The organism is Salsuginibacillus halophilus, from assembly GCF_003014715.1.
Lineage (GTDB): Bacteria > Bacillota > Bacilli > Bacillales > Marinococcaceae > Salsuginibacillus > Salsuginibacillus halophilus.
Window position 1 is genome coordinate 1 of sequence record NZ_PYAV01000004.1, and the last position, 57671, is coordinate 57671.

Here is a 57671-nt window from a genome sequence, read left to right on the forward strand (position 1 = left end):
CATACGATGCGCCATACATTCGCGGCTCACTTAGCGGAAAAAGGGATGCCGTTGGTGCATATTCAAGACCTTCTAGGTCATGATACCATAGGAGTCACGAAAGTTTATGCACGACTGTATGAAGAAGCAAGAAAAGCTAAGTATGATTATTACCTGTAATTTATAGAAAAAGTCGAAGTTGACATAACCTATATTAACCATGTAAAACATACATTTTTGAAACGCTGAAACCATTGGTACACCAGGGATTCAGCGTTTTTATTTTGTCTTAAAACGTACGGAAACTTACATTAACGATGATGGTGACTCTGTAGACATCGATGATACCAACTACACTGCTGTTGACGATGCAGAAACATTCTTCAATAACAACAATTGGTTAATTGATGCTGGAGCAGAAGTAGAATTTGAAACTAATGCAAATGACGAAATTTATGCAGTTACTCTTGTAGCTCTACCTGAAGACTCTACTGTAGATGGAGCTGACCTAAATAACGCTCTTGACACTGATGGTCTAACTGTTGTTGGGCAAGGGTCTGGTGCCACAGTAGATACAACATCCCTTGATGTTCAAACTGATGGTATTACACTAAGTAATCTAACAATTGAAGAAAATATTACAGCATCCAATGATCCTGATTACACATTAGAAGATGTTACTTTAGATAGTGGAGTTTCTGCTACGGCAGGATCAGGTTCAATCACACTTGTTGGTAACATTGATGCTGATGCTGGTGCATTTGATGATGAAGACATCGACACAAGTGATGCTACACTTGAAAATGATCTCGATAATGTAACTGCTGGTCTTACTAATGACGATATCACTATCACGGCAGATAGCGTGGATAGTGACTTAGAGATCTTATTCGATGATGATGAGCTAACTGCTGATTATCAGAATGCTGTTACAGCAGTAGAACTTGATAATGATAATGGCACGGAGATTACAGTTTCAGAAGAAGACTACGACTTCAATGTTGACAGTGGAGATACGACATTAACTATCGACGAAGGTGTAGTTGAAAACGCTGATGAGTACGATCTTACAATTGTTGCGGACAACTATGAGAACATCGAGGAAGATGACCTAGAAGTTGTTGAAGGAGCAGTTAACGCAAGTCAAACTACTGTGGAGTCATCATCACTAACTATTGATGTTGGTGATTCTGAAACATTTGTTATTACCGCTAAAGATAAATATGGAAACCCAGTAGATATCAACAGTGGAGATATTTCCCTTCTACATGAAACTGGGGGTGCTGCAGTAGATACTGAGTATGATTGGATTGAAACTGTAAGTGTAGATGAGGTTCATGGTGATAGTAACCAAGTAGAAGTAACTATCGATGCTCACGCTACTAATACTGGTTCTGCTAATGATATTGTTATCGAAGTAGATAGTGTTGGTGTGAAAGATGACTTTGAAATTACAGTTGAAGACTCAGCAGAATAACAGGGACGGTTCCGTTTAACCGAAACTGTAACATGATTGAAAGGAAGGGGCTATCGCTTAACGGCGGTAGCTCTTTCTTCATATAGGAACGGAAATACCCATTAATCAAAGTTTTAGATATCGGTGCCTTTTCCTCGGTGCAGTCAAGCGCTAAAGGGTTAGGATGAGCCCTGCGGTTTCGACCGCGGGGCTTCTTTTTTTGGGGTCAGACCCCTGTCAAAAATGGTCATTGTGCCGCTTGTGTCTGCTCACTTTTGATCGGGGTCTGACCCTCCTATACATACATACAAAAGGAGGACGTAAGATGAAGCGAATGGAATGGCTGAAGGCTTTATGGCAGGCGCTTGACGGTTCGGCGGAGGCGCCGCTGCCCCGGGTGAGGGCAGAAGGGGATCCGCTGGAGCAGCTGTCGGAGGCGTATGGTGCTTATCAGCGCGGGGCGTATGATGATGCGGTGCGCCGGCTGAAGGCGTACCTTGATGAACATCCGAATGACCCGCACGGGCACATGTGTTTAGGGGTGGTGCTCGAAGCGCGGGAGAAACCGGTCAGTGCGTTGTACTATATTGTGATGGCGTATCAGTACGTCGGGAATGCCGATATTGCCGGCCGGGCGATGGAGCGGGTGAAAAAGAAACTGTCGCGGAAAGAAGCGTTTAATCCGCGGGAGTTTTCCTTCTCTCTGACAGGCGGAAGCGAAAATGTCACTTTCACCTACGATATCCGCGATTTATCCGAACGGCGGCGGATGTATGAGTATGCCGGCGGGCTCCGGGCGGCGTTTCAGCTGCGGCGGGTGATTGATTTAAATCCGCGTGAAGGGATTCCGCTGAAAGTGATGCACGACTACGGGGTGCCGGTCACGGCGTTTAACAATAACTTTGAAGACCGGGGGCGCTACGTTTATTTCATTTATTTTCATCTCGTCCGCAATGCGGCCTCGCAGCTGCCGCGGATGTATCAGCCGGCGGCGGATGTATGGGAGCACCATGCCGGTGATGCCTCGTCCCTGGCGTTTTATGACGTCCGTTTGGATGATGATGATGAAGAGATCATCACCCGGCTGCGCCGCGTCACCCGCTTGAAAGCCCAGCCGGTGTTTGTCTCCTTTCGAACGGAGGAAAAAGACGATACCTCGTTGATCAAGCAGGCGGTGGCGGGCACCGGCTATACGGCAAAGCGGTTAACAAACAGCGGGGTGCAGATGTACTGGCTCATACCTCCCGGGCGGGACATGCCTGTACATGAGCTTCAGCGGGTGCGCCTGCCGGTTGGCCCGGAAGTGGAAGAGAACGGGGCATCGGTGTTTCAAGTGCCGCTGTCGTTATGTGTGGATCAAACGGTGACGCCGTACGCGTCGAAAATGGAACATCATTTTACGCGCACGCTGCTTGAGTATGTGAAAAGCGGGGAGACGAAGGCGCCGGAGGATTTGTATATGACGGAGGTGTACGGGCGGTTTCAGCCGCAGAACCGGTATGAGCAGCTGTTTCATGCGCCGGCGCCGCGGGCGGTGCCTCCGTTGACCGACGGCTGGCCGCCGCTGCCGTGGCTCGGGGATCCGTCCATTACGAAGGCACAGCTTTCGCCGGAGCCGGGGGAGACGCGGCCGGGGGGCAACCACCACCACGGGCCGAACACGCCGGCGTTTATTGCGGCGGAGGTGAAGCGGCTCGCGAAGGCGCTGCGGCTCATAGAGCAGGCCGGCTACGAGCCGGAGGCGTTTCCGGACGGCTATGTGGAAGGGTACCTGCTTGTGAATGATGACGACAGCTACCGGTTTGTCGTCGCCGAAGGACAGCATCGGATGGCGGCGCTTGCGGTGAAGAACTACAAAGAGGTGCGGGTGAAGTTTTCGCCGAGTGACTACCGGCCGAACATCATCCGCCGGCAGGATGTGAAAAAATGGCCGCTTGTGCAAAGCGGAATGTACAGCCGGAAAGCCGCCCTCAAAGTCTTCGACCGGTTTTTTGAATAGGGGAATAATAATCGGTCAATAGGGGGTCAGACCCCTGCCAAAAACGATCATTGTTTCTGCGTGCTTCTGCCCACTTCTGATCGGGGTCAGACCCCTGCCAAAAAACGATCATTGTTTCTGCGTGCTTCTGATTACTTCTGATCGGGGCCAGACCCCTTAGACCCCTTGGTAGTCCCTTGGTTAACGAAGTCAATATATTGTTTGCCGGCAGGGTCCTCGAAATACTTACTTCTAAGTAGAGGGTCAGACCCCTATCATTCGATAAATCGTAACTGAGCCAGTCCAGACACGGGCTGGCTTTTTAGGTGGCATTAAAAATTGATAAGGTGCACCGCTTCGCAGTTACTAGTTGTAGCGCAGCGTTCGTTCCGATCCTTCCACCGTGCGTTGCGGATGCCGTCCCGTGCGTTTGTCAGCATCTGTTGTTCGTTCCGGTCTGGCTGCTGTTATTTTCTCTAAAAAATGGAAGTTAACCTCACGCAGTATGGCCAATTACACCCGGAAAATTTTAGTTGACACTTGCTGATGGGTGGCGTAATATAAGTTTAACCTTACGAAAGGAGCGGTGCTTATTTCGCGAAAACCACGTATTTGGTTTCCGGGTGCTACTTACCATATCATCAGCCGCGGCAACCGGCGCGCCCCCATTTTTTACGATGAAGCGGACCGGCGCACGTACCTTGCGCTGCTTGAAGAAACCCGCACATTTTACCCGTTCACGCTCCACGCGTACTGCCTCATGACGAACCACATCCACCTTCTTTTATAAACGAGCAACATTCCGACATCACAGGTAATGAAAACGTTGCACAATAGCTTTGCCCGTGCCTTCAATAAGCGCCACCGCTTATCCGGCCATTTGTTTCAAGGCCGCTACTGGGACAGCTTGATCGAATCCCGTGAAGATTTCATTTATGTCAGCCGCTACATTCACCTCAACCCGGTTGAAGCGCGGATGGTGCAGCACCCCGCCGCCTTTGAATGGAGCAGTTATGCCGCTTTTGTTTCCACAAAAACCAACCCGCACATCACCACAATCCGGACGTTTTCCTACTTTCCCGCTCCGCCTGCAGCACACTACCAAGCCTTTGTCGAAACAGACGCAGTACCAACGGATATGATATAATTAATGAAAGCAACAGGTGATGCTTATGGAGCATAAACCCCGGCCGGACGCCTTGAAGCGGCTGCCGCTGAATCGTTTAATGGACTTAAAGATTGATTATGCTTTTAAACAGCTTTTTGGGACGGAAACCAATCAAGATCTGCTCGTCGTATTCTTAAATGCCATCCTGCAGCGGACCGAGCGGCCGTGGATCGAAAGCATTGCCCTGCAGAACACGGAAATCGGCGGTGAATATGATAATGATAAGCAGTCACGGCTGGATATCCTTGCCCAAACCGAGACCGGCACCCTGATTAACATCGAAATTCAGTTCACGAATAAATACGATATGATCCATCGTTCGCTCTTTTACTGGGCGAATCTATACCGGAGACAGATGAAAGCGGGTACCACGTACCGGGAGCTTTATCCGGTGATCACGATTAACATCTTAAACTTCAATACGTTTCACAACAGCGCCCGGTATCATGCGGCGTACCGGCTGCACGAAGAAGATGAACAAACCTTATTAACCGATGCATTAGAAATGCACTTTTTTGAAATGCCGAAGCTGATCAATGCCTGGCGGAAGAATGAACTCAATCCGTGGGATGACCGGCTGGCCCGCTGGCTTCTGCTTCTGGGCATTGTCGATGACCGGAAAAATAACGTGTACGAAGACATTTACAAAGAACTGGAGGAGATCGCGATGAAAGATGAAAAACTCCAACAGGCGTTCAGGAGCTGGACCCAGTTAAGCCAGACGCCGGATGAATGGCTGGCGTACGAAAGTCGTTTGAAGCAGGTGCTCGATGAAGAAGCCGCTAAGCGTGAAACGGAACTGGCGATCCAGGAAAGTCGTGAAGAAGGCCGTGAAGAGGGCCGTGAAGAAGGCCGTGAAGAAGGTCGTGAAGAGGGCGTGGAAATTGGTGAAGCCAAAGGACAGCATAAGCAGGATGTTTATGTGACCGCCCGTCTTCTGAATGACAAATTCCCGGAAGGCTTCCCGACCGTAGCTGGTGCACAGGAGTATCTTCAAGGGGTCACGTCGCCGGAGACGCTGGATGAACTACGTAAAATCGTTGTACGTGTAAACAGTTGGGCCGAAGCCGAGGATAAAATCAGAGAAGCCCTTGATGACTAGGGGATGCTTGGAAGCGTTGTGAACACAGGTGTTACCGAAGAGCTGGAGGAGATCGCGATGAAAGACGAAAAACTCCAACAGGCGTTTCAGAGCTGGACTCAGTTAAGCCAGACGCCGGATGAATGGCTGGCGTACGAAAGTCGTTTGAAGCAGGTGCTCGATGAAGAAGCCGCTAAGCGTGAAACGGAGCTGGCGATTGAGGAGAGTTATGAAAGGGGACAGCATAAGCAGGATGTTTATGTGACCGCCCGCCTTCTACATGACAAATTCCCGGAAGGCTTCCCGACCGAAGCTGATGCACAGGAGTATCTTCAAGGAGTTACATCGCCGGAGACGCTGGATGAACTACGTAAAATCGTTGTACGTGTAAACAGTTGGGCCGAAGCCGAGGATAAAATCAGAGAAGCCCTTGATGATTAGGTGAAGCTTGGAAGCGTTGTGCATGCAGGTGTTACCGAAGAACTGGAGGAGATCGCGATGAAAGATGAAAAACTCCAACAGGCGTTTCGGAGCTGGACACAGCTAAGCCAGACGCCGGATGAATGGCTGGCGTACGAAAGTCGTTTGAAGCAGGTGCTCGATGAAGAAGCCGCTAAGCGTGAAACGGAGCTGGCGATTGAGGAGAGTTATGAAAGGGGACAGCATAAGCAGGATGTTTATGTGACCGCCCGTCTTCTGAATGACAAATTCCCGGAAGGCTTCCCGACCGTAGCTGGTGCACAAGAGTATCTTCAAGGGGTTACGTCGTCGGAGACGCTGGATGAACTCCGCAAAATCGTTGTGCGCGTGAACACCTGGGCAGAGGCTAAGCAGACGCTTGAAAGTAAGAGCTTGTAAGGTATAACTTCCCCGATTCCACGTATCCCGCACGAACCACGTATGCAGCAAATCTTTACTTACTCCATATCCCCATTCACAAACCCCCATAAGGAGGTCTATCTATGACCACAACAAACAGCATCGGCCTGCAAGGTTTAGATGGCTATCTCGTCGAGGCCGAAGTGCATCAACTCCCCGGGCCGCCGTCGGTGCAGGTGATCGGTCTGCCGGATGCAGCGGTGAAAGAATCGCGCGAGCGCGTCGTTTCCGCCCTGCACAGCGCCGGCATCGATCTCCCCGAGAAAAAAATCATCATTCACCTCGCCCCGGCCGATCAAAAAAAGAACGGTCCTGCATTTGACCTTGCCATTGCCATCGCCCTCATGCGCACCCTCGGTCAGCTTGAAGCCCCGATTCCGCCCCGCACCGCGTTTCTCGGTGCCTTGTCATTAAGCGGTGATATCCGTCCGGTGACAGGAACCCTGCCTGCCGTGCTTGCCGCCAAAAATCAAGGCATCGACACGCTCTACCTGCCGGCGGGCGCTTCGCTTCCGCTCGACCGGATCGAAGGGATCAAGCTCCGCTTTGTCTCCCATCTCAATGATGTGTGCGCCGATTTAACCGGTACTATGCCGCTTGCCTCGCTTTCAGAACCTGCTGCCCCTGAAGCAGCCTGTGAGCCAGAAGCGCTCCGCACAGATTTTTCCGCGATTTACGGGCAGGTGGAGGCAAAGCGTGCCCTTGAAATTGCCGCTGCCGGCGGCCACCACCTGCTTTTCTCCGGCCCGCCGGGATGCGGCAAGAGCCTGCTCGCTGAAAGTTTTCCCACCCTGCTGCCACCGCTTGCAAAAGATGCCCAGCTTGAGGTGATGAGCTTATACGAACTCGCCGGCACCGCACCGCCTGATCTTCCGCATCCTCCTTTTCGCAGCCCGCACCATACCGCGTCTGCCGTCAGCTTAACCGGTGGCGGCGCATCACCAAAACCGGGAGAAATCTCCCTCGCGCACCACGGTGTCTTATTTCTTGATGAAATGGCTGAATTTCCGAAGAAAACGCTCGATATGCTCCGGCAGCCGCTTGAAGCCGGTGTCATTGCGATCAGCCGCGTCCAAGCTGCCGTTACATACCCGGCCCGCTTTCAACTGCTCGGTGCCATCAACCCGTGCCCGTGCGGCTATCTCGGTGCGCGCCACCATTACTGCACATGCACCCCGAAACAGCGAAACGCTTATCAGCTCCGGCTCTCCGGCCCGGTACGTGACCGGTTTGACTTAACGCTGCAGTTGAAGCAGGCCGCACTCGCCACCGAGCCGCCGGCAGAGTCGTCCGCATCCGTCCGCGCCCGGGTGATTGCCGCCCGCGACCTGCAGTATAAGCGTTACGGAAGTCTCCAGCTGAACGCCCACGCGCCGCTTGAGACATTGCAGCCCGGCGGAGTCAAAAACACGCCGGCTATTTTCAACCGCGAGCAGCTGAGCAATCGAACGCAAGTAAAAATTCTCCGCATCGCCCGCACAATCGCCGACCTTACCGGCAGCGAACAAATCACCGACACCGCGCTCAACGAAGCCCTGCACTTTTCCGAGGCAGGCTCAGCACTTCAATTACCATGAAGAAAATATTTCAAAATTTAAGAGCCCTTAAGCATATAGCTGCAGGGCTCTTAAAAATGTGTAGCACTCAACGTCTGCTTCTTAACCAGCCTCGTGCGTTGCAAGAGAAGTAATGTTCGTTCCGCTGGAGGCAGCGTACGTTGCAAAGCTGACACTGTTATTTTCTCTAAAATATGGAATCGTGCCCGCGTCCGTCGTTCAGCCATCTCCCTACTGTTCGTTCCCTCCCCGGTGCCGTGCGTTGCAAGAGAAGTAATGTTCGTTCCGCTGGAGGCAGCGTGCGTTGCAAAGCTGACACTGTTATTTTCTCTAAAATATGGAAACTCACCCGCGTCCGTCGTTCAGCCATCTCCCTACTGTTCGTTCCCTCCCCGGTGCCGTGCGTTGCAAGAGAAGTAATGTTCGTTCCGCTAGAGGCAGCGTGCGTTGCAAAGCTGACGCTGTTATTTTCTCTAAAATATGGAAGATTACCCGCGTCCGTCGTTCAGTCAGCTCCACACTGTCCGTTCCCTCCCGGTGCCGTGCGTTGCGAGAGAAGTATTGTTCGTTCCGCTGGAGGCAGCGTGCGTTGCAAAGCTGACGCTGTTATTTTCTCTAAAATATGGAAGTTTACCCGCGTCCGTCGTTCAGTCAGCTCCACACTGTCCGTTCCCTCCCGGTGCCGTGCGTTGCGAGAGAAGTATTGTTCGTTCCGCTGGAGGCAGCGTGCGTTGCAAAGCTGACGCTGTTATTTTCTCTAAAATATGGAAGTTTACCCGCGTCCGTCGTTCAGTCAGCTCCACACTGTCCGTTCCCTCCCGGTGCCGTGCGTTGCAAGGGAAGTTTTGTTCGTTTCGCTAGAGACAGCGTGCGTTGCAAATCTAGCGCTGTTATTTTACCTAAATTGTCGAATTTCAAGCTTTGATCTGTCTTCATCGGTGGCTCTAATGATAAAAAATGTAGACTGATGTCCCGGGTGATGTGAAAATTATTCAAAAGTGTTGAGATATGCCGGACTAAAGCTTAAAATACAAATATCAATGATTGGATGCGGGGTAATTTTATGAATGATTTAAGAGTGCCGGCTAAGCAGTTCCGTCCGGAGCTTGAAGGGCTTCGGGCGGTGGCTGCTTTTCTGGTGGCGGTTTATCATATATGGCTTGGTTCTGTGTCAGGTGGGGTGGACGTTTTTTTCGTCGTATCTGGTTACTTGATCACGACCAGCCTGTTATCACGAGTTGAACGCGATGGAACGATTAAGTTTTTTGAGTACATACTCGGTTTGGCTCGTCGATTGTTTCCGGCAGCCTTTACCGTACTTTTGTTTATTATCGTAACTTCTTATTTTTTGTTCTCTGAATCACGCTGGGATCAAGTTGTAGCTGAAACCTTCGCTTCAGCTTTTTATTTTCAAAATTGGCAGCTTGCTTTTGATGCTGTTGATTACCTTGCCAAAAATAATGAAGCCAGTCCACTGCAGCATTTCTGGGCACTCTCCATTCAAGGACAGTTTTATGTGCTCTGGCCACTTCTTATTTTTCTATCATTTTTGGCAGCTCGAAAAATATTTAAAACACCACTTCGAAAAACGTTACTCGGCGTACTTATGACAGTGGCTGTGCTCTCTTTGGCGTATTCTGTTTACATCACCACTGTGAATCAACCGTGGGCCTACTTTGACACGTTTGCCCGGGTTTGGGAGTTTAGTGCAGGTGGTCTGATTGCACTAGTGCTTCCTTATATTACGTTGAACCGTAGTGCAAGTTTCGTACTTGGGTGGGCCGGGATTGCAATCGTTGCATTTACTGGCTTGCTGCTTCCTGTTACAGATGTTTTCCCAGGCTATGCAGCTATTCTGCCGGTTACTGGTGCACTTCTTGTCATTATCAGCGGACAGAATGGCGGTACCTTTGGGGTTCATCGTCTTGTTGCTTCAAAGCCGCTCGTTTTTTTCGGTGGGCTTTCATATGCATTTTATTTATGGCACTGGCCGCTTTTGATCTTTTATTATCAATATACAGGGGCGCAGTCTGTTTCACTGCAGGCAGGTGCACTTCTTATTATCATCTCGTTTGTGGCAGCCTATGTTTCAACGAAAATAATTGAAAAGCCTGTGCGCGGAATGGATGTTAAAACGCTACCTTCAAAACTAAAACTAACTGCTGTGTTGTTAATATTTATTCTTCCGGCTGTTGTATTAAACAGTCTTTGGGCGTTTAATATTGAAAGAGAGACAGTAACGGAGGAGCAAACGTATGATACAGAGGATTACCCAGGGGCTGCTGTAATATATGACGATGTGCAGGCAGCGTCTGATGTGGAGCCTGTCCCATCATTTATTGATATCCGGGATGATCTCCCCTCTTATTATGATGAATTCGCTTTTGCAAACTACGATGATGCTGACATCCGGACGGCTTCTTTCGGGGTAACGGATGACCCATCACATACGATTGCGCTGGTTGGTGGTTCGCATGCCGGTCACTGGCTCCCGGCGCTGGAAGAAGCCGCAGAAGAAATAGATATTCAAATTGATACCTATATCAATAATGGGTGCAGGTTGACTGATGATGATGCAGACGGCTGGTTAAATGACGCTTGTATGGAGTGGAATGAAGAAATCATAGATGTGCTTAGAGAGGATTCACCTGATCTGATTTTTACAACAGGAAGTGTAGGGCCAGAACCGAATGTCCCAGACGGATTTGTGAATCAGTGGGAAAACCTTGAGGATGTCGCGGAAATTTTGGCCGTGCGGGATACACCGCGTATGAGAGAGGATGTTCCGGATTGTCTCGAAGCTGGTGGCAACAAGGAGGAATGCAGCGTAGAGCGGAGTGAAGAGCTATCTGATCATTTGCCGTGGGAAGCGCCAGGTGCAGGACCATTTCCGGATCATGTCTCCTTTGCTGACTTCACAGATTATCTCTGTGATGAAGAACTATGTTATCCGGTGATCGGCAATGTGATCGTTTACCGTGACACTCATCACCTATCATCTGCTTACTCCCGCACGCTTGGAGAGCCGGTCAAAGAAGCGCTGATTGAGGTGCTAGAAGACTTGAATTGACCGAGACGTGGAAAGATTGAAATGTGTAAAAGCTGTTGAACCCCTCGCGGCAAAGGCCGCGGGGTTTTTTCGATAGTTGCGAATGACGCGGGTCAATGATAGCTCTTTAATCGCGCATTTAGCTCATGATGCCTCCTTTTCTATGATAAGAACATAAAAACCCCCTTGAATCAGCCAATTGTGGCCTTATTCAAGGGGGGATTTATCTGTTTTTTCAGCTCAACTTTAAGCTGTGTTCAACCTTATCGATAAATCGCTGTGACTTCTCCGTCGTTTGCCTGGTTTAAATACTCAACTGCCTCTTCATCTGTTGCATAAATTCCTTGATCTTCTTCATTCACTGTGTCTAAAGCGAAATGAGGTTCAAGAATTTGCAGGTGGGTTGATTCAGGAATCAAGATATCACTTATAAAAACAGAAGATACATTTTCAAGTAGAAGTTGAAATTTGTTGTTATTATGAAAAGTAACATCGTTGAAATCTAAGATTCCTAATTCCTCACCATCTTCAATGCTACTGTTTTCAAACGTAAAATCTCGAAAGTAAACTTGACCAAAATCAACTTTTAAGGTGTCACCGGTAACACGATGACCTCCGCCATGAAGTCCAATTAAATCGTATGCAATATACTCATTTAGCTCATGAATCAACGAACTTAATTTTTCTGCACTAATATCATCGGTAAACATAATGTTCGGGTCTGTGTCTACGAATGAACCATCATGACTAACGGATACGAAGATCTCAACATCTTGAAATTCTTCCCAGGGTAACTCAAAGATTGAGGCATATACATTGTCTTCTAAAACCTCGATCGTCTTGCCGTCAACCTCGATCTTTCCACCATCTTCTGCACTGAAATCCTCAGATACAGAGGTTACAGATCCTTGAAGCGTAGATGCGATCTCCTCATGCTCAAGTTCGGCAAATGTATTTAAAGATTCTTCGCCTAAATTGTAGGCATCTGTTTGAAATGGTGCAATGAACAAGCTTAGCTCATTTTTAAGGTAATCCGTATTTAAAAAGGCGCTGCGCACCTTTTCGGCACTCGCGGCAGTTTCTGTGAGCCTGTTATTATTATTAAAATCTTCTAGAAGGTCATTGTGCTCTTCAATTACTTCATCAATTGCTTTTTCAATTTCACTGTTGTTTTCGAAACTTTCATTTTCGTGATTTGCAAAGAATAAAGCTGAAATTTCTGTACGCTTTTCAGTTGTTTTCAGGTTATTAAAAGGCTCATATTCTATGTCCTCAAGGAAAGTGAGTGTTTCGCTTTCTTCCGGCACTTCAACGTCGTCGGATGAATCGCTGTCATCGTCTAGCTCAACGGGTTTGAAATCGTCTGTATTTACAGCTGGAGTGTTATCGTAAATATCGTTTAAGTTGGCCTCGTACTCGGCGTGTCCACTAGCATAATCGTTAAAGTCAATAAAACGATCATCAATTTTCACGGCACTTATGTAAACACTCCCATCCTCACTTGAAATGGCATCATATAAGTCGCTTTGTTCCTGATTTCCGTAGGCCCGTGCATAAGATTGGACATCAGTCGTTAAAATGTCACCATCAACCTCAAATGCCAGCTCCGTTAACCCTGCATTGTTTTCAGCTGTTGCGGCACTTGTTGCGGCACCGGCAACGAGCGCTGACAGGAGCACAGCGGCACTAGTCTTTTTGTAAAACTTACCCATTCTTATTCCTCCTAGTAAAATGATAAAAATTGGTCATCCAGAATAGAAAACTAATTTCATTCCATGTTGATCCTAGTTTATGGAATGGTATAACCAAATAATAATCACAAAAGTACCATATAAAGTTATTCTAAGCAATTTTAAACTTAGATAATTAACATTATTTAAATAATTAGATTAATTCAATAATGACGCTTTATGAACGTTAAAATGAACAATATACATGGGAAATGATTGATGATCCGTAAATGTAAAAGTGCCCAAAACGAAAGAAGGAAACGCCCAGAGGGTCAAGTGCAGGTTGAAGACCCACTTGTTCAAATGGAAACCAATCGAACAAGCTAGCTGAAGCCAAGCCCTCGGGAAAGTGTCCATCTAAAGTGAAGGTTACGTTGATTGTTCGGTTTTTATTCTCTTATGATAAATGGTGAAATTCATTCAATTGATTATTGAATGAGAGTGTCGAAACGTAACTTTTAAGCCGCAAGTCCTTTGAAAGTATCGTATCCATCCGCTAATTTATAAGAAATTATGTACATTTTAAACTTTTTTCTTACAAAATTGTATTTCAATCGACTAAAAAATCAAGTAAAATGTTAACAAAGTACATAAAAAGGATATTATAACCAATTTAAAAGATGAAAATAGAAAGACTTTTGGCACATGTCTTCTCCATGGTTTGCTGAAGGGGATATAAACTAACTTTTATCTCGTGTGCGCCTTAATGTGCACGTACAATTTTCTACTGACAGCTCCAGGTTTTTCACAGAAACTGTATCTAGCTTCTTCTGCTCTGCTGTGAGGTGCATGATGTTAATTTTCGTGTTAGCGCAGCTTCAAAGCCTATGATGATTGTGGAACTTGTTTCTGCGACGGACTTAAGTGAGCATAAAGATAAATAGGGAAGTCAATGAAAGGTGGTGTAACATATCAGGGATACCGGTTTTTTTGAATATATGAAAACGGAGGTTTTAGAAGCATTACAAAGTGTAGAACTACTTGACGGTGAGACGTTGTCATCATCTGATCTAGGTTTTGAATTGCATATGGAACATCACGTTTTTCAAGTTGAGCGAAGCCACCGTCCCCTTAGCGAAGCAGTTGAGGATCTTTCGCAGACGTTTGAAATTCATCAAAAACTTGAATCAATCACACATATGGTGAAAGTTGTTAACCCCTCCCCTGACACCGTTTTAACTTACATACGACTTTGGTTTAAACGCTTCAGTGTAGAAGGTGAAGGCAAAGAAGCTTTCAAGCCGTGGACCGATTACATGAGACGTTGGAATGCCGGTGACGTTCGAAGCACAGGGAAGACAGAGCGGTCCTGGGGAAACCATATCCGTGCTTTAACTCATCACAACATAGAAGAAGGCGCGCTGCGAGACAACTTTAAAAATGCGGTACGGTTCACGCTCGAATGCATGGAGGCAAAGGCCCAGCCAGCAGAGATTCCGGTGTTAAATCGTTCCGAATTATACCTCCAGGCTCAGTCGATGATAAAAATTGAATCACAAGAATATCAGCAGCTTTTACAGTCATCTGAACAGCTGCAATTAAGCGTACCAAGTTCAAAATCAAACCGGAGTGTGTACGTCGATGCATTAATCGTTACAGATAACCGGTTGTTAGGAAGCCTTCCGGACTTTGCAAGAAATGATAGTGAAAATAGTTTTTTTGAGTCAGGCTTTGGTTTAATGGTAGTTTACCGCCCGCAACTTAGCGGCAGCGGAAACGAAGTTGTCATCTCTGCGGATCCTTCGCTGCATATAGATTTGTTAAAGCTCCAGGAGGCCTTAGAAAGTCGTGAAACACTTGCTTGGGGAAAGTTAGCAAATCTTGAGGAGGATGGCGCAGTATACAACGCAGGTTGTTCAGGTGAATCTGTGCGTCCGAGCGAAAATAAAAGGGTTTATCGTGATGCAAAAGGAAATGTAGGTGAATATTCATACGATCAGCCATGGTTTATTTCACCAGACCATACCCTTGTTGCTTCCCCGCGTAAAGTGAAGTACAAAGGGTCTGATATACATATGCAGCTTTCATGGGAAGAAGTCATTGAAACGACTTGGCAAACGTTTAACCCTGTGAAGCATCTGAAAGTAGAGCCCTTAAAGTTTTTAATGAAAGATGATCAAATTGAGCGTGATGACAGTGAAAAAGTGTCCACAGGTCAATCAAATTTCATGAAAGCAGACAGATTGATGACGCTTTTGGCACGATATCAAGAGAGCACCCAGCGCGAAAAGGGTGATGCAAGTTGTTCGAAAAAGTTTATCGCTGTGAATTGGCCCATTAAAACGCAAACTCATAATTGTCAAAACGGCCATGATCTAGATTCGGTTTTACTAACACCAACTGCGAAGCGCTATTTTGCTGCAGTGTTAAATAAAAAAGATGTACAAGAGGTAAAGCTTGAAGAACTTCCGCTGTTAAGTAGTTTTGACTTTATGGAAGCTCCCGGATCCTTAGGTATTATACACAAAAGTGGTTCTTTAGTAATAGACGATTGGTCAAAAGATCAAGGGCAAGTCGATGCGTTTGCAAATGAATACCTAAACCTTCTTGAACGTTATACACAAGTTAGCCATTATCATTCGGAAGTTTTAGGAGAACTACAAGCACTGAAAGAGAAGCTGAATAATACAAATGACGCAAAAGCGTCTCATAACAACTATAGTTTACGCAAGCAGTTGGTTAAGTCGAACCGTAAGCTATCAAGCTTGAAAGCTGAACTGCGAACTACAATATTAAGAACAACTGCGAGTGCTGGAGAGTATAACGTGAAACGCTTTCGTGAACTCACAGCAGAGCGCTGGGGTTTGGATCATCAATTGGCTGATTTATATGTAGCGTCACAAGAAATTGAAACCATTATTAATCAAAATGTCGAAGTTCGTACGAGCAGGCTGCTTAATGCGCTGAGTGTATATGGCTTTCCGCTGCTGTTTTTCGGAGGGATTTTTGATAATGACCTCTTAACTTTATTTACAACATCAACGCCGGCGTGGGAGGGGATTGCTGCTTTTTCAGGCTTAAGCTTAATCTCAATGGTGGGTCTGCGGAAAGCGCTGGACCAATAATACAAACTAGAAGGTGGGGAAAACATGCAATACGATTTAAAGTTCAAAGAAGAAATAAAAACAAGTTATTTGGAAGTTGAAGAAAAGTATAACGAGGGGGCAAAACCTGAAGAGCTCATACTCAAACTGCACAGTATCTATGAAAAAATGCTCAGGGAAATGGTTGCGTATGTCGTTAACTACTCAAAAAATCCCGAGGTTAGGCAAGGCATAGCCATTGTAGAAAAAAATGCAAATGTTGATCTTCGAAGTCTTCCTTATAGTAAGCTTATGTTGCTTCTTAGTGAAGAAGATCTCAAATACAATGTCAAAGACAAAAAAGAACCGATCATCCTTCCTCCGTTTTTAAAAAACTTTATTGATTTAATGGAAGTTGACACCGATATGAAATACTACATTAAAAAATTCATGAACACAGCGAAAGAAGCCAAGTTCGGGGAGATTAGAAACAGCGAAGCGCATGCGAAGAGTAGTCAAGGGAACGGCAGAGTAGCAAACGATCTTGCGCGGGATGCGATGAATAACCTCGTCGGGTTATACGAAGCGATTTATGATGAAAAAATTTCAGAGAAAAAAGAAGATATGAGCCATGTGTTAAAACAAATACAGGATGTCCAGCAAAAAATATATCAAAAGCAGGTGGTGGAACAAGCCGATTATGAAAGTTTAACTGTCGCATTCAAATTAGTCTCAGATAAGTCTAAGGATGCTTCTTACTCGAAAAAAGAGTTGATCAATCTAATCAGCAGCCTGGCGAATATTTTAAATGGATTCGTTGATGAAGAACCCTCAAATTCTCAACCTTCAGAGCCAGTAAAAAGTAGTTCAGTACCGAAAGCGCGCTCACAAACAGATATCGTTAAGCTGTACAATAAAGGTTTGATTGAAGCGACGGATTATTTAGCGAAAACTTACTATGGCGTTGAGCATACAGCCACGCTTGATTTTGATCCCAATGCAGCATCAGGAAAAATCGTATATAACGGCAAAGGTTATGAAAGTCCATCGGCTGCAGCACATGCGGTAACAAATAAATCGGTTAATGGGTGGTCATTCTGGTCGATTTACGACAAGTATGGAAATTCAAAAGGGGCGCTTGCACAACTTAGAGAACGCTTGAAACTTTCAGATGATTAGTGACTGCGATCATTAGCACTTGATCGGTCGGGGCGGGTGAATCAGTAACGACTCATGAAAAAGGGATAAATTTAAAGAGGAGTGACATGTATGAAATGTGTAAAAGGAAGCATGGTTCTATTATTTGCAGGTGTAGTGGCAGGAAGCTCACAAGCAGCTGCAGAAGAAGTAGCGTTTGAGCAAGATTGGAAGACATTAATCGATGATCGAAACCTGGTGGAAGACGCAGATTTACCAGGTAATGGAGAGATCGAGCATATGGAGTTATTTCAAGACGAAATCCTACTGACTGATGGTGTCCCCTTTGGTGATTCTTTCATTACCTTTGTGAATCCAGAGAATGGGGAGGTCATAGACAACTTTACGGTCGAAAACCCTTATGATCTTTTGATCTTTAACCAAACAGTAGATGACTATATTATTTTTGATGGAGAAGAAGACTCCCCCTATGATTATACGCTTATCTATTCTGCAGAAGGCGATAAAGTGACAGAGCTTAAAGACGCACAGTTTATCGACTTTTATGGTGAAAACGATCAAAACATTCTTGTGAATGGTGGGTCTGGTTTAGAGGTTCGGGATTTTAATGATGAGGTGATTCACTCCTATGAAACGGAAGCGCTTTTTGAATTCTGGTCTACTGATCAGCATGAACTGAATCTTGTACTTGAAAACAACATGGAGCCCGCCATCGCTGAGGCTGATAACAACTTGAAGCCCGCCATCATTGCGGTTGATAACAACTTGGAACAGCAATGGGAAATTTCTGATTTCCCGGAAGGCTTCGCTGATGAGCCGGGCGACATCCGTAGTATCGATGCTTCTTTAGAAAACACGGCTGTCATACAAAATCGAGAAAATGAATTTGTGACGTATGACATGGATACAGGAGAGTTTTTAACCCGTTTGAGTGATTATAGTCTTGGCAATGGAGATGATGTAGTACCTATGATTGTTTTTGATGATCGCATACACTTCGTTGATGAAAGTGAAACTTCAAATGTTTACGTTTATGACGAAAACCTGGAGTATGTGGATCATCACGAGACTGAAGGAACTGAAATCGACTTGCATCACATGTATATGGAAGAAGCAAACTACCAATTAATTTCAGATTATGAAAATGAAAATACGAAACTCATTAATCTATCAGGGGAAAAAGAGTGGACGTCTGAAGAAACATTGAAGTATAACCGGGATGATTTATCTCTCGCTGGATCTACACTTGGAGATTTTGCTTATTCGAATTTCGAATTTAATAATTATGAAAACGAAATTTACTTAATGGGTGTAGATCAACCCATGACTAAGGTACATGAAATTGATAGTGCTTATTTTCAATGGACAGCGCCAATGATTAGTTCAGATGGAGACCGAATCTTCTTTTTGACGAACGAAGAAGGTGAAACGCACCTCACTGGAATTGAGCGTAGCACTGATGACCATGACATAACACCAGCTGATCATGAATGGACCATCGAATTGAGCCAGAGCGTAGATGACCACAGCGTAACGGAAAGCGCCATTTATATTGAGGATGAAGCTGGGGAGCGGATCGAGATTGATAAAGAAACCGCGGATCAAGAAATTCTGATCCAACCGGCAGACGGTGTATATGCTGCTGGTGACTACACTTTATATGTAACAGATGAACTGCGTTCTGAAAATGGAACCCGTCTGAATGAAGGTGCGGCTCACGAATTTACAGTTGAGTAAAGGTGAACCTGGTTTTGAGGTAAGGTGAAATAAGCGGGGTTGTCCTTTCGGGGGGACGCCCCTTTATATTTATTGACCATCTAAGTTGTCTGCTTCCCTAAAAAATACTTGATTAAGCATCTGCCCGGAGCCTTTATGAGTTTGTAACGTTCGTTCCTGCTCCAGCGTCGTGCGTTGCGAGAGAAGTATTGTTCGTTTCACTAGAGGCAGCGTGCGTTGCAAAACCAGTGCTGTTCGTAGCGAGCGAGCCACTGTTACTTTCTCTAAAATATGGATATTTTCACCCTTGTTCGGCCCTCCCCTTAATAACACAAAAAGACTCATGATTTTTCAATTTATTACATAATTATATTGTAATATTTTGATATAAATAGTAATATAGAGTCTGTTAATAATTACATAGTACTATGAGAAGCGAATCGTTTTGTTTTTCAAGGAAAGAAAAAGGGGTTAAGCGTTGATGGGGGCAAAGAGAAATTGGTTTACGTTTAAGGTTTTGAGTGCGACAGTTTTTGCAGGAAGTTTACTTTACTTTTCAGGTGAGGCTGAAGCTTTGCTTGTGAAAGAAGAACCTGTATTTCTTCAAAATGGACAAGGCGAGCAATTGGGAGAGTATCCGCTTTTGTCCAATGGATCAGAAGCTTATATAGCTTTTGATGATGTGATGAATATCGTAGATGCGGATTACAATGTTACAGAAGACGGACTGGTAGTGACAGAAACGGCTCAATCTGCGAGCCTGCCTTCGCTTTCACCACTACCGAAAGACCGCATTCCTTCATTTACTGAGTACGGAACCTTTTCGTCAACCATTGGCGCTAGAGGCGGAGCGGTGGTCGAAAATGGAGAAAGCCTCATTTATGGTAAAAACGAAACAGAACGCTTGTATCCAGCGAGCACAACAAAAATTATGACGGCGCTTGTTGCACTCGAGCACGGGGATCTTCAAGAAACAGTTCGGGTAAGTGAGGCTACAAGTTCGATCCCCCGCCGCACTTCAACGGCTGATATTGATCCAGGTGACCGGATGACGCTTGAAGAGCTGCTTTATGCGTTAATGGTACCTTCCGGAAATGATGCAGCAGTCGCTGTGGCTGTTCATATTGCAGGCAGTGAATCGGCATTTATCGATATGATGAATGAGAAAGCAGAAGAGCTCGGTGCGATGCAAACGAATTTTAAAAACCCGCACGGCTTGCACGACGAACAACAGTATACAACACCTGCTGACCTGGCCTTAATTGGTCATGAAGCAAGTCAGTATGAAACGTTTATGGACTTAGTGAGCACTTCAACCTACTGGGCAAGCTATACGGACCGTCACGGCCAGCCGAAAACGAGTAAATGGGAAGCAACCAACCAGCAGATTCATGCTGATAAACACCATTATGATGGGCGTATGTCCGGCGGTAAAACCGGTTATACGTCAGCATCGAGGCACAACTTAGTGACTTTTGCTGAGCAAAACGGAAATACTTACACCATTTCATTACTGCGCGGCACCCGCAATCAACGTTATCAAGACGCCGCATCTCTACTGACACATGCGTTCAATGCCCGGAGTTCGTATGATCAAACGTATAAGCAGACAGCTACATTAAACGCAGCTGAGACAACGTTAACGTGGGACGGCGTAACAACAAGTGAACAGCCGTTTGTCATTCATGCCGGCAAACATTATATCGCTTTAAATGAAATTGCTGAACAGTTAGGGCTTCAATTAAGCAGTGAGCAGGACACAAAATTAGCTTTGGATGGCTCACTAGTCTCGTTTAACGATGCAATGCCTTTAACTGAAAACAGCCGAATGCTGGTTCCAGTACGATCGGTGTTTGAACATCTAGGTTTAGATGTTGGCTGGGATCAGCAAAACCAGGTCGTTTATGCAGATGACGGTGAAGTTGCCATTGAGCTGCCGATCGGTCAATCCAACGCAACGTTAAACGGAGAACAAGTTAACCTCGATGTAGCAGCCGATGTAAGAAGCGGACGCACGTATGTGCCGGCCCGTTTTGTCGGCGAATCATTTGACGCTGTCGTCGACTGGGGACGCGGCCGGACGGTAGGAGCCCCATAAATACGAACGGGGACTCCATGATGTGAAGAAGCTATTTTGTAGTAAGAAAAAGCTCCGCAGTATTTACTGGGGAGCTTTTTCAGTTACTATGTAACCTGGAAATGCGTTTTCATAGTTGGTAAAATTAAAATTATTACTTATATCATAGAACGAAAGGTTGATGTATATGAAGAAACTTATTGGTGCCGGTGTTGCCGGTGCATTGATGTTTAGTGTAAGCAGTACAGCACAGGCCGCATTTGATGATGTAAGTTCTACACATTGGGCGAAATCCTCTATTGAACAAATGGTCGAGAAGGAAATCATTAACGGTTACCCGGATGGTACATACCGCCCGGATGCATCAATTCAACGCCAGCATGTTGCGGCGATTCTCAACCGAGGGTTAGAGCTTGACGGCACAAATGAAGCGCTGCCGGCTGATCTTGGCATCAACAGCTCCCACCCTCACTACAATGACATTCAAGCTGTGTACTCAAGCGGTATCATGCAGGGAACAAATGAAGGGTTCGAACCAGAAGCTGAATTCACACGAGCGCAGATGACCGAAGTGCTTACCAATGCCTTTGATCTTGAAGCGCAAGCATCGACGTCGTTTGACGACTTGAGTGAACAGCACTGGGGGTATGACAGCGCTCAAGCTGCTGTAAGTGCCGGACTTGCAAGTGGCTATGAGGATAACACTTTCCGTCCGAATAACCCGACAACCCGAGCGCAGATGGCCGCATTCCTCATAAGTGCGCTTGATTATCAAGATCATGACAGCCTATCCGTTACAGTGGAAGGCGAAGAAGTTGAAGCGGTCTCTCACCACGGGGAAAGCTATATCCTTGTGAGCGATATGGAGAAGATGGGCTATGACGTAAACACGACCGATGCAGGTGCTGAAGTAGACCGTGGGGATCTCACAGCCGCGTTTGAAGCAGGTGTTCCGCGTACCGTTTTCGATAATGAGGGTGGCATGACTTTCGATGAGGCACCGATTGAGGCAGACGGAGAGCTTGCCCTGCACACCGATGTGATTGATCTAGTCTTTGGCGCAGATGTAGAAACCGGTACAGACGAGCTAACCATTGAAGCTGCCGGTTATGAAGAGGAAGAAGTTGACTGGTGGGGGCGGCCGTATCGGACAAGTGACGATCTTTCCAATGAAGAATTTTTCCCTTGGCTGTTAGAGCATGTGCCGGCAGACTTTTATGAATCTCCGGAAAGAAATGTTGATGAGGGGCTGTTTCAAACCGCTTCAGAATTCTATGGCGAACACGAAGGTGACCAAGTGACGAAAGAAAATGTCTCGCTTTGGCTTGAAAGGGTACGCACATATTACAACAACATTTTGAATGTTGATTACCGCACCATAGATGAAAGCTGGGCAGAAGAAACTCTTGAGCAGGTGACAACAGGTGAAATTGACGATCAAATATATGATTACGTTGATTGGGTGAAGGAAAATGAAATTGTAATTGAAGGCTGGTTTGAGCCGGAGCCGACTTTCATTTATCGAGATGCCAGCCAACATATGCGCGGTGCTTTTGACTTCGAGATTAAGGAGTACAATGAGCGCGAAGATGTATTATTCGATATTTATGATCAAGCCATGATTGATGGTGAGTGGCAGGACTTAGGACAAGGAAGATATCAAGGGTACTCTGATATTAGAATTGGTTCTAGTATTGGTGGAAATTGGGGTCCGACATGGGGAGTTATCGGTCCATCAATCACATTCCATTGGAGCTACCGTTAAAAAGTTGAAAAGCAGGTGAGACATTGAAAAGGGTAGTGAGCGCCGCCTTTCTAGCCGCGGCGCTGGCACTCTTGATGGCACAGGAGGCCGGCGCCGGGTTTGGCAATACAGCGCACATCAATGATGGAGCGCTTGAATTCCGGACTATAACGACGGAAGCAAGCACCGGCACACGATTCCGGACGATTGGGTTTACCCTGACAGACAACCCTCAACAGACGTACAAGCCGCAGGAAACCGCACCGGCGTTCGGTGAGGTTTACGGACCGCAGACGTATAACGACGGCCATCCGGATAGTTATTTTCAAATCAACTCTACAAGTGCCGGAGGTGGTGATTTAGAAGTTGATTTCCTAGTCGATGAAGAAGATTACATCACGCCGGCGCTTGAAGATGCGGGGGTGGGGGGTATCACTTCTCTTAAAAACAGTAGTTTGTCGTCAGTCAATGATCAACACAGAGCTGCCGTTTAATTTCTCTAAGTGACACAAGGTTATGCTTTATTATAAAATGACTGAAGTGACTGAGAGTTTAGAGAAGCGAGGTGCAAGTTTTTGAAATACCTATTGCCAATTGTAGGTGTTCTTATTATCGGGGCATTAGTGACTTATATGGCCGTGCTGCCATCAGACCCTCCGGATAATGAAGCATCTGATCAACAAAACGGTTCACAAGACGAGCCGGGCTCAGAAGATGCAAAGGCCCCCGAAGATGCAGAGCATAACATCCCAGTGTTAATGTATCACGATTTTGACACAGAAGAAGAGAATTCTTTAACGGTACACCCTGATGATTTTCGCGATCAGCTTGAAGCATTAGATAATGCCGGCTACGAAACAATTAATGACCAAGATTTAATCGACTTTAAAAACGGGGATGAAGATGCACTGCCTGAGCAGCCGATACTGATTACAATTGATGACGGCTATGTATCCAATTACGAGTATGCTTATCCCATATTAGAAGAGATGGACATGCAGGCGACGATCTACATTATTGTTGAGCGTAGAGATGTAGGAGCGGACAATCATTTCAGTTGGGAAGAGGCTCGTGAAATGGTAGAGAGTGGTCATATTGATATCCAACACCATACGTACGATTCACATCACTACATTGAAACTGAAGATGGGGAAGAATCACCTGTCTTGGCGGCTCGAAAGCCGGAGGAATCAGGAGAAGCGTATGAAGAGCGCGTGCGTGAAGATATGGCTTTAGGCATTAAGCGGGTGGAAGAAGAATTAGGAATTACAATGAACTCCTTTACCATGCCTTATGGAAGATCCAATCAAACGATACGTGATGTCTCAGAGGACCTTGGGATTGAAATGTTTTTCACGGTACGTGCACAGATGAACACCGAAGAGGAAGTTAAGGATGGATTGATGCATCGGTTTAATGTACCCGGCGGAATGTCAAGCCAAGAGTTGATCGATATGCTAGAAGAACATAAATCTTAGTAGAAAAGCCTCGCGGGAGAACACCGCGAGGCTTTTCTACTAATTGCTGCGCTCATCCTTTTTCGAGATGAAAGGATTTTGTTTCGGCCAGGCGCCGAAGAATATCCAGCCGCCTTTCATGTATTTTAGTACGAAAGTGACAATAATCCACGTTAAGCCTAAAGCGGTTAAAAAACCACCTGCAATCCATGCGTGATACACTAGAGAGGTTGGGTCATTGAAGTCTGCTGTCATGCGATAAGCATGGAGTACAAGCGGATGAAGCAGGTAAATGCCGAATGATACAATACCTAAATGAATGAGTGTATTTACAATCGGCCGTGGCCAGTGTTTATAGATCCAGTATGAAAGCTGAAGTAGTATGATCGCTGTTGTGATCGTGTGGATGTTCCAAAACATTGTATAAATCCTAGAATCAAATGTCATTCCATAAGCTCTCGTTAGGTAGTAAATATAAATATGCCCACCGGCACCAAATAACCAAAAACCCCATACACCGAGCCAAAGAAAGAGACGTTTCGTTTGGAAGTTTTCTTTAGTGACACGCAGCCAGTCAGACACTTTATGATAGTAGATACCAATAAATGCGCCGGTGAAATAGTATCCTGCATACCAAATCGCCAAGCTGGCAGGTTCTTGATACTGTAGTGACATATTGTTGTAAAAAACAAAGGCCCATTGAATAAGCAAGCCGATCCATAAAGCGTTTACGACCGTAAAGCGGCTTTTCTGCATCCATTTTAAAAACAGCGGGAAAATCATGTAAAACTGCACGCTGATAAACACAAAGTACAAGTGAGGGTGAGCACTTCCTGTTAAGAGGTCACCTACAAATTGATAAAAAGCACCGCTCCATGTCTCCGGACCGTGCCGGAGGACGGCTTGATTTAATTCAAAATATAAAATTGAAAAGAACAAATAAGGTATAAGGATATAGAGGAGGCGCCTTTTGTAAAAACGTGTTACGAGTCCGCGGTCTACGGGACGCTGGTAATAGTTGTAGAACAAAATAAAACTAGTCAATAAAATAAACGTAGGTGTACCAAACTTGAAAAACATATTTAAAAAATTATATCCGGCCAGCGACGTTGATGGTCCATCAATCTGTGCTGCAGGGTTTGATGTCGAATGAACCATAATTACCGCTAAAATTGCCAAAGCGCGGACAACAAATATTTCATTAATTGATTGATTGCCAGGGTCCGGCTTCACGAACGTCACTCCTTGTCACACAATTTCGCATGTGATGCTGAATTTTTCTTTCTACATTTTATCATGAACCACCGTCTGAGTATTGTGTACATAGAATTTCCCAAAAAATTTTACCGGAAAATATCAGTCGTAACGCTTGTAAAGTTAAAGCTGACGAAATAGTTTTATAAAGTTTTCTGTAAGAAAGCAGAGCTGGAGGCGCCGACAGACTATATAGTGATAAAAGTATATAGATTGAGAGCCAAGAATGGGTTGATATCGCTCTTGTGAAATATCTATGTGATCAAATGTTGTGTGAAATGACGAACTTCTCATTTCAAGAAAGTCATTGCCGCAGATTTGCGTCATTGTGGAAAATTTTATAAAAGTGGTTACATCCCTCGTCAATTTCTTTAAGTGTGATTTATAATAAATTTATACTAAATAGAAATTAAGGTGATGGATATGAAGAAAAGTGTAATAGCATTAACTGTACCTTTTTTTGCAGCAGCGCTCTTAACAGCGTGTGGCAATGGTGAAGATGTCGAAGAACCGGATGCAACAGCAGATGAAAACGGTGAAGAAACCGAAGAAAATATGGATGACGAAGCTGACGACGATGTAGAAGAAGCAGCGGACCCGGCGGAAGAAGAAGAGCCGGAAATCGACGAAGCTGAACTTGAAAGTGCGCTCTCTGACCTCGATGGGGTAGAAGATGTAGTCGCTCAACTCACGGACGGCACGATCATCCTTGATGTGACAGTGAGTGACGCCGACGTTGACACCGATGCTTTAGCGGACGATATCGCTGACGAAGCTGATAACGAACTCGAAGATGCTTACACGTACGACATTGTGTTCATTCACGAAGGTGAAGATATCGATGCCGTCGTTATTGAAAATGAAGATCTAGACGACGTTGATGAAGACGAAGACACTGAAGCTGAAGAAGCAGCAGAAGACGATGAATAAATAGCATATATTTTTGCATCCCCCTCACGGCAACGCTGCTGTGAGGGGGATTTTTTAACAGGGGTCAGACCCCTGCCAAAAACGGTCATGATTCTGCACAAATTTGCTCACTTTTCATTCGCAGCCTGCATAGTGTTCGTTCCGATCCGTGCTCCGTGCGTTCCGGCCGGAGCGGCGTTCGTTGCTCAGTCTGTAGTGTTCGTTCCGATCCGTGCGCCGTGCGTTCCGGCCGGAGCGGCGTTCGTTGCTTGGCCTGGAGCGTGCGTTCCGATATCGTTGCTGTTCGTTCCGAGCGTGCTACTGTTATTTTCACTAAAAACTGGTACTCGCACCCTGTCCAGCACGTAACATTAGTGCAGTGTTCGTTCCGATCCCTGCGCCGTGCGTTCCGGCCGGAGCGGTGCTCGTTGCTCAGTCTGTAGTGTGCGTTCCGGTACCTCCGCTGTTCGTTCCGAGCGTGCTACTGTTATTTTCTTCAACTACCATACATAACTTCGTACCTTGAACAAAGCCCTATAGTTTTAATCAACAAGTTTCTGCTACAATCGATATATATCAGACAAGTTTGACAAATGGAGGTTTTTAACAATGAAGAAACCAGCAAAGCGTCTCTGTGCAGGATTGCTCGCAGCATCCCTTGTCGGTGCCGGCTCGTTAAGTACAGCCGCAGCCGATCAGCCAGGAAATCAAGGTAATGGCTCTGGCAACGCACCGGGTCAGCAAAATGGTGAAGAAGAAAACGATAATGGCAACGGCAATAACAACGCAGGCGGTCCACCGTCAGATATCACCCCTGGCCCGCCGATTGCGCCGATGGAAAGTCACCTGGATCGCATTGAAGACAACGTCGCCGAGATTGAAGAAGCTATCAGCACGTACTTCGATATTGAGTTAGGTGAAGACTTGGAAGATGAAGAAGCAGAAGAAGACGAATCTGCGGAAGAAGATGAAGAAGCAGAGGAAGACGAATCCGCGGACGAGGATGAAGAAGCAGAGGAAGACGAATCTGCGGAAGAAGATGAAGAAGCAGAGGAAGACGAATCCGCGGACGAGGATGAAGAAGCAGAAGAAGACGAATCTGCGGACGAGGATGAAGAAGCAGAGGAAGACGAATCTGCGGACGAGGATGAAGAAGCAGAAGAAGACGAATTCGCGGAAGAAGATGAAGAAGCAGAAGAATCGGTTGAAGCAGCAGATGTTGATGAAGATGTAGAGGAAGACGAATCCGTGGAAGAAGATGAAGAAGTAGAAGAAGACGAATCTGCGGAAGAAGATGAAGAAGTAGAAGAGGACGAATCTGCGGAAGAAGATAAAGAAGCAGAGGAAGACGAATCTGCGGAAGAAGATGAAGAAGCAGAAGAAGACGAATCTGCGGAAGAAGATGAAGAAGTAGAGGAAGACGAATCCGCGGAAGAAGATGAAGAAGCAGAGGAAGACGAGGACCTTGATGAAGAGCTGGCTGAATGGGAAAACGCAAGCTTCAACAGCTTTCCTGGCCGCTTGAACGCTCAAAGCAATCAGCTCGGTTCGATTGAACAGCGTTTAAGTGTTCGCGCCAACCACCCGCACGCGGATGGCGAAGATGAAGCCGGCGCCGAAGTACAGGAGCGCGTTGACGCATTAGCTGAGCGCATCGCAGCTGCTGAAGCAGCGGTGCAGGAGGCACAGGAGCAGTGGACGTCCGGCCTTGATGAAGAAGAAGCAGATGAGCGCACTTCAGAAGAAAGCGTCGCTGTAGACCATGCTTGGAACGTCGCCTTCAGCGCGCCGCTCAATGAAGACACCGTAGCGAACGAAAACTTTCTTCTTATTGATGAAGACCGTGATGTCGTGGAAGTTGATGTATCTTACGATGCTGAAGCGCAGGCGGTGACGCTTGATCCAGTTGATAACTTTTATGAAGATGAAACGTATGACCTTTACATCCGCGGCGATGTAGAAGACGAATCCGGCACACCACTCGGCTCCACCACCCGAATGAATTTTACTGTTGAATAAGTGAATTAAGCCCTGCAGTTTTACAGCTGCAGGGCTTAATTTCGTCTAATAAAGCATTTCACCTTAACTTACTGTGCGTTTCGAAACGGTCAGCGTGCGTTCCAACGAAAGTGTCGTCTGTTTCGCAGTGGTTGTTGTTCGTTGCAAACGTGCTACTGTTATTTTCTCTAAAAAATGGGAACGAACAAACGTGAGCAGCTGCTGTGCTGCTCACTAACACCCCGGCGGGATATACAGGTGGCTGTGCGGCTTTGTGAGTTGCCGGCACCCAACATCTTGAAGAAATCGGCGCGTGGTATGGCGCGAGTTCAGCTGCAAAAAGTCACGCACCTCACCATTGGTAAAAGGATCGCTTGTGAGGTTGAAAAAATCCTCTAACGCTGCTCGGTGTGCATACAATTCGATCCGCCCACAACGCGTGCAGCGCCAGCGTTTATGAAGCCAGTGCATTGTAAAATCGCTACAAGTCCCGCAACGCACGCCTGGTCGAAGGTTCTGCAAAGTCAGCTGCCAGGAACTTAATTTCGGGAGAGGCGCTGGTTTATGTGAGGCAAGTAAAGCGGACTGCCAGCTTTGAAGCGCCTTCTCCTTTCCTGTCGTTTCCGGATCCGCCGCCGTTAATTCTTTCGTGACCCGCCACAGCTCCTCCGGGCGCAGCAGCAGGCAATCCGCCGGCCGCCACAGCACACTATCCCGATGTGTAAACACTGCAATATGGTGTACAGGCAGCTCAGGCAGGCCGCGCTCGGCCGCCCACACCCACAGTAACTCCGACGTGTTATGCAACTGTACAAGCGGATTCGTAAACTGCTCCACTGTCTCCGGCAGCGTGCGCGTCATTAACCCATACCGTGATGGAATGTCTATGGAGCCTTTTAAATGCTTCACTTCAAGGAGAAATAGGCGGTGAGGCGTTAAGAGAATTGCATCCAGTTGAAAAAAACGATCCGGCGAAACCGGGAGGCGGATATCTTGGAAAATACGAAATTCGGAGAAGAAGCGGTTGAAAATAAAGTTGAGGCTTTGCTCGCCGCGGTGACCAGCGTGGCGCTTATGGTACGCCGTCATAAGTCCGGGGTAAGCGGGGTGATCTGCCGGAAGCCGGTGCTTCAGCGCTTCCAACTGCAATAGCGGGGCCGTCTTTTTGAGAGGTTTAATAATCAAAAGGGTGCTCCTTTCCATAAGTTATATCGATTATACCGTAATACGCTTCAAAAGCGAATAAAAAAGGTGGAAAATCAGCAGTTGCTGCTTGCGCCGTTCGTTTCGTCGACTATATCGTTCGTTTCGTCGACTATATCGTTCGTTTCGTCGCGACCAATGTGAGTTCCTCAGCCGCTACTGTTCGTTTCGCGCATGCTACTGTTATTTTCTCTAAAACCTGGAAACTATCACCCCGTGTTCTGAGCTGCCCCCACAATTGCTAACATATGATATAATTATCTGAAAAAGGAGTCGGTATTTATGCTGAAAAAAAGGTTGATTGCTGTGATCGGAGCCGTCACAGCAGGACTTATCACGGCAAGCACAGCAGGCGCGGCTGATATGTGGCAGGAGCGTACCATAGATGACAGCTACAAAGACTGGACCATTACATTTTCAAGTGATGTCTCAACAGACGCGTTGACAGAAACGCCCATCCGCGTTGCAACCGAAGACGGCGAAACGCTTTATGTAGAAGCCTTGCTCGATGCATCAAACGAAGTGACAGTGCTGCCGCCCGCCGATGGTTATGACCCTGGCGCATCGTACGAGCTAGTCGTACCGCAGGAGCTTCACTCTGAACAAGGCACTGCATTGAAGGAAAAAGCCGTGCTGCCATTTACAATGGAAGAAGATGAAGAAGCAGAATCGTTAGAGGCCCTCGAATTAGGTGCAGAGCAGAAAGAGGTCGAGACGTTTCTCGGGGCACCAGAAGCGAGCGGTGTTGAAAGCATCTATGACTATCAGTGGGACATTTACCACGAGGATTACGCAGCTTATACCCAGGTCGGCTACAACGATGATCGTGAAGCTGTCGGCTTTTTAACATTCAGTCCGGACAGTCCGGAAATTTCTGAAGTGAACGTTGGCGATGATCAAGTGGATGCACGTGATGCACTTGGCGAGCCGCTGGAACATATTCATCGTGAAGGCACGAATTATGTCGTTGAAGATGATACGAATGACATATTCCATCATGACGGTGCCTACCACTGGGTATTTTACGATCTTGCGCAGGAAGCTGAAGTAATGGCCGTAGCTGTCATTGATGAAGCGGCAGAAGAGGCCCTCGGCGGTTTTTACGGGGAGCCAAGCGATGACCTTCGAGCTGGTTTGGAAGAACAATCCGTCGCTCAGCTCGGGGCAATTCGGGTCCAGCACGATCTTGCGCCGTTAGGCTGGCATGAAGCGTCGACCGCTACTTCCCGCGCGCATAGCAAAGACATGGCGGATGGATCCTTTTTAGGCCATGCCGGTTCTGATGGACGCGGGCCTTTTGAACGTTTATCAGATGATGGCTTTGCATTTGGTGCGGCAGCGGAAAATGTAGCGTATGGTACGGCTGCAGCGGTTTATACCAACGTCGGTTTAATGAACTCACCAGGTCACCGGGCGAATATTTTAAATGGCGATTTGGAGCAGGTTAGTGTCGGTTTTGCGTTTGATGCTGAAAATCGACCGTTTATTACACAGAAATTTTTAACCCCGCGCTAATCTGGGCTGAAAGATACAAATTGTCCATAATTTATTGCCGAACACCTATGATTTTCAAGTATAATGAAAATACAACCAACAAGATTGAGGTGGAAGTTACATGAAAAAATCTATACTTCGTTATGGCACCCCTTTAATCATGGCCGCAACGCTTACAGCCTGCTTCGGTAATGGCGAAGAACTCGAAGAGCCTGAAGCGATGCAGAATAATGGTAGTAGCGATGTCGCGCAGGAAGCAGACGAAGCAGATACAGATGAAACTGAAAGCAGTACAGCCAATAATGGTACAGATGACGATGACACTGATGAAAATACCAGCGAGGGCATAGCTTCAGAGGAGAGCAGTTTAAATGGCGACGATGATGCCAGTGAAGGAAGCAGCGGATCAAATGGAGATAGCGGGTCTGCTGGAGGAAGCAATGGCTCAGATGAAGATAATGGATCTGCTGAAGGAAGCAGCAGTTCAAATGGAGGTAGCGATGATACTAGCTCAAATGGTGAATCTGGAGGAAATAACGGAGGCTCAAGCGAATCTGCAACCGGTGATTCAGATGGCAGTATAAGCAGTGCTTCAACTGAGACTGAAGACAATTCATCCCAGAACGCTGACCGACCTTTTGGCAGTGATGAAGACACGCCGCCGTCTGCAGCTGCAGCTGGAGACGATTCTGCAGAAACAGCGGAGTTCGACGAGTTAAATATGGAGTATGAACAAGCTGGTATCCCAGGGCTTTTGAACGTCTATATTCATGATGCAGGAGAAAGTGGTCTGCCGGAAGATGAAGACATTTCATTGGAGGCTGAAGTTCAAGGCGAGGCAGTGGTTTTTGAATATGAGGAAGATAACGAGCGCTATGCGTTATATGGTTTTAGTGGAGAAGAAGATCATTACGAAGGAGCCACTCTTTATTACTAAAGAAGGCCGGACATTGCGTCCGGCCTTTGCTTTTAGGAGATATCAACGATTTCAAAATCTTCTTCGACATCTTCAGCGTCATCATCTTGCCCTGTTTCTACTTGTAAACCTCCATCATTATCCAAAGTAGCAGACCCGGCGGCACCGGTATCGAGCGGATCAAATTCGCTGAAATCAGTTGTGTCAGGGTTGCCATGAAGGCGCGCATAGTCGCCGGCAGCAATGTAAGTCGAGCCGTCAACGGAAACACCTGCAATATCAGGTAAGCCCGTGTCTGTGGAGTCACTTAAAAACGCGTAAAGTTCATTTGTGTCCTGGTTACCATAGGCCCGGGCGTAATCTACTGCTTCAACGGAATACTGTTCACCTTCAACGTTAAAAAGCACCGATTGGGGTGTAGTATCTGCGGATGCGGTGGTAGAGAGCGCCGCAAAGCCTCCCACTGCAACGCCAAGCGCGACAGCTCCGGTAGTAATAAGTTTCTTCATAAGTTAGAAACCTCCTTGATTCATCTTTAAGTACTGAGTGCATTATACTGCATTTTGGTTACGCTGGGAAGTATATCCCAAAATACATAAGCCTACGTAACTTCTCACAAAGCAGTTAAGTGCCATCAACCCTTATATCGTCAATTTTCAAAAATATTAAATAGCTCGCACATTGTTTTAGCAAAAACTAGCTTCATTTCTATATAACTTTAGTCGACAGTGAATTCATGCTGGACACCCTTAGTTAGCTGAGTACCGTTTTCAGAAGTTAGCTCATCGCTTACATGTAGAGTGTAGTCTCCAGGAGCGTAACTGCCATCCTCCGGTTGCACATCAATCTTATACTCGTGTACGCTTTTTTCAATGTTGAGGGTGGTACCATGTTCATTTTTAATGTAGACATTGTCTTTGTGTACACTATCAGCATCTACTGCATGATTCAGTTCAATCGTCCATTCGTGATCGGCCGGTGTTGCTTCTGTCTTGCTTTTTTCAGTGGGGTCACGGTCGAGAGCAGTTAAATAGATGTTTAAGTCTTCATCTACGGTTTGGAAAAATACCTGTTTGTTATTAGTGCTGAAAACCGGCTCTTGAGTGAGCTTTTTGTTTTCAAGCTGATGTATAGCCGTATACGGTTGTTCAGGACTAGCGTAATACAAGGTATCTTCGTCAGGCATAAAGGTTAACAATTCGCCTTCTGAATTAGTAGTATGACCTGTGTTGGGTTCGGTTGCTTTATCAGATGTCCAGCGTTCCTCGAGCGATTCATCTAACATTGAGCTCGTATAATCTTCAGAATTGGTGTAATCTGTAATTAAAACGTGGTTTTGCTTCGGGCTGTCTACAGTTTTAAACTTGATATTGGAAACGTTACCCTGACTTGGTTGAGTAGTTACTTTTTCCAGGTTTTCATTGTAAAGATTGATCTTATCCTCTTCAATCGTGAGAAACCTCTCATGATCAAAATATCCTTTTTGTATAAATAATTCTTCATCGGTATATTTTAGAAGGTTGTCCGTTCTCGTACCATCCTCTATGTTGTAAGCAGCTATTTCATCATTCTGCCCGTGGACGATTAATCTGCTATCAAGCAAAGAAGTCTCGGTGGGAGCGAAATCTCCAGGAAGGTCATCGATTTCCCACATCAAGTCAAGGTCTTCATTTAGCGCAGCAAATGTTGGGTCTTCATGGCCGTAAGAAAAAATCACAGATGGATCCGATTCAGGCTTTGTGTGGATAATCTGTAAGGGGTCCTCAAAGGCCGGATCAAATGAGGCAACGATTTCATCTTCAAAGCTTCGTAATTCAATAGCATTATTATCAGTTTCATGATGCTGTACAAGTATCTGATGATTTTTACCATATTCAGCTCCAATCAAACCACCTTCTACCGTAAAAACTTTCTCACCCTCTGCTGAATACACTATAGTTTCAGTTGATCGCCCGTCAGTAGCTAAGGCACCTCCAGGCGTAAAAGCTTCGATAAATATGTATCCCTCGTTAACACCGCTCACATTAAGGTGGTTCTCAGTGGTTTCGATATCAGTAGTATTCACAACTTCTCCGTTTTCGGAATCAAAAACCTTTAACGTCTGTGTTCCACTGTCTAAGCTGATAAGCTTGTTGTCCACATCTCCTATTAACTCTATGTTACTTTCAACTTCAACCGTCCAGTTCTCTGAAAACGATGGATGCTCAGCGCCTGCATGTGCAGTGCCGGCGATCATACCTGTAATAAAGATCGCAAAACCACGTTGTAACCATTTTTTCAACAACCTCACTCCTAGTATAAAACCATTTTTGGATTTCATGTAACCATGTAACATAGTTCATGATAATATAAACCTAATCATAAAGAAATGGTTATTTTCCTTTTTATAGATTGATTTCCTTGGGTCCATATGGATAATCTTCTTAAAAGCACTTGAGTAATAGAGATGAATAATGTATCAAGGCTTATATAATTACATGTAAGTAATAAATAATATAAAATGTATTAAAAACCATTCGACTGATAATGCTGTAAAAATGTTTGCGCCAACTGGTGAAATGCCGTCGAAACATGTACCGGAAGTAGAAGAAAACCACACATGGACCATAACTTTTAATCAGTCATTAGATCCTGCAACAGCTAATGAAGCCTCGGTTTATGTTACGGACTACCGTGGAGAGCCTTTGGATACCGACATCAACCTAGGTGCCTTGGACCAAACTACTATACACGTTTCAGCACCAGCTGAAGGATATAGTCTTGGCGCACATACGCTGTTTATTACAAGTGATCATACGAGTGGTAACGGTCATCGTCTCGAGGAACAGGTGAAGCATTTATTTAAGGTGCCTGAATCAAGGTAGTATATAAATACATTTAGATAACTGTGCCCGATTTTCGTAAACCCAAACAACTGAACATAAAGGAGAAACTGTAATGCTGGAGTGGATATTGGCCGGCGCGTGGGTGCTCGCGGCCTGGTTTTTTGAAGGGTTTTATTCAACAGACGTGTGGCTCCCGGCCGCTCCGTGGTGGTTCGGGCTCGTTCTGCTATTTCTCACCTATCATTTAATGAAAGGCCGTGTGCGCCAAATAGCGCCCGGCCTTGTTCTATTTGTCGTACCATCTGCGTACATGCTCACTTTGCTGAACGGGGTAGAGTCGGTCCACAGCACCCTGACTTCAGCTATGACATGGACGATGACCGCTTCCGTTGTCCTCCTCTTCTGGCTCGGGACTTTGGATCGCCCGCCAAAACGGTACCTTCTTGCGATATTAGATACTGTAGCCGGCGTCATTCTAGCTTCTTCGGTCATTAGTGCGCTCATAAACGCTGAACATTGGTACGGCACAGTCACCGGAGAAGGTGCTTACGCCGGCTTTCTAGGTTATCCGAATGCAGCGGCGACCGTATATCTCAGCTTGATTTTGTACTACAGCATCCGGGCAGGGCGCTTGGCTCCGCTGTTTCTCGCCTCAGCGGCGGCACTGCTTTCGATGACCGATTCGTTTGCAGCATTAGGCATCCTGTTAGTGGTGCTTGCTGTACTTATGATTCAGCACAAATCCACAGCCTTACAGCAGGCGGCGCAGCACAGCTTGCCGCTTACGCTGACCGCGCTCCTTGCAGGTCTGCTCCCGCCATTCGCCGCGTTTGTAACTACGTTGATGCTCGGCGTGCTGCACATCATATTCCCGCTGGCGGATCACTTTCTATTGTACCAGCGGCACGCTCGAACCCTCGGAATGAGCCTGTTACTTCTATTAAGTGCTGGCGGTGTGGCGGCGTTTGTCTCCGGGGCTGGTGCGACGATGGTAGACCGTGCGATTTACTGGCGCGACGCATTAACGGAGACAGCCGGCACCTTACCCCTCGGCCGCGGCGGCGATGCGTGGCAGACGATGATGTACCGGGCGCAGTCTTCGCCCTACATCAGCCACGAGCTCCACTCATCTTTGGTCACTTGGGCGATCGAGCTCGGCCTGCCGCTTGCTGCGCTGTTTACAGCTGGGATTGCGCTTATTATCCGTCGCATCCACACCTTTTGGGCGCTGCCGGCGCTTGGCATCCTGCTGCACAGCCTTGTCGATTTCACCCTCGCGTTTCCTCTGATTGTCGTGCTCACTGCCGTGTTTATGATGCTCGCTGCCTACGACCTTAAGGCGGAAAGCAGAGGAACGCCTGGGCCGGTTATCGGTGGCGTCGCAGCCGCGCTTATGATGCTGACAGCAGGGTTTGGCACTTATCAGCTGCAGCAGGCTGAACAACATATGCCGGCGCAGCCGGAAGCGGCATTAGAAGCTTACCCATGGCACACGGGAGCGCTGCTTACACAGCAAAACTACGAACGTCTGCTGGAGGTCATTCCTTATCATGCGGCTGCCCGTTTTCAGCTCGGGGTAGAAAAGATCGAAGCTGGTGATGAAGAAACTGGAGAGGCTCATATTCGCCAAGCGATAACCCAAGATCCATTTGACCGGGCAAAGTATGAAGTGTGGGGCGAGCTAATCAATCGTGATGAAGCGCACGCACGCTACGAAAAACAACTTGACGCCTGGAAAGCCGAACCTGTACAGCTAAATGACCAACGTGGTTTTGTCGAGGATTAATTACCCAGTTAGGATCCTGAAATTTCAATAATTTGAACAAAAAGTATATACACAAAGACGTGTGCCCTTTATACTAGAAACATTCAAAAAGAAAAGGTGTGTTACATGTGAAAGAGAAGATGCACATGCTGCTAAGTGCCCTTATCATTAGCTCATTAGCTATGCCGTCAGGCGCTGGGGCAGCGGAAAACGATCATGCTTATGAAAAACTATGGGAAGTGCCAATTGAGGATGAAAGAGCCCCGTTGATTGAACCGGAGATGAAAGGTGATGAATTAATCTTTGGTACATATGAACTTGTCGATGGAGTATATGATGCTGATGTTATGACGATTGATCCAGGAACAGGAAATATTAATGAGCGCAATTCGATTGAAGGAATGGATGAAAGTATTGATGTGAATTACCACCCTAAGGAATCGGTATTATCGTCACAGCCAAGGAATCAAAGAGGTGATCTGCAAGTTCATGAAATGGATGGCTCACATGCATTCACGGTAGAAGGTGCGAACCGTATTACTAATGCATATGTGACAAGCGATCATGTCGTGCGGGATGGCGATGATCGGGTAGAGTTGGTTCATCGTAATGGTGAAACAGAAACTTTACTAGAAGATGAGCGAGCTTCGGTAGTGAAGCCAGGTGTAGCAAATAAGCCTATGTTAATTAATAGTGCGAACTACTTAACATTAATGTATCCAGATGGAGACATCCTTTGGCAGACGGAGATCAACCCAGTGACTTCCAGCTTTATCTTAGAGGCGAATAGTGAAGGTTATTACGTTCATACCCAAGGCGAGGTTTGGTTCATTAGTTATGAAGGTGAAAAAGAAGTTGTGTTAAATAAAGCAGAAGACCTCGAGCGAGGTTTGGCATCAATTAACGAACAAGAAACCTATGCTTTTGAAGTACCAATGGTCTATGAATCTGAAATGAATTCAGAATTAAATGTCTATGATCTATCAACAGGAGAGCAGCAAACCTTTTCTGTAGATTTGCCAAGCACCTCATCTACAGCCTATGCGTTGAACACGATTGTTGATGAAACCATTTATAATAGTGGTGTAGGTGGTGAAATCGCAGCGGTTAATATGCAGGGGGTAGAGCAGTGGCGTGTAAGGAGTGAAAGCTCTTCGAAGTTTCAGTCTTGGAGTGGAACTTTATTTAATAATGAATATATTATCAATCATGAGAGACTGGGTGCGACGGTCGAAATGTATAACTTAGATGGTGAAAAGGTGTTTCAGTATGAGTCTGAGGGAGAAAATCAGTTATTCATCGTTTCTCCTTTAGACGAATTGGACCGTTTTGTCGCAGCAACTGAAGATTCATTAAAGATGTTTGCGCCGGCTGGCACAACGGTACCTGACGCTGACCTGCCAGAAGTAATAAAAAACCACAACTGGTCGATTACTTTAAGCGCAGCAGCTGATGAGGCATCTGTTACAGAAGAAAATGTCTTTATTAAAGACGAGGCGGAAAATAAGGTGGATGCAGATGTTACGTTGAATGAATCCGGTGATGAGATCGAGGCAGCAGCCCCGGCAGGCGGGTATGACACAGATGAAGTGTACACACTGCACATTACAGAAGGCGTAACTTCTAAAGATGGAACCCCCTTGCAGGATGACACGGTGCACCCATTCCAGATTACGGAATAACTATACGTGAAAAAGTAGTTATTGTGCAGCGTTTTTGTTCGTAGGTGATATTTCAAGAAGTTTCAGGTGGTGCGTAGGCTATGAATATAGCACTCAAAGAAAGGGTTCAATTAAAAGACGATGAATAAGTAGCATATATTTTTGCATCCCCCTCACGGCAGCGCTGCTGTGAGGGGGATTTTTTAATAGGGGGCTGACCCCTGTCAACAATCGAGGTAGCTGAACGCCCGATCGAAGAGAGCGAACGCCCAATCGAAGAGGTCGAACACCCAATCGAAGGATGTGAACGCCCAATCGAAGGATGTGAACGCCCAATCGAAGGATGTGAACGCCCAATCGAAGGATGTGAACGCCCAATCGAAAGATGTGAACGCCCAATCGGAGAGGGCGAACGCCCAATCGAAGAGGTCGAACGCCCAATCGAAGGGAGCGAACGCCCAATCGAGGGTTGCGAACGCCCAATCGAAGAGAGCGAACACCCAATCGCCGGCAAAAAGCCGCGGTGCATCTCACGCACCGCGGCTTTTGTCATCATTTAAAAATCAATCTGCAGATGTTCCGGCGGGAATTCGTTTAACAGCCGCTGGAAGTCGCCAGGGTTGTTTAATAAGCCGTCTAACGTGTATTGGGCGTTGAACCCGCTTTGCGGACTGCTGACGTTGATGCCATACATCGTCTGGATCCGGTCGATCTCATCGCCGGCGGCATTTGTCGCCACAAACTCAAGCGAGTCGCCAAACGTTAGCGTCGTACTGCCCCGGGCAATTTGAAACGTCCCGCTGCTTGTCTCATGCAGTTGAAACGCGTCTTCACCGTTTGCGACGACCATCAGCTCATTCACATTGCCTGCCGTCTGCACTTCGCCGAGCCGGTTTGGAAACATAATATTATGTCCGCTGAAATTGACCGCGTTAATAAAGCCGCCCGGTGTGATCACATCCACATCGTTTAAGCTGTAAAGCGATGTCACGGCATTAAACAAATCCGCATCTTCCATCAAGTCCGCAAGCGTATCCACCCGGCTTTGAAAGTCGGTTTCATCTTCAACGGTCACTTCGACAGCTGCCGTATAGCCGCCGTCTTCTGTTTCGGCCTGAACCGTAGCTGTCCCGTTACTTTGCGGGGTGATGCGGCCGTTGCTGTTCACGTTGGCCACGTTCGTGTTGCTTGATGTCCAAGTAATGTCTTGATTCAAGGCTGAACTTGGTGAAACTGTCGCATTCACGGTTTCACTTGTCGGCTGCAGCCCGCCGCCGCTTGGGCGGATAAAATGCACGTGGTCCCGGTCAAGCGACAAGCTGTCGACCGTATCCTCATCCGTTTCTAAGCGTACGTCAAACGTATATTCGTTGACTTCATCGCCGCTTGCCGACACAATTTCCACCGCCAGTTCGGCTGTATCATTGCCATCGAGCCGGTCGCCGGCGATGTTCACTTCCGCGTTGGCGTCATCTGGTGTGACATCCACATCGAGCTCTTGAATATTGCTATGGTTGTTCTGCGGTACAACAACATTGCTGTAATGAAGCGTACTGGCGTCTAAGCTCCCTGGGGTCACACCGTTGATCGTAATGTCACCAAGATCCGCATTATCGGACTTCTCATTTTCAAGCAGCACCTGCCAGCCGAAATCGACGGCGCCGTTGATCGCGTAATCGTGGAGCGACCCTTCCACTTCCAGCGTTTCAAATGAAGAATTACTTCCTTCAATGAGTGCGCCTTGCGCCCCTGCGCCGGTTAAAATGGTCCGGTGGTTTTCTTCAGCGGCGAAGTTGTAGCTGCTGAAACTTTCATTATAATCAAGCGCCCGGTCGCTCATGTTCGCATCGGCTTCGTCATCCCCGAGGGCGTAAAAATTGCCGTCAACGACGAGGAATCCGTCGGTTAAATGGCCTTCATCCGGCATCGGCTCTCCGATATGGTCATAATCGCGGGTGCCGTGGCTGCGTTCGCTTTCTGTCGTAAAATCGCCGTGCACCCGGACGACATCGCCTTGCAGTGACGCATCAAACGTGAGCTCATCGTATGCTGAATCCCACGTATCAAAGCCGCCGTAGCCGTTCGTCATCGTGAGCCAGCCGTCGTTGATTAAGTAGTTGCCGTTAATTTCCACAAAGCCGTCATTCACATCGAGCTGCCCGCTTTCCTGGGTGAGTACGTTCTGCCCGAGCGCTCCGTCGACGATCAATTCACCGCCGGCAACATCAATGTTTCGCACGCTTGCTTCGCCGTGCAGCGGCCCGCCTTCCATCGTTAAGCCGTCCTGGGCATGGAGGAGTCCGCCGCCAAGGTTAATGGCACCTTCCTGCACGAAGCTGCCGTCATCGTGCACCACCGTGCCGCCGGCCATGTTGAGCTCACCCTGCTGGGTAAAGTCGCCGTTTACATTCAGTGTCTCACCTGCAAGGTTAAGCACGCCCTGCCAGCCTTGATGCAGCTCATCGTTGACGTTGATTGTCGTGTCACCGTTAACATCAAGGGTGCCGTGCTGTTCGAGCGTGTCGGTTTCCAGCCGGCTGTCATTCAGGTTCAACGTCGCCCGGCGGAACTGCTCCACCCGGTCTGCTTCAATGGAGCCGTGATCCACCCGTACGTGCGCGCAGTCGTGCAGCACTAAGTCGCCGCCGATTTCTGCATCATAACCGTTTAAATCCCAGCGGACATCGCTTGAAATGACTAAGTCGCCGCTCGTTTCATAATCATCCTGAAGCCGCCAGTCATCATGGGTCTGCGGCGCGCGGTGACCTTCGATATATTCCCGAAGTTCCTCGTACGCATTTTCAAGCGAAGTGGCGTTTTCGCCGCTGAAATATTCGCCGCCGGAAGCATCCGTCAGCGCACGCAGCATGTCATCATCGCTGTCTGCTTCGGTCACTAAGTTGATCGTATAAATGGTAACGCCGGCACGGGCAGCTTCTGCGGCTGTGTCGATCGTGCGCGACTGATCAACGGTACGGCCGTCGTTTAAGATAACCATTACGTCTTCATTTGCACTCGTATCATCAAAGGCATCCATCGCTTCATCGAGCCCGGTATACATATAAGCGCCGCCTTCGGGCATATCAATTTCGCCGAGTGCATCGATCAAGTTGTATGTATTATCCGTTAAATCCTGCACGAGCGCAGCTTCATTCGAGAAGCCGACAACGCCGCCGCGGTCATGCTCGGTAAACGTATCCTCTATAAAACCCTGCGTGCCGGACACGCGTGAATTCGTCGTGTCATTCCAGTCCATACTGCCGGAATCATCGACGACAAACATAAAGTCAACGCCCCGGTCGGTGCCGCACACCCGTTCATCAGCAGCTGCGGATTCAGGTGCACCGGCAAACAGCGAGCCACCGGCGATCACTGCACTTAACGCAGCCGGTATCCATGATTGTTTCATACACTTTAACCCCTTTAATGATTATTTTTTTCACAACTTGCGGAAACATTTGCCTGTATCCTTAAAACTTTCAGCGTCTCGCACCGATACAAAGAGTAGGTGATGCGCTATGACAAAAAAACGTTGGACGGCTTATACGACAGCCGCCGTCTTGTTTGCTGCAATCTCAGCAGCAGGCTACAGCTTAGAAAGTGAAACCGTAACCCATGACCCGGAAAAAACGTGGACGATTACATTCTCAACGCCCGTTAATGACAGCGAGTTAACCGACAGCGATGTGTTCATTGAAAGTGATGACGGTGCCGTGCCGGTTGAAGTAGCTGCAGCCGCTGATGAGCGCGAGCTGCTCGTCACACCAGAGACGCCGTATGAAGCAGGTGTTACATACGAACTTCACGTCACTGACAATGTAACCTCGGCTGAAGGCACGCCCCTTGCTGAAGGCGCGGTCAAGCCGTTTGTATACGAAGCCGCTGATGTGATTCAAAACATCGATGTAGCGCACTCGCCACTTGCGCCTGAAGTGACAGTGAATGCAGCTGAAGACGCAATCAGTGCGCAACTTGAGCACGCCGGTGATACATACGACATGCATCCGGCCGGCGGCGGTACATTCAGCCAGGCGGTGGTCGCTTTAGAACCTGGAGATGACGTTAAGATTCGTGTATATGCCCGGGACGAACGGCTGCTTGAAGAAACAACCTGGACAATCCCGGAAGACGAGTAAGGAGGAAAACATATGCCCCGATGGATGGCACTACTTATTATATCGTTCAGTTTCGCAATAACTTTTGCCCCAATTTCAGTTTTTAGTGAAAATGGCAACGGCAGTAACGGTGACAACGGTGATGAAGTTGAACTAGAAGTGGATGAGAAGGATACGTTTCAAGTAACTTTTCAGGATGACGAAGGGTTGAATTGTGATGAAATTAATATTTACAAAGGAGACGAAGCGGAAGGAGACCCGCTCGAACTTGGTCCAGTAGACAATGGTAGCTGCACGTTTCAAGGTTTAGCACCGGGGGAGTACACGGCTGAATACATCAGCAGTGACAACGGTGAAGAAGAAACCGATGACACAACATTTGAGATTGAGAATCCTGTGTTGGACCTCGAAGTAAATGAAGAACATAGTGGCGAGGGCAATGATGAAGGTGAAATAACCGTCTCGCTTGAAGGGGATAATGACAACGAAGATTTCACCGACGGCGCTGACATTGTGCTTTACCGGAGTCAAACGTCAGACGGGGAGCGCGAAGTACAAGAAAGTCAAACGATCGATGAAGATGAAGATGTAGATGAAATCACCTTTGACGACTTAGGTGCCGGCCATTACACCGCTGTCAAAGAGCTTCATGACGTGGAAAGCGAACCGTCTGACGAAGAGGTTGTTGAAGATGGTGAACAACCGGATTTCAGCATCACCGGCGATGATCCGCTTGAGGTGGTCGCCGGCAGCTGGAGTACAGATGAATTAAATGACGGGGTGGAGCTTGAATACAACATTGAAGACCCTGTCACAAACTTTAGTGAGCTTGACGGTGAATTGGATTACCGCACGTGGGACGGAGGAAAAATTGAGGTTGAAGATAATGGTGATACGTGGTCAAGCGATAACGGACTTAACGACCTTGAAACCCGCGCTGGTAAATACACTGTCACTTATTACGTAAAAGAAAACGGTGATAACGACTATGAAGAACTTGGCGAGCGCGAGCTAACGGTCGCACCGCCGGCACCGTCGATTGTAAATGAATATGACACGTGGGAAGCCGCCGATGAGCTAGGTAAAGACGGGCAGGAGCGCTTTGATTACGAATATGGTGCACTCCACATCGACCGTGGTGATCTGGAGAATGAATTAGATGTGGATGATTTAACGATCACTTACAGCGGAGGTACAGTGAATAACTTTGAAAATCGCGAGGATGGACAGCTGCTCCTCTATGACCTTCCGCTCGGAGATGGTTACACGATCACCCAGACGGTCAATAACGTGACAAGTGCTGCTTCTGCGCCGGCCGTCAGTCTTGAAGACACGACCTGGCCTTATTTCCAGTTTGATGGTGACGGAGTGTACGGTGAGGAAGGCGATAATGACACGGATGATGAGGAATTAGATGAATTCCTAGAAATCGTCGAAGGTGACAACTTAACGGATGCAGATATTCGTGCGGATATAACAGCACGCGATAACGTAGACGGCAGCTTAACCGGTGCGATTGAATACGACCGGAGCGACGTTGACACCGACAGTGCCGGCTTGTACACGCTCACGTATGCGGTGGCAGATAGTGCAGGAAACGAGCAGACCCTTCGCCGCGATGTACACGTCCGGCCGCCGGCGCCGCGTGCGATCGGGAGCCCGGCAGAGATTGGTACAGTCGACGCCGTTGAAGGTATGCCGGGACTTGAAGTGCACTTGTTTGAACAGGGTATTGATGATGCTCAAGAAGAAGAAACATTTCCAGATAACGAAGACACGTTCACTTTCCTGCCGCTTGATGATGAAGGCGAGCGCGATCGTCTGGAGCCCGGGGTGTATTTCGTCCGTCAAGTGTTAGAGGATGGCGGGGAAACCCTCGAAAGCCCCCGCTCCAATTTAGTTGAAGTGGAGGAAACCGAGTCCCCGGTCATTGAGCTCGAAGGGGATGCGAATGTGGAAGTGACTTTTTCTGATGAAGATCCGTACAAATACGACGATCCCGGCGCAGTCGCTACAGACTACTTGTACGGCGATTTGCGAGAGCTGCTGCATGATGACAGTGACGAAGATTCTTCGGTGGAATTGACGCTTGAATCATCCATCGGAGATGAAGTAACGCAAAGTAATGATGACAGTAGTGATAAATACTTTGAAGATGTATTTGGTTTCTCAGAAGGTAATGACGAAACGGAAGATGAAAAACTCGAACTCCCGGCGCCGGGGGCGTACTCGATCACGTATAACGCTTCGGTCAGAAGCGGCAATGACGCCACACCGGTCACGCGCAATATCGAGGCCCGGCCGCCGCAGCTTGAAGATGTTGAGGCCGGTGACGCAGGCGATGGTGAAATCGACGTAAACGATATCCACGTGTATGACGGATACACAACGACCGTACGTCTGCTCGATAATCACGGCGAGCTCGTTGAGGAAGCAGATGTGAGCAATGGAAGCTCGGCTGATGAGGATCATACATTCACCGGCGTACCGGCGGCCGGCGGCTATCAAGTTGTGCAGGAAGTTAACGGACAGGAGAGTGCGCCATCGGAGGCAGTGGATGTCCGCCTCCGTGATAAGCCGCTCGAATTTACAAGCTTCCGCCTCATCACAGAAGATGGCGTCAGCGTACCGGGCCAGCTCGACCATGATGAAGGTGACATTCATGCCGTCGTGCCAGCGGATACGTTCAGTACGAATCACGGTGATGAAGACTTTACCGTCGAATTCAGCACAAGCAGTAGAGTAGAGAACGTGGAGCAAGGAAATAATATAGAAAGTGGTGACGAAGTTTCCCTCGGGCGCAGTGGAGAAACCTTCACACTTGAAGACGCTGATGGTGATGACAAGACGTACACTTTAAATATTGAAGAAGCCGAGCATGCGGTTTCGCCCGGTTTCAGCGGCGCAGTCATCTCTGAAACTGACGCCGGGGACGGGGCCCTGTTTGATGGGACGAACGCCGGCTTTATGAGCGCTGCAGCAAACAGCGGCGCTGTGCACGCAACCGAAGACTGGCAGCTGTATATACCGGGCCGTGCAGTGCCTGGCATAAGTGATCCAGCCGTGCAGCAGCATAACCGCCTCTCATCAGCACTTGACGGCTGGAGCAATTTGACGGTGCCGGACTGGGCGCATTCAAGCGAGACAAATGAAGTGTTCGACATCCACACCGGTCAAGGCGGTGTCCTCGCTGAGCCATTCGTATTTGCCACCGAGGAAGACGGCACTTCCTTCGTCCGCGTTGTGGAAACGGACGACGGCATTCACGGCTACGCCCAGCCAAGCACCACGAGCACGCTGCAGGGTGCGATCCACCAAAGCGGCACGTACGCCGTACTTGAAGACATCGACACGCCAGCGGCCCCTGAAGCAAGCGCAGCGAACGAAACAACGTTCGAGCTTACCGGCGACAGCGGTGCCGACATTTACTACACGACTGACTCAACCGCGGTAGACTACGTGGCCGGGGCGGAAAATACAGCCGGCCTCACGCTGCGCGGCGAAAGTGTCGCCGATAGCGCCTGGTCCTTATATGATGAACCGGTGGAACTTGACGCCGGAGAGCGCTTGTACGCAGTTCAGGAAGTCGATGGGTTGTTCAGCTTCGTTGAAAGTGTTCATATCCCGAGCGGCTACACAGCATCAGAAGAAAACATTAGCGAAACGCATACGTGGACGGTCGACTTCAGCACAGAGGTAGACGAGAATTATGTCCGCGCGCCGTACTTCACCGTTACCGAAGCGGAAACCGGCGAAGAAGTTGACGTCAACTTAAGCACAACCGACGACGGCGCCGGGGTGCATATCGCAACGAGCACACCGTATCAAAGCGGCAGCACGTACGAAATGACGATCCACCCCGACGTCAAAGCAGCGAACGGCCGCTCCCTCACCGGCGGCGGCGAAGTCACCTTTACAATTGAATAAAACTGCTGAATCAAGAGGAGCGCCGCAAAACAGGCGCTCCTCTTGATTTATATCTGCGGTGAACGCCCAATCGAAGGTTGCGAACGCCCAATCGAAGGTTGCGAACGCCCAATCGAAGGTTACCGGCTCATCATCACGCGTCAGCTGCTGGTGAAATATACAGATGGCTTCGCGGCTTCTCCAGCCGCACACAACCTGCTTCCTGCAGAAATCGCGTGACCGCCTTCGCCTGCGGAAGAAAGAGAAATGATTGAATTTCAGCATTAGTAAAGGGTTCGCTGCTTAAAGCAAAAAAGTCCTCTAGCGCGGTAACATGGCCTTTTGCTGCGATCTGATCGCACTTTTCACACCGCCAGCGTCTGTTCACCCACCGCGCCGTCAACATTTTGCAGCCGGCACACCAAACGCCGCCTGGCACCTGCTCGCGCGCCAGCCCCCATTGTTCCAAAGGCGGCGGAGGCATTGGCGTATGTGCGTCAATTAACGCTTTGCACCAAAGCCGGCTCGCATCATGGCGAGCACGTCCTGTAGGCGTGTCGCCCTTCATAATGCGCTTTATGGCCCAAGATATCTCATCCGGACGCAGCAGGAGGGCACCTTCCGGCCGCTGCAGCACATGATCAGGATGGGTGAAAACAGCAAGATGGTGAACGTCCAGTTGAGGCAGCCCCATACGTTTCGCCCAAGTTTGTAGTTGTTCAGAAGTACTTTCAAGCTGAAGGAGTGGATTCGGAAATTGTTCGGTGGCGCCGTCAATCCGGCGGGTTAAGAGGCCGTGAGGCGAATCAATTTGGATCGTCCCTTTGAAGTTCTTCGCTTCAAGTAGAAATAACCGAGGCGGAGCAACAATCATCGCATCAATTTGGAAATGACCGCCTGTTGGTGCCGGCAGCCTGAGGTCCTGAAGAATATGAAAGGATTGAAAGAAGCGGTTGAAAATGAAGGTGAGGCTTTGCTCGCCGCGGTAGCCCGCGCGGCGCTTATAATACGACGCCTCAAGTTTGGGGTAGGCAGGATGAACTGCCGGTAGCCGCTGCATGAGCACATCCAGCTGACGAAGCGGCGCAGGTGGTTTTAACGGTTTCACAATCAATCGGAACACCCTCTCAAAGAATTAACCATATTATACCTCAATCGATTAGAAAATCCAGAGAAAAGAGTGCGAACGCCCAATCGAAGGAGGCGAACGCCCAATCGAAGGAAGCGAACGCCCAATCGAAGGAAGCGAACGCCCACTCGAAGGAAGCGAACGACCAATCGAAGGAGGCGAACGCCCAATCGAAGAGAGCGAATGCCCAATCGGGGGAGCTGAACGCCCAATCGAAGGAAGCGAACGCCCACTCGAAGGAAGCGAACGCCCAATCGAAGGAGGCGAACGCCCAATCGGGGGAGGTGAACGCCCAATCGAAGGAGGCGAACGCCCAATCGAAGTAGCTGAACGCCCAATCGAAGGAAGCGAACGCCCAATCGGGGGAGGCGAACGCCCAATCGATGATAATGCGGCGGTCGAAGTTCTTTCGCCGAAGTTTTTCCGCCGTTATTATTAAAATTTTCCTCTATGCAGCCGATATTAAATATATATGTCCTCGTTTACACGGCACACATAAATGGATAGAGACAGCATTTTGAAGGAGGAAGAAAGTTGATGAAAAAAAGATGGGCCGGCTGGCTCGGCGCAAGTACGGCAGCTATTGCGGCAGGCGCCCTGCTCGTAACTGCCGGCGGCGATACAGATGAAACAGCAAAAGCTGGAGAGAGCTCACCGGCATTGACGGCTTCTACAGTATATGAAGAAAACCGCCGCTCAATTTTCACAGTACATATTTACGCTGAAGACGTACAGAACATGGCAGGGGGCGAGCTTGAGCTCTCCTATGACCCGGATGTCCTTGCCGCCCGCGAGTTTGAGCGCGGCAGCCGGCTCGCTGAAGAAGATTTCTTATTTGAAGATGACAATTTAGAAGACGCTGGAGACGGGCAGATTCGGGCTGCCTGGGCGAACGACACCGGCATTAGCGGCAGCGAAAAAATTGCTTCCATTGAATTCCGACTGATGGAAAGCGAAGGGCAGACCTCGCTTAACTTAAACGGCTCCGAGTTGTATAACGAAAACGCCGAACAAATGGACCCGGCACTGATCCACGGCCAAGTGCGGCCGTTTGATGGGACGGAGATGGAAGAGACAGAAGCAGCCGGGCCGGATAAAGCGTGGGATATTACGCTAACCGCACCAGTAGATCCGTCTACGGTGGCCACAGAAAATATTCACGTTTGGCATGAAGGTGACGATCACGAAGTACCTGTGACATTTGACGTAAGTGACGATCGGAAGTCGTTCAGCGTGAGCGGCCGTGATGGTTTCGATGCAGGGGATTACACGATGTATATTGAGCCATTTATCACGTCAGAAAATGGCGACGTTCTTGAGGAAGCTGTGAAATTTCCATTTACGATAGAAGATTAAGAAGGAGGAAACAAGCTGTGTTCAATAAACGACTTACAGGCAGCGCCCTCACCGCCGCCGGCCTGCTGCTGTTTGCCGGCAGCGCGGCAGCGGCGGACGGCTCAATGTCTCTCGGCGACGAGCGCGCACTTGAAAACGAAGTAACGATTCCGCTCGTTCTGCAGGATGTAGATGATCTTGACCGCGGTCAGTTCGAAATTACCGCCCCGCGCGACGGAACGGCGTTCACATTTTCTGACTACGACGTAAAAGACGCTTTTCAAGACCACTTTCACGTGAATACCCGCCAGGAAGACCACGCCCTTGTGATCGATTTCAGCTCCCGCGGTGGTGCAGTTGATTTTGACCGTGAAACTGTGCTTGAGCTTACGTTCACCCCTGAAGAGGCAGATCAAACCGAGACGACGATCAACATATTAAACCATGACCTTGAAAACAGCAGCGGCAACAGCATCATCCCGGATACATATGGTGGCACGTTAGAGCACGGCCATAAACCAGGCGATCCGGCCGGAGAGGACCGGGTTTCGCCGGCGTCTGCGATTCAAGTACTGCAGCACGTGAGCGGTCACCGGCCGATGAGTGATGGACATCTCCGGGATGTTGCAGATGTAAGCAGTAACGGCTACTTAACGACTTCTGACGCACAGGCGATCCTCCGAAAAGCGATCGGCACCCAGGATTCGTTTTTATCAATCATGGCGCCGGAATCGACAAATATTTTAGAAGGTCAGGCGGTAACGATGGCACTTGGCGCGAACCACGGCAACCCGCCTTATACGTATAACGTATCAAGCGGCAGTCTTCCGCGCGGCCTTGAGCTCGATGAAAATAGCGGCACCATTTCCGGCACACCGACAAGAGATGAAGAACGGACTTTTGAGCTTTCTGTCACTGACCGTCTCGGGGACACAGCGTTCCAGGAACTCAGCATACGTTCCATAGAAAGTGAAATTGAACAAGTAGCACACATCCCAACAATAACAATGGCTTCCGGCGATTCCCCTGACTTTCCAGCACGTGTTGAAGTGACGTACGAAAGTGGAGATACATCTCTTGAAATCGTTGAATGGGACGACTTTGATGCTGAAGAACCGGGATTGTACCCGGTGTACGGTGAGCTTGGCGATACGTTATTAAATATTCAAACAGAAGTGCTCGTACAAGAAGAACCAGCCATTCTTGATGTTGATGCAAACCATCAGGGCGGGATTTTCTCGCTGCATGAATTATATGTGGATACAACAGATGAGGTCTTTACTGTGCAGCTGCAAGAAGTTGAGGGTGAAAATGAGCCTGTCAGCTTTCACTACGAAGGTGGTGAGCAGTACAGTTTAGCCACCCCGCAGTTCGACCCTGGTACTGAAGTACGTGTGGAAGCTCATAACCGTTACGAAGAACTGATTGATGTGTCTTATCTTACAATGCCTTAAAGGAGGAACATGATGCTTAAAGCAAGCGTGGGTGTGCTTTTTGCCGCTGTAGCGTGTGCAGGTTTTGCCTGGACGGCTGCGGCTGAAACCGCACCTCCCTACAATTATGACTTTGAACCGATCGAAGCTGACGACGCTGACTTCGAGTTCAATCAAATCGATAACTTAAACAAAATGGTTGTCGACTTTGATTACGAGCTGGATGCAGAAGCAGCGCCTTCAATTTCGACAAATGCCCCGGGACTGATCAACCATGTTGAACGAAGCGGAAATACGTTAGAGATCTATTTTACAAACCGCCATATCGATTCTTTTTTAGATTACAGCTGCGTGTTTTCAAGTGATTGTACCTATTATATTGAAATTCCACCCCGTTCTTTAACAGATGACCAGCCGGCACTGCCTGTTGAAGGTTATCAAATTCCGTTTCAGCTGCATGATATCATTCCAGGGTTCAAGTCTACATTAATGGATGCAGACGAAGACACAGCGAATGCGATCTTAGACGGAAATCCTCCGGTGGATATTAATATTCATGTGCCGGAAATGTTTATGACAAACATTGAAACCATTCACCGCTATGCTGGTATAACCGATTCAGCGGATCTCCGGCCGATTACAAATATAGATATTGAAGCAGCTGATGAGGTACATACCGTACACATGCAGGCACCAAATGGTATAGAGCGTCACCTTCAGCGTCATGATCGTCACGGATACTTTACAACAGGAACTGCAGGGATTGAAGCTGATGAGGGAGAAGATGGTGACAGTGATTACAATCGGGATTACAGATCTGTAGATGAAATTCAACTTGATGCTTACGATGCATATGGACGTTACTTAGAAAGGCGCTCTTTTAAACTGCGCGTCAGGGACACATCCGATGATTTCATTATCGATGATTACATCACAGATGATAGTAGTCATTTCGGCCAAACGTACACATTGTATGAATTAATGGAGGATGAAACGCTGCTTCAAGAAATTGTTGAAGAGCTTCCAGCAAGTCAGCTGGATCATTTAGGTGTGACTTATGCGAACCGTAACAACATGGCGCAAGTGGACAGCTTTGAGAGTTTCACTCAAGCTTTAGATGACCCGGACATTTCCACGATTGAATTAACAGGAGACATTCAAGAATCATCTGACGTAGAAGCTGTCGAACTTCCGCGCGATTTAACGATTGTTGGAAACGGTCATACTTTGGATGCTGCAAACCTTGTGCTAGGAAGTGGAAGCGGTGAAACGCTAGCATTACGCGACCTTAACCTAGAAGGTGGGGCATCTGCTGTGAGTGTTTATATCGATACCGGGGCTGATGGAACAGCAATTTTAGATGACGTTGATATCGACGGTAATGTCATGGTCGAGAGCTTAGGAAACGCCTCCGGTTATTTTCATAATGTAGCAGCCCACGGTGTTGATGTTTATGATAACGACACGCATATCCGCATCAGCGGCGACAGCGAGCTTGCTTCTGATGGCGGTGACGGGCTGCACGTCCGCGAAGGTGAAAACCATACAATTGATCTTCACGCAGATGACATAAGAATTGCTACAGCCGACGGGGCTTCGATCTCACGGCTCACAGCTTACGGTGAAAATACTGAAGTTGCCGGTGGTAGTGAAATTGATAATATGTACGGCCATGGTTTGACAAGCATTGTATTTGAAGAAGAACAAAGCGGTGATATAGTGCGTGAAGCTTCGCGCGAGGCATGGGAAGATGGTGTCCGCTTAATGATTGAAGAAATTCAGCTTGAGAATGGGACAACCATGCACTTCGGCCAAGCTGATATCACATGGGTGAAAGAGAGTTATGATGATTTAGACGGCCATGAAGACTTTTATATCAACTGGAATGAATCTACAAATTATCTTGAGCTTCAAAACGTTGACGGTAACGGCGGAACTGTTGAATTTACAGCAGCTGACGGCGGGAACTACAACGTAACCCTTGATGTCACAATCACGAACTAATTAACGCAGTAAAGGAGGTTCAATATGCAAAAGTTCAAACTTTTATATACAAGCCTGGGCGCTCTTTTGCTGCTGTTGTTTACGCTGATTTATAGTGCAGGCGTTTATGCCTACGGGCTCGGCACAGAAGATAACAGTTTAGATACGGGTCACGAACATACCTTGTATTTAACTGAAGATGGACATGTCTTCGGCTACGGGGACAATGGTTACGGTCAGCTCGGCGTCGGGCCGGGCAGCTTCAGTGATCCGGAGCCGGTGAATCACACTGACGGCTCCCGTCTCGTGGATGTCCGCAGTGTTGCAGCAGGCGCTTATCACAGCGTCGCGCTGACAAACGACGGCACGGTTTATACGTGGGGGAACAATATGGCCGGTCAGCTTGGGGATGGCACGACGAACAACAATGATAACTTTACAGAAGTTCAAGGTATTGATACAGATATCACAGCCATTGCCGCAGGTGACTATCATACACTTGCACTCGATGAGAACGGCGATGTCTGGGCGTGGGGAGATAATGCGTTCGGACAAGTAAACAGCAGTCAAAACTATGACCCGGACCCAGAAATTGTGAGCGGTCTGCAGGGCATCGTATCGATCGCCGCAGGTGCTGAACACTCGGTGGCGGTGAATGGACAAGGCGAGGTCTTCTCTTGGGGGCGCGGTGAAGAAGGACAGATGGCTGACGGCAACACGACCCGTGTGAACAACGCCCCTGTGCAGGCTAACAATATTAGTGATGTCCGATTTGCTGCTGCCGGAAAACATCATACGATCGCTTTGCGTGAAGACCGGGAAAACTTATGGGGCTGGGGCAGCAATGATTACGGCCAGCTTGGCAATCAAAACCGCTCCGAATATTTAGCGCCACAGCAGATCCCGGACTTACAGGGGCTGCAGGACATCACCGCCCATGAAAACTATACGGTAGCACTTGAGGACAATGGCTCGGTACGTGTGTTTGGCGAAAACACAGCCGGCTCATGGCCGAATGCCGGAAGCAGTGCAAGTGCGGCGCCGGTGCTAATGCAGAACATGAGCAATGCGACCGCCGTTGCTGCTGGCGGTGATCGCTCAAGTGAAACGCACGTGCAGGCGGTTGATGAAGACGGGGATCTATGGAGCTGGGAGATGAGTACGGCGAATCCGTCAACAAACCAACCGGAGTTTTCTGAAATCACAGGTGCACACACCGTTTTTCAGCCATCAATTTACCCTTTTGTTCAAGGACAGGAAGTTTTATTCCGCTATGAAGGAAGTGCCCAGGATGTTCGGGTGACAGGTGAGTTCAATGACTGGAACGAGATTCGGATGAATCAGGTAAGTTCTGGCGTGTGGGAAATTCAGCTGACGATCCCGCCGGGAGACTACCGTTACGGCTTTGAGGTGAACAACAACTGGACGGTTGACCCGTTTAACAGCAGCCGCACGACTGATGGCAGCGGCAGCACGTACAGTCAGTTGTACGTCCCGGATTATGATCCAGCGAGTCCGACTGTGGACGCTTCTGCCGGAGAAGCGACGTTTACGTATTCGAGTTATGATGAACATGGAGACCTCGAGCTTGATGCAGAAACGAGCCAAGTGGCTGTGATGGGGGATTTTACTGATTGGGCTGAAGTCAGTATGAACCGCCGGGGCAACCATACGTGGGAGCTCACTTTGCCGATTGATCCAGGCGAACATCATTACCGTTTCGTTGTAAATGATGCGCACACGTCAGGTTCTTCTGAAATTCGGGACCCTCTAAATGGCAACAGCCAGGATCATGCGATTACCGGACAGACAAACAGTATCGTCAACGTGAGTGATGAAACCCAGGTGGAAGTACCGGTCAACGGAGTCAGCATTAACCGTAACGACCCGATCAACTTGCAAGTGGGCGAAACCGAGAACTTGTTATACAGCATTCAACCTTCAAATGCAACGAATCAAAACGTCCGCTGGCGCTCAACGGATGATACCGTAATGTCAGTAGAAAGCGGAACAATTACGGCGCAAGATGAAGGGAGTGCTGCAGCGGTTGTAACAACAGCTGACGGCGGATATGTTGATACAATTCCAGTACAGGTAAGCCCATCAGAGCAGGCGGTGCCGTATCCGCAGACAGGATATGAAGACTTCGGCGAAATGACGAATGTGTCGCCGGATAAGGAATGGAGCATTGACTTTAGTCAAAACGTGAATCCATCCTCCGTGCACAGCAACAACTTTTACGTCGTTGATGAACGCGATGAAGAGGTCGCGGTTGCAGCGCGTGTGGACCCACAGGACGCTTCAAACGTAACGATTGAGCCGCTCAGCGGATTTTCTTACGATAATGGCGCCACATACTATTTATTCATTGAAGAAACGGTTGAAAATATGCATGGCTATCACATGGCTGAAGCCGGCCACATGAAATTTACAATTGAACCATAAGCGAAGCCCCTGCCGTTCATGCGGCAGGGGCTTTCATATGATGACAGCCGGCCACCGCCGGCTTTTGACCACCTAAGAGAAGCGAACGCCCAATCGAAGGGGATGAACGCCCAATCGAGGAGGATGAACGCCCAATCGAAGGAGGCGAACGCCCAATCGAGGAGGATGAACGCCCAATCGAAGAGTGCGAACGCCCAGCCGCGGCTGGGCGTTCGTTTATTCATCATCATCGACAGCTTCGCTTAGCCGGTACATGAAGCCGGCCATCTTCTGTCCCCAATAGGGATCAGAGGCGTAGCGGACGTTCATCCCAGCACCTTTAAATCCTGGGAAAGGACCTTCATACCGCCAGTCATTTTCGTCTAAATAGCCGTTGCTGATGAAAGCAGCCCCTTCGATCACACCGTCTTTCATAGATTCATAGGTCGTCGCATTTTCAAACGGATTGCTGTCTACTGCGTTAATGCCGAAAAAATTATTTTTCTCTTCGGCAATCATGCTTTCGCCCCAGCTGCTTTCGTGAATCGCATGGGTCAGTAAATAGAAGGCGTTCGTGTCATGCTTGTCCTCAGCTTTAAAGAAGTATTCAATGCCTTCGCGCAGCGGGGCGTCCGGCCGGTGTTCAGCAAAAATGTCGTCAAAATCATCTTCATCTAAGTCTGTCGGCTCAGTAATGTCCTTAAACGTGTACGGGTGCTCATACATATCTTCTCCAAAATTGATGCCATCTGTGCTGTAAGCCCGCTCGCCTTCATCTAAAAAGTCTGGTGCCGGCCCGTAATGATACGCCCCGTCGTAACCGGCAGCGCGGTGAATGTAATGATACAGCTCGCCATTGTTATTTTTGTAATAGGAGCGGTTCGGTTTAGTCACTTCCGGGCGAAGCTCTACAGCTGCTGCCGGGGTGTACCCGTGCGCACCGGAGATTTCAACTTCGACCCAGTCCTCTCCGGCTGAAAGCAATTCCATCGTTGTATGACCAGCCACGTATGTGATCGCCCCACCGCCGGAAGCAAGATTTTTCGTTGGATAAATGTTTGTTACAGCAGCCCCGGTTACAGCTGTCCCCTCGTGTGCCCAGACGACTTCTTCATCTTGTAGAATAGCATCGTGCTCATCAACTTGTTCACGGGCGGCCTCCCAAGTTTCAAACGAATCGGTACGCACCCAGTCACCATCCACATGATCTGCAGTCTCCCACGTGACCGTTTCTGTTTCAAATGGGTGGGTAATCGTCTCGTCCATTGCGGTGCCATCGGCAGAAGCAGCTGTTTCATCAACCGTTAATGTATATGTACGGTTTGGCTCGTAATCGGTGAGCGGAATGACTTGAACAGCTTCAGGTGTGCCATCGACCGGCTGCACGGAAATGTCATGCGCGCTGTCGTCTTCATCTATGATTTGAATTGCGGCTTCTGCTGTATCAACGTCGACGGCTTCGTTCCACGTAATCGTCCATGTGTGGTCAATATCGATGTCGCTTTCTGGTGCTTCAAACGCTGCAGCGGCTGTTGGTAATATTAAACCGCCGCAAATCAGCGTAACTCCTGTTAACAGGCGCATGCTTAGGTCCTCCTTAACTACTTCACTTGAAAGATTTGATAAACCCCGTCCGGAAGAGGTTCGCCCGCTTCATTTGTAATTTCGTCGTTTACATACAAACGGTAGCGCTCATCTTCGTTGTAACCTGCCGGCGGTGCTGTGATATGAATCTCGTTCCCGTCTAAAGCCATCTCAAGGTTTTCTACAGGCTCGCCGTCACTTCCGGCAATTTCGATAACGTCAGCCGGGTCATCGATGGCCGGCGGCTCGGAAAATGTGATTGTCCACGTATGGTCACTGTCGACTTCAGCCGTTTCGCCGTTATCCCACGGATCATAAGTCACAGATTCCCAAAGCCGGCCGGCATCGAGCCTTGAAAAGGGTCCGGCTTCAAGGTCGGTCGTCTGCTCCTGAAACTGACCGTGGTCAAGCGCAGCCTGCTGCACATCCGTATAAGTCAGTTCCTCATGGTTTTGTAAGAGCAGTGCGCTGAACCCGGCAAAAACAGGGGCGGCAAATGAGGTACCGGTTGCAATCACAAAATCATTTTGAATATGGGTTGTAACTAACTCTTCACCAGGCGCGACGATATCCACCTGGTCGTGATGAGTGGAGAAGTTTGATAAAGTCCCGTCTTCAGCATGTGAGCCGACAGCAATAACGCCATCGTGACTGGCTGGGTAAAATGGTGCTGTGTCCCCTTCATTGCCGGATGATGCGACCACAAGTGCACCGTCATCTGCTGCCCGCTCCATAGCTATAGCTTCGGCATCTGAAAATGTCGGAGCTCCTAAGCTGATGTTAATAATATCAGCATCATGTTCGAGGGCGTAATCAACACCGCGCAGCATGGTTGCACTAGAGGAGGAACCGCTGTCCTCTGAAACTTTCACCGGTAAAATCTCAACGGGGGAGGTACCGGCAATGCCAGCAATCCCAAAGTTATTGTCCGCTTCAGCAGCAATGATGCCGGCTACCTGCGTACCATGGCCTGTGAGGTCCGTCACATCATCTGAGTCATCGATCGCATTGTAAGCCCCGTCAGCAAGGCGATTTTGCAGGTCATTGTGTTCTGTATCAATGCCGCTGTCGATAACGGCAACAGTAACGGGTTCCGTATCTGTCAGCGCCGCTTCCCAAATGGAGGGCATATCCATAAACTCGTGCGACCATTGGTGTTCAAAATATTCATCGTTAAAGAAGTGATCCTCATGATCGTCGAAGAAAAAGTCGGTATACCGCGCGACGCTTTTTTCGCTGCCAGGTGCAGGGGCTTCGCCGGCAGCCGGTGTATGAATCGCAAGCCCGAGGTTAGGGAGCTCTTCGATATTTTCATGGTGAGTGAGGCTTGTGCGCTCACTTGATTCACGGTCGATGATGTACTGCTCCTCAGCCGCTCCAGCCGCCGGTGCTGCAAAGGCGGTCAATACACCAAAGCTTAAAGCTGCTGCATAGTTTTTTGTCATATTCAAAGGTGACGCCCCTTTATGATCAATTCGTATTTCTTCTATAATATCGTCTGCGTAAAGCAATTGTTCAATGAACGCATGATAATTTCAAGTTTTAAAGGTTGTTCATGCGGAAATAACAATTGTTGCTGACGAAATGGAAGGTGAAGACGAAGTTTCTTCAGTTAGTCTTGATGCGAATCATGAAGCTGAATCGCTGTTTATCGATGTTGAACTTAAATGTGCTGATGCAGATGTT

The 57671-nt window shown here is 48.0% G+C and carries 40 protein-coding genes (1 of these 40 running past the window's edge); 31 read left to right on the plus strand and 9 right to left on the minus strand.

Annotated elements, in window-relative coordinates; translation table 11 throughout:
• The first annotated feature begins 6 nt into the window (after window positions 1–6).
• From B0H94_RS04050 to B0H94_RS04090, 10 genes are all read left to right on the plus strand, one after another.
• Window positions 7–159 carry a tyrosine-type recombinase/integrase gene (locus B0H94_RS04050; protein ID WP_345789030.1) on the plus strand — a complete coding sequence of 51 codons (153 nt, stop codon included), beginning with the start codon at window positions 7–9 and terminating at the stop codon, window positions 157–159.
• Between the two features lie 685 nt (window positions 160–844).
• Window positions 845–1456: a hemoblobin-interacting domain-containing protein gene (locus tag B0H94_RS04055; RefSeq protein WP_106587976.1), complete on the plus strand. Its 612-nt coding sequence runs from the start codon at window positions 845–847 to the stop codon at window positions 1454–1456.
• A gap of 304 nt (window positions 1457–1760) precedes the next feature.
• Entirely contained in the window at window positions 1761–3434 is a 1674-nt protein-coding gene (locus tag B0H94_RS04060) for a tetratricopeptide repeat protein (protein WP_106587977.1), read from the plus strand.
• 565 nt (window positions 3435–3999) lie between these two features.
• On the plus strand, window positions 4000–4203 hold the full coding sequence (locus B0H94_RS15350) for a transposase (protein ID WP_245893895.1): 204 nt from the start codon (window positions 4000–4002) through the stop codon (window positions 4201–4203).
• Between the two features lie 36 nt (window positions 4204–4239).
• Entirely contained in the window at window positions 4240–4560 is a 321-nt protein-coding gene (locus tag B0H94_RS15355; protein WP_245893896.1) for a hypothetical protein, read from the plus strand.
• A 25-nt stretch (window positions 4561–4585) separates the two neighbouring features.
• The gene (locus B0H94_RS04070; protein ID WP_181315248.1) at window positions 4586–5683 is read left to right on the plus strand and encodes an Rpn family recombination-promoting nuclease/putative transposase; all 1098 of its coding nucleotides are present in this window, start codon (window positions 4586–4588) and stop codon (window positions 5681–5683) included.
• A gap of 57 nt (window positions 5684–5740) precedes the next feature.
• Entirely contained in the window at window positions 5741–6103 is a 363-nt protein-coding gene (locus B0H94_RS04075; protein ID WP_146139909.1) for a hypothetical protein, read from the plus strand.
• A gap of 57 nt (window positions 6104–6160) precedes the next feature.
• Window positions 6161–6520, plus strand: a complete 360-nt coding sequence (locus B0H94_RS04080; RefSeq protein ID WP_146139910.1) for a hypothetical protein — start codon at window positions 6161–6163, stop codon at window positions 6518–6520.
• A 104-nt stretch (window positions 6521–6624) separates the two neighbouring features.
• Complete coding sequence (locus B0H94_RS04085) at window positions 6625–8118, plus strand: YifB family Mg chelatase-like AAA ATPase (RefSeq protein ID WP_106587980.1); 1494 nt, start codon at window positions 6625–6627, stop codon at window positions 8116–8118.
• Window positions 8119–9160: 1042 nt separating this feature from the next.
• A complete protein-coding gene (locus B0H94_RS04090; RefSeq protein ID WP_106587981.1) occupies window positions 9161–11167 on the plus strand; it encodes an acyltransferase family protein in 2007 nt (668 codons plus the stop codon).
• 242 nt (window positions 11168–11409) lie between these two features.
• On the opposite strand, the gene B0H94_RS04095 is transcribed toward B0H94_RS04090, so the two are convergent.
• A complete protein-coding gene (locus tag B0H94_RS04095) occupies window positions 11410–12858 on the minus strand; it encodes a hypothetical protein (protein WP_106587982.1) in 1449 nt (482 codons plus the stop codon).
• A 956-nt stretch (window positions 12859–13814) separates the two neighbouring features.
• Between B0H94_RS04095 and B0H94_RS04100 the strand changes: the two genes are divergently transcribed.
• The 7 genes from B0H94_RS04100 to B0H94_RS04130 all read left to right on the plus strand — a co-directional run bounded on the left by B0H94_RS04100 (window position 13815) and on the right by B0H94_RS04130 (window position 24072).
• Window positions 13815–15941 carry a hypothetical protein gene (locus tag B0H94_RS04100; protein ID WP_106587983.1) on the plus strand — a complete coding sequence of 709 codons (2127 nt, stop codon included), beginning with the start codon at window positions 13815–13817 and terminating at the stop codon, window positions 15939–15941.
• Window positions 15942–15965: 24 nt separating this feature from the next.
• Window positions 15966–17078 carry a restriction system modified-DNA reader domain-containing protein gene (locus B0H94_RS04105; protein ID WP_106587984.1) on the plus strand — a complete coding sequence of 371 codons (1113 nt, stop codon included), beginning with the start codon at window positions 15966–15968 and terminating at the stop codon, window positions 17076–17078.
• A gap of 90 nt (window positions 17079–17168) precedes the next feature.
• Window positions 17169–18794: a hypothetical protein gene (locus B0H94_RS04110; protein ID WP_106587985.1), complete on the plus strand. Its 1626-nt coding sequence runs from the start codon at window positions 17169–17171 to the stop codon at window positions 18792–18794.
• A gap of 460 nt (window positions 18795–19254) precedes the next feature.
• Window positions 19255–20871, plus strand: coding sequence for a stalk domain-containing protein (locus tag B0H94_RS04115; RefSeq protein ID WP_106587986.1), 1617 nt, complete (start codon window positions 19255–19257; stop codon window positions 20869–20871).
• A 166-nt stretch (window positions 20872–21037) separates the two neighbouring features.
• Window positions 21038–22615, plus strand: a complete 1578-nt coding sequence (locus B0H94_RS04120; RefSeq protein ID WP_181315249.1) for an S-layer homology domain-containing protein — start codon at window positions 21038–21040, stop codon at window positions 22613–22615.
• 23 nt (window positions 22616–22638) lie between these two features.
• Window positions 22639–23088 carry a hypothetical protein gene (locus B0H94_RS04125; protein WP_106587988.1) on the plus strand — a complete coding sequence of 150 codons (450 nt, stop codon included), beginning with the start codon at window positions 22639–22641 and terminating at the stop codon, window positions 23086–23088.
• A gap of 81 nt (window positions 23089–23169) precedes the next feature.
• Window positions 23170–24072: a polysaccharide deacetylase family protein gene (locus B0H94_RS04130; protein ID WP_106587989.1), complete on the plus strand. Its 903-nt coding sequence runs from the start codon at window positions 23170–23172 to the stop codon at window positions 24070–24072.
• Between the two features lie 39 nt (window positions 24073–24111).
• Here B0H94_RS04130 and B0H94_RS04135 read toward each other — a convergent pair whose 3' ends face one another.
• Window positions 24112–25284, minus strand: a complete 1173-nt coding sequence (locus tag B0H94_RS04135) for an acyltransferase (protein WP_245893897.1) — start codon at window positions 25282–25284, stop codon at window positions 24112–24114.
• Window positions 25285–25728: 444 nt separating this feature from the next.
• Between B0H94_RS04135 and B0H94_RS04140 the strand changes: the two genes are divergently transcribed.
• Window positions 25729–26235: a hypothetical protein gene (locus B0H94_RS04140; RefSeq protein WP_106587990.1), complete on the plus strand. Its 507-nt coding sequence runs from the start codon at window positions 25729–25731 to the stop codon at window positions 26233–26235.
• A gap of 588 nt (window positions 26236–26823) precedes the next feature.
• A complete protein-coding gene (locus tag B0H94_RS04145; protein ID WP_106587991.1) occupies window positions 26824–28233 on the plus strand; it encodes an Ig-like domain-containing domain in 1410 nt (469 codons plus the stop codon).
• A 213-nt stretch (window positions 28234–28446) separates the two neighbouring features.
• Here B0H94_RS04145 and B0H94_RS04150 read toward each other — a convergent pair whose 3' ends face one another.
• Window positions 28447–29397, minus strand: coding sequence for a nuclease-related domain-containing protein (locus B0H94_RS04150; protein WP_181315250.1), 951 nt, complete (start codon window positions 29395–29397; stop codon window positions 28447–28449).
• A 300-nt stretch (window positions 29398–29697) separates the two neighbouring features.
• Here B0H94_RS04150 and B0H94_RS04155 point away from each other — a divergent pair, with 300 nt between their 5' ends.
• The gene (locus B0H94_RS04155; RefSeq protein ID WP_106587993.1) at window positions 29698–30930 is read left to right on the plus strand and encodes a CAP domain-containing protein; all 1233 of its coding nucleotides are present in this window, start codon (window positions 29698–29700) and stop codon (window positions 30928–30930) included.
• Between the two features lie 100 nt (window positions 30931–31030).
• The gene (locus B0H94_RS04160; protein ID WP_106587994.1) at window positions 31031–31846 is read left to right on the plus strand and encodes a hypothetical protein; all 816 of its coding nucleotides are present in this window, start codon (window positions 31031–31033) and stop codon (window positions 31844–31846) included.
• A 32-nt stretch (window positions 31847–31878) separates the two neighbouring features.
• Here the strand turns inward: B0H94_RS04160 and B0H94_RS04165 are convergent, their stop codons facing one another.
• Both B0H94_RS04165 and B0H94_RS04170 read right to left on the minus strand, forming a co-directional pair.
• Window positions 31879–32334, minus strand: a complete 456-nt coding sequence (locus B0H94_RS04165; RefSeq protein WP_106587995.1) for a hypothetical protein — start codon at window positions 32332–32334, stop codon at window positions 31879–31881.
• 209 nt (window positions 32335–32543) lie between these two features.
• Window positions 32544–34106: a hypothetical protein gene (locus tag B0H94_RS04170; protein WP_106587996.1), complete on the minus strand. Its 1563-nt coding sequence runs from the start codon at window positions 34104–34106 to the stop codon at window positions 32544–32546.
• A 256-nt stretch (window positions 34107–34362) separates the two neighbouring features.
• Between B0H94_RS04170 and B0H94_RS14965 the strand changes: the two genes are divergently transcribed.
• The 3 genes from B0H94_RS14965 (at window position 34363) to B0H94_RS04180 (ending at window position 38097) form a co-directional block, all read left to right on the plus strand.
• The gene (locus B0H94_RS14965; RefSeq protein ID WP_146139911.1) at window positions 34363–34689 is read left to right on the plus strand and encodes a hypothetical protein; all 327 of its coding nucleotides are present in this window, start codon (window positions 34363–34365) and stop codon (window positions 34687–34689) included.
• 73 nt (window positions 34690–34762) lie between these two features.
• Window positions 34763–36436 carry a tetratricopeptide repeat protein gene (locus B0H94_RS04175; protein WP_106587997.1) on the plus strand — a complete coding sequence of 558 codons (1674 nt, stop codon included), beginning with the start codon at window positions 34763–34765 and terminating at the stop codon, window positions 36434–36436.
• A 107-nt stretch (window positions 36437–36543) separates the two neighbouring features.
• Window positions 36544–38097 (plus strand): hypothetical protein, encoded by a 1554-nt coding sequence (locus B0H94_RS04180; protein ID WP_106587998.1) that lies wholly within the window; start codon window positions 36544–36546, stop codon window positions 38095–38097.
• A 535-nt stretch (window positions 38098–38632) separates the two neighbouring features.
• Here B0H94_RS04180 and B0H94_RS04190 read toward each other — a convergent pair.
• Window positions 38633–41485: a vWA domain-containing protein gene (locus tag B0H94_RS04190; RefSeq protein ID WP_106588000.1), complete on the minus strand. Its 2853-nt coding sequence runs from the start codon at window positions 41483–41485 to the stop codon at window positions 38633–38635.
• A gap of 109 nt (window positions 41486–41594) precedes the next feature.
• Here B0H94_RS04190 and B0H94_RS04195 point away from each other — a divergent pair, with 109 nt between their 5' ends.
• Together B0H94_RS04195 and B0H94_RS04200 are read left to right on the plus strand one after the other, a co-directional pair.
• A complete protein-coding gene (locus B0H94_RS04195; RefSeq protein ID WP_106588001.1) occupies window positions 41595–42212 on the plus strand; it encodes an Ig-like domain-containing domain in 618 nt (205 codons plus the stop codon).
• A gap of 12 nt (window positions 42213–42224) precedes the next feature.
• A complete protein-coding gene (locus B0H94_RS04200) occupies window positions 42225–46118 on the plus strand; it encodes an immunoglobulin-like domain-containing protein (RefSeq protein WP_106588002.1) in 3894 nt (1297 codons plus the stop codon).
• A gap of 133 nt (window positions 46119–46251) precedes the next feature.
• Here the strand turns inward: B0H94_RS04200 and B0H94_RS04205 are convergent, their stop codons facing one another.
• Complete coding sequence (locus B0H94_RS04205) at window positions 46252–47205, minus strand: nuclease-related domain-containing protein (RefSeq protein WP_106588003.1); 954 nt, start codon at window positions 47203–47205, stop codon at window positions 46252–46254.
• A 558-nt stretch (window positions 47206–47763) separates the two neighbouring features.
• Here B0H94_RS04205 and B0H94_RS04215 point away from each other — a divergent pair.
• Genes B0H94_RS04215 through B0H94_RS04230 form a run of 4 tightly spaced genes read left to right on the plus strand, consistent with a single transcriptional unit; the run spans window position 47764 to window position 54422 of the window.
• Complete coding sequence (locus B0H94_RS04215) at window positions 47764–48582, plus strand: cohesin domain-containing protein (RefSeq protein ID WP_106588005.1); 819 nt, start codon at window positions 47764–47766, stop codon at window positions 48580–48582.
• Window positions 48583–48599: 17 nt separating this feature from the next.
• Entirely contained in the window at window positions 48600–50015 is a 1416-nt protein-coding gene (locus tag B0H94_RS04220; protein ID WP_106588006.1) for a putative Ig domain-containing protein, read from the plus strand.
• A 12-nt stretch (window positions 50016–50027) separates the two neighbouring features.
• Window positions 50028–51998 (plus strand): pectate lyase-like adhesive domain-containing protein, encoded by a 1971-nt coding sequence (locus B0H94_RS04225; RefSeq protein WP_106588007.1) that lies wholly within the window; start codon window positions 50028–50030, stop codon window positions 51996–51998.
• 24 nt (window positions 51999–52022) lie between these two features.
• Window positions 52023–54422, plus strand: coding sequence for an RCC1 domain-containing protein (locus B0H94_RS04230; protein WP_106588008.1), 2400 nt, complete (start codon window positions 52023–52025; stop codon window positions 54420–54422).
• A 216-nt stretch (window positions 54423–54638) separates the two neighbouring features.
• Here the strand turns inward: B0H94_RS04230 and B0H94_RS04240 are convergent, their stop codons facing one another.
• Entirely contained in the window at window positions 54639–55985 is a 1347-nt protein-coding gene (locus B0H94_RS04240; protein ID WP_106588010.1) for a glucosaminidase domain-containing protein, read from the minus strand.
• A 17-nt stretch (window positions 55986–56002) separates the two neighbouring features.
• Entirely contained in the window at window positions 56003–57430 is a 1428-nt protein-coding gene (locus B0H94_RS04245) for a S8 family peptidase (protein ID WP_245893908.1), read from the minus strand.
• Between the two features lie 139 nt (window positions 57431–57569).
• Between B0H94_RS04245 and B0H94_RS15405 the strand changes: the two genes are divergently transcribed.
• On the plus strand, window positions 57570–57671 hold the 5' portion of the coding sequence (locus B0H94_RS15405; RefSeq protein WP_282432529.1) for a hypothetical protein. It continues 21 nt past the right edge of the window; only the first 102 of its 123 coding nucleotides appear in the window; the start codon lies at window positions 57570–57572; the stop codon falls past the right edge of the window.

Excerpts from the sequence above, each read along its gene's own strand:
- B0H94_RS04215 (WP_106588005.1), top strand. The coding sequence starts at position 47,764 with ATGAAAAAAAGATGGGCCGGCTGGCTCGGCGCAAGTACGGCAGCTATT.
- B0H94_RS04095 (WP_106587982.1), bottom strand. The coding sequence starts at position 12,858 with ATGGGTAAGTTTTACAAAAAGACTAGTGCCGCTGTGCTCCTGTCAGCG.
- B0H94_RS04100 (WP_106587983.1), top strand. The coding sequence starts at position 13,815 with ATGAAAACGGAGGTTTTAGAAGCATTACAAAGTGTAGAACTACTTGAC.
- B0H94_RS04230 (WP_106588008.1), top strand. The coding sequence starts at position 52,023 with ATGCAAAAGTTCAAACTTTTATATACAAGCCTGGGCGCTCTTTTGCTG.
- B0H94_RS04085 (WP_106587980.1), top strand. The coding sequence starts at position 6,625 with ATGACCACAACAAACAGCATCGGCCTGCAAGGTTTAGATGGCTATCTC.
- B0H94_RS04225 (WP_106588007.1), top strand. The coding sequence starts at position 50,028 with ATGCTTAAAGCAAGCGTGGGTGTGCTTTTTGCCGCTGTAGCGTGTGCA.
- B0H94_RS04195 (WP_106588001.1), top strand. The coding sequence starts at position 41,595 with ATGACAAAAAAACGTTGGACGGCTTATACGACAGCCGCCGTCTTGTTT.
- B0H94_RS14965 (WP_146139911.1), top strand. The coding sequence starts at position 34,363 with ATGTTTGCGCCAACTGGTGAAATGCCGTCGAAACATGTACCGGAAGTA.
- B0H94_RS04165 (WP_106587995.1), bottom strand. The coding sequence starts at position 32,334 with ATGAAGAAACTTATTACTACCGGAGCTGTCGCGCTTGGCGTTGCAGTG.
- B0H94_RS04050 (WP_345789030.1), top strand. The coding sequence starts at position 7 with ATGCGCCATACATTCGCGGCTCACTTAGCGGAAAAAGGGATGCCGTTG.
- B0H94_RS04245 (WP_245893908.1), bottom strand. The coding sequence starts at position 57,430 with ATGACAAAAAACTATGCAGCAGCTTTAAGCTTTGGTGTATTGACCGCC.
- B0H94_RS04120 (WP_181315249.1), top strand. The coding sequence starts at position 21,038 with ATGAAGAAACTTATTGGTGCCGGTGTTGCCGGTGCATTGATGTTTAGT.
- B0H94_RS04240 (WP_106588010.1), bottom strand. The coding sequence starts at position 55,985 with ATGCGCCTGTTAACAGGAGTTACGCTGATTTGCGGCGGTTTAATATTA.
- B0H94_RS04145 (WP_106587991.1), top strand. The coding sequence starts at position 26,824 with ATGAAGAAACCAGCAAAGCGTCTCTGTGCAGGATTGCTCGCAGCATCC.
- B0H94_RS04060 (WP_106587977.1), top strand. The coding sequence starts at position 1,761 with ATGAAGCGAATGGAATGGCTGAAGGCTTTATGGCAGGCGCTTGACGGT.
- B0H94_RS04155 (WP_106587993.1), top strand. The coding sequence starts at position 29,698 with ATGCTGAAAAAAAGGTTGATTGCTGTGATCGGAGCCGTCACAGCAGGA.
- B0H94_RS04175 (WP_106587997.1), top strand. The coding sequence starts at position 34,763 with ATGCTGGAGTGGATATTGGCCGGCGCGTGGGTGCTCGCGGCCTGGTTT.
- B0H94_RS04190 (WP_106588000.1), bottom strand. The coding sequence starts at position 41,485 with ATGAAACAATCATGGATACCGGCTGCGTTAAGTGCAGTGATCGCCGGT.
- B0H94_RS04080 (WP_146139910.1), top strand. The coding sequence starts at position 6,161 with ATGAAAGATGAAAAACTCCAACAGGCGTTTCGGAGCTGGACACAGCTA.
- B0H94_RS04090 (WP_106587981.1), top strand. The coding sequence starts at position 9,161 with ATGAATGATTTAAGAGTGCCGGCTAAGCAGTTCCGTCCGGAGCTTGAA.
- B0H94_RS04160 (WP_106587994.1), top strand. The coding sequence starts at position 31,031 with ATGAAAAAATCTATACTTCGTTATGGCACCCCTTTAATCATGGCCGCA.
- B0H94_RS04200 (WP_106588002.1), top strand. The coding sequence starts at position 42,225 with ATGCCCCGATGGATGGCACTACTTATTATATCGTTCAGTTTCGCAATA.
- B0H94_RS04075 (WP_146139909.1), top strand. The coding sequence starts at position 5,741 with ATGAAAGACGAAAAACTCCAACAGGCGTTTCAGAGCTGGACTCAGTTA.
- B0H94_RS04110 (WP_106587985.1), top strand. The coding sequence starts at position 17,169 with ATGAAATGTGTAAAAGGAAGCATGGTTCTATTATTTGCAGGTGTAGTG.
- B0H94_RS04140 (WP_106587990.1), top strand. The coding sequence starts at position 25,729 with ATGAAGAAAAGTGTAATAGCATTAACTGTACCTTTTTTTGCAGCAGCG.
- B0H94_RS04070 (WP_181315248.1), top strand. The coding sequence starts at position 4,586 with ATGGAGCATAAACCCCGGCCGGACGCCTTGAAGCGGCTGCCGCTGAAT.
- B0H94_RS04105 (WP_106587984.1), top strand. The coding sequence starts at position 15,966 with ATGCAATACGATTTAAAGTTCAAAGAAGAAATAAAAACAAGTTATTTG.
- B0H94_RS04115 (WP_106587986.1), top strand. The coding sequence starts at position 19,255 with ATGGGGGCAAAGAGAAATTGGTTTACGTTTAAGGTTTTGAGTGCGACA.